56 protein-coding genes and 1 riboswitch (2 of these 57 only partly in view) are annotated in these 57,671 nt (G+C 46.3%); of the genes, 44 read left to right on the top strand and 12 right to left on the bottom strand.

What is annotated here, in order from left to right; all coding sequences use genetic code 11:
- The 9 genes from AC0YN3_RS12005 to AC0YN3_RS12045 all read left to right on the top strand — a co-directional run.
- Positions 1–429, top strand: the 3' end of a protein-coding gene (locus AC0YN3_RS12005; RefSeq protein ID WP_475775291.1) for an aminotransferase class I/II-fold pyridoxal phosphate-dependent enzyme. Its footprint begins 792 nt before the window's first position; the window shows 429 of its 1,221 coding nt (coding positions 793–1,221); its start codon lies off the left edge, out of view; the stop codon is at positions 427–429.
- A 102-nt stretch (positions 430–531) separates the two neighbouring features.
- Positions 532–1,104 (top strand): cob(I)yrinic acid a,c-diamide adenosyltransferase, encoded by a 573-nt coding sequence (locus AC0YN3_RS12010; protein ID WP_475775292.1) that lies wholly within the window; start codon positions 532–534, stop codon positions 1,102–1,104.
- The gene (locus AC0YN3_RS12015; protein ID WP_475775293.1) at positions 1,101–2,057 is read left to right on the top strand and encodes an RluA family pseudouridine synthase; all 957 of its coding nucleotides are present in this window, start codon (positions 1,101–1,103) and stop codon (positions 2,055–2,057) included. Before AC0YN3_RS12010 ends, AC0YN3_RS12015 begins: the two co-directional genes overlap by 4 nt.
- A gap of 43 nt (positions 2,058–2,100) precedes the next feature.
- On the top strand, positions 2,101–2,475 hold the full coding sequence (locus tag AC0YN3_RS12020) for an arsenate reductase family protein (RefSeq protein WP_475775294.1): 375 nt from the start codon (positions 2,101–2,103) through the stop codon (positions 2,473–2,475).
- On the top strand, positions 2,444–3,694 hold the full coding sequence (locus tag AC0YN3_RS12025) for an aminotransferase class I/II-fold pyridoxal phosphate-dependent enzyme (protein WP_475775295.1): 1,251 nt from the start codon (positions 2,444–2,446) through the stop codon (positions 3,692–3,694). The genes AC0YN3_RS12020 and AC0YN3_RS12025 overlap by 32 nt, the downstream gene beginning before the upstream one ends.
- Positions 3,695–3,728: 34 nt before the next feature.
- Complete coding sequence (locus AC0YN3_RS12030) at positions 3,729–4,613, top strand: 5'-3' exonuclease (RefSeq protein WP_475775296.1); 885 nt, start codon at positions 3,729–3,731, stop codon at positions 4,611–4,613.
- Positions 4,614–4,900: 287 nt separating this feature from the next.
- Entirely contained in the window at positions 4,901–5,482 is a 582-nt protein-coding gene (locus AC0YN3_RS12035) for an RNA 2'-phosphotransferase (RefSeq protein ID WP_475775625.1), read from the top strand.
- Positions 5,475–6,260, top strand: coding sequence for a TatD family hydrolase (locus AC0YN3_RS12040; RefSeq protein ID WP_475775297.1), 786 nt, complete (start codon positions 5,475–5,477; stop codon positions 6,258–6,260). Before AC0YN3_RS12035 ends, AC0YN3_RS12040 begins: the two co-directional genes overlap by 8 nt.
- A 185-nt stretch (positions 6,261–6,445) precedes the next feature.
- A complete protein-coding gene (locus AC0YN3_RS12045; RefSeq protein WP_475775298.1) occupies positions 6,446–7,030 on the top strand; it encodes a DinB family protein in 585 nt (194 codons plus the stop codon).
- A 142-nt stretch (positions 7,031–7,172) separates the two neighbouring features.
- Here the strand turns inward: AC0YN3_RS12045 and AC0YN3_RS12050 are convergent, their stop codons facing one another.
- Positions 7,173–8,162, bottom strand: a complete 990-nt coding sequence (locus tag AC0YN3_RS12050) for a GntR family transcriptional regulator (RefSeq protein ID WP_475775299.1) — start codon at positions 8,160–8,162, stop codon at positions 7,173–7,175.
- A 146-nt stretch (positions 8,163–8,308) separates the two neighbouring features.
- Here AC0YN3_RS12050 and AC0YN3_RS12055 point away from each other — a divergent pair, with 146 nt between their 5' ends.
- The 5 genes from AC0YN3_RS12055 to AC0YN3_RS12075 all read left to right on the top strand — a co-directional run bounded on the left by AC0YN3_RS12055 (position 8,309) and on the right by AC0YN3_RS12075 (position 11,472).
- Positions 8,309–8,848 (top strand): HPP family protein, encoded by a 540-nt coding sequence (locus AC0YN3_RS12055; RefSeq protein ID WP_475775626.1) that lies wholly within the window; start codon positions 8,309–8,311, stop codon positions 8,846–8,848.
- Positions 8,849–8,863: 15 nt separating this feature from the next.
- Positions 8,864–9,763, top strand: coding sequence for a pyridoxamine 5'-phosphate oxidase family protein (locus tag AC0YN3_RS12060; protein WP_475775300.1), 900 nt, complete (start codon positions 8,864–8,866; stop codon positions 9,761–9,763).
- Positions 9,764–9,868: 105 nt separating this feature from the next.
- Positions 9,869–10,234 carry a hypothetical protein gene (locus AC0YN3_RS12065; protein WP_475775301.1) on the top strand — a complete coding sequence of 122 codons (366 nt, stop codon included), beginning with the start codon at positions 9,869–9,871 and terminating at the stop codon, positions 10,232–10,234.
- Positions 10,235–10,304: 70 nt separating this feature from the next.
- Positions 10,305–11,045, top strand: coding sequence for an MBL fold metallo-hydrolase (locus AC0YN3_RS12070; protein WP_475775302.1), 741 nt, complete (start codon positions 10,305–10,307; stop codon positions 11,043–11,045).
- A 46-nt stretch (positions 11,046–11,091) separates the two neighbouring features.
- Positions 11,092–11,472, top strand: a complete 381-nt coding sequence (locus AC0YN3_RS12075) for a VOC family protein (protein WP_475775303.1) — start codon at positions 11,092–11,094, stop codon at positions 11,470–11,472.
- A gap of 143 nt (positions 11,473–11,615) precedes the next feature.
- On the opposite strand, the gene AC0YN3_RS12080 is transcribed toward AC0YN3_RS12075, so the two are convergent.
- From AC0YN3_RS12080 to AC0YN3_RS12090, 3 genes are all read right to left on the bottom strand, one after another.
- A complete protein-coding gene (locus AC0YN3_RS12080) occupies positions 11,616–12,215 on the bottom strand; it encodes a TetR/AcrR family transcriptional regulator (RefSeq protein ID WP_475775304.1) in 600 nt (199 codons plus the stop codon).
- A 56-nt stretch (positions 12,216–12,271) separates the two neighbouring features.
- Complete coding sequence (locus tag AC0YN3_RS12085; RefSeq protein ID WP_475775305.1) at positions 12,272–13,657, bottom strand: MFS transporter; 1,386 nt, start codon at positions 13,655–13,657, stop codon at positions 12,272–12,274.
- 118 nt (positions 13,658–13,775) lie between these two features.
- Complete coding sequence (locus AC0YN3_RS12090; RefSeq protein ID WP_475775306.1) at positions 13,776–14,597, bottom strand: oxidoreductase; 822 nt, start codon at positions 14,595–14,597, stop codon at positions 13,776–13,778.
- 583 nt (positions 14,598–15,180) lie between these two features.
- On the opposite strand from AC0YN3_RS12090, the gene AC0YN3_RS12095 reads away from it, so the two are divergent.
- From AC0YN3_RS12095 to AC0YN3_RS12180, 18 genes are all read left to right on the top strand, one after another.
- A complete protein-coding gene (locus AC0YN3_RS12095) occupies positions 15,181–16,302 on the top strand; it encodes a hypothetical protein (RefSeq protein WP_475775307.1) in 1,122 nt (373 codons plus the stop codon).
- A gap of 32 nt (positions 16,303–16,334) precedes the next feature.
- On the top strand, positions 16,335–17,846 hold the full coding sequence (gene wsfD, locus AC0YN3_RS12100) for a glycan biosynthesis hexose transferase WsfD (RefSeq protein ID WP_475775308.1): 1,512 nt from the start codon (positions 16,335–16,337) through the stop codon (positions 17,844–17,846).
- A gap of 25 nt (positions 17,847–17,871) precedes the next feature.
- A complete protein-coding gene (locus AC0YN3_RS12105) occupies positions 17,872–19,419 on the top strand; it encodes a hypothetical protein (protein WP_475775309.1) in 1,548 nt (515 codons plus the stop codon).
- Positions 19,420–19,429: 10 nt separating this feature from the next.
- A complete protein-coding gene (locus AC0YN3_RS12110; RefSeq protein ID WP_475775310.1) occupies positions 19,430–20,680 on the top strand; it encodes a glycosyltransferase family 2 protein in 1,251 nt (416 codons plus the stop codon).
- A 17-nt stretch (positions 20,681–20,697) separates the two neighbouring features.
- Positions 20,698–22,788 carry a cellulose biosynthesis cyclic di-GMP-binding regulatory protein BcsB gene (locus tag AC0YN3_RS12115; protein ID WP_475775311.1) on the top strand — a complete coding sequence of 697 codons (2,091 nt, stop codon included), beginning with the start codon at positions 20,698–20,700 and terminating at the stop codon, positions 22,786–22,788.
- Positions 22,778–23,632, top strand: a complete 855-nt coding sequence (locus AC0YN3_RS12120; RefSeq protein WP_475775312.1) for a diguanylate cyclase domain-containing protein — start codon at positions 22,778–22,780, stop codon at positions 23,630–23,632. Before AC0YN3_RS12115 ends, AC0YN3_RS12120 begins: the two co-directional genes overlap by 11 nt.
- 226 nt (positions 23,633–23,858) lie before the next feature.
- Positions 23,859–24,269, top strand: coding sequence for a helix-turn-helix domain-containing protein (locus AC0YN3_RS12125; RefSeq protein ID WP_475775313.1), 411 nt, complete (start codon positions 23,859–23,861; stop codon positions 24,267–24,269).
- A gap of 101 nt (positions 24,270–24,370) precedes the next feature.
- On the top strand, positions 24,371–25,114 hold the full coding sequence (locus AC0YN3_RS12130; RefSeq protein WP_475775314.1) for a YveK family protein: 744 nt from the start codon (positions 24,371–24,373) through the stop codon (positions 25,112–25,114).
- The gene (locus AC0YN3_RS12135; protein WP_475775315.1) at positions 25,104–25,769 is read left to right on the top strand and encodes a CpsD/CapB family tyrosine-protein kinase; all 666 of its coding nucleotides are present in this window, start codon (positions 25,104–25,106) and stop codon (positions 25,767–25,769) included. Before AC0YN3_RS12130 ends, AC0YN3_RS12135 begins: the two co-directional genes overlap by 11 nt.
- 452 nt (positions 25,770–26,221) lie before the next feature.
- Entirely contained in the window at positions 26,222–28,048 is a 1,827-nt protein-coding gene (locus AC0YN3_RS12140) for a polysaccharide biosynthesis protein (protein WP_475775316.1), read from the top strand.
- A 24-nt stretch (positions 28,049–28,072) separates the two neighbouring features.
- Complete coding sequence (gene galU / locus AC0YN3_RS12145; RefSeq protein WP_475775317.1) at positions 28,073–28,954, top strand: UTP--glucose-1-phosphate uridylyltransferase GalU; 882 nt, start codon at positions 28,073–28,075, stop codon at positions 28,952–28,954.
- Between the two features lie 23 nt (positions 28,955–28,977).
- Complete coding sequence (locus tag AC0YN3_RS12150) at positions 28,978–30,144, top strand: glycosyltransferase family 4 protein (protein WP_475775318.1); 1,167 nt, start codon at positions 28,978–28,980, stop codon at positions 30,142–30,144.
- On the top strand, positions 30,129–31,274 hold the full coding sequence (locus AC0YN3_RS12155; protein ID WP_475775319.1) for a glycosyltransferase family 1 protein: 1,146 nt from the start codon (positions 30,129–30,131) through the stop codon (positions 31,272–31,274). The genes AC0YN3_RS12150 and AC0YN3_RS12155 overlap by 16 nt, the downstream gene beginning before the upstream one ends.
- A complete protein-coding gene (locus AC0YN3_RS12160) occupies positions 31,240–32,163 on the top strand; it encodes a glycosyltransferase family 2 protein (RefSeq protein WP_475775320.1) in 924 nt (307 codons plus the stop codon). Before AC0YN3_RS12155 ends, AC0YN3_RS12160 begins: the two co-directional genes overlap by 35 nt.
- The gene (locus tag AC0YN3_RS12165; RefSeq protein ID WP_475775321.1) at positions 32,144–33,217 is read left to right on the top strand and encodes an EpsG family protein; all 1,074 of its coding nucleotides are present in this window, start codon (positions 32,144–32,146) and stop codon (positions 33,215–33,217) included. Before AC0YN3_RS12160 ends, AC0YN3_RS12165 begins: the two co-directional genes overlap by 20 nt.
- A 13-nt stretch (positions 33,218–33,230) precedes the next feature.
- Entirely contained in the window at positions 33,231–33,971 is a 741-nt protein-coding gene (locus AC0YN3_RS12170) for a glycosyltransferase (RefSeq protein ID WP_475775322.1), read from the top strand.
- A 36-nt stretch (positions 33,972–34,007) separates the two neighbouring features.
- A complete protein-coding gene (locus AC0YN3_RS12175; protein WP_475775627.1) occupies positions 34,008–34,613 on the top strand; it encodes a sugar transferase in 606 nt (201 codons plus the stop codon).
- 113 nt (positions 34,614–34,726) lie between these two features.
- Complete coding sequence (locus AC0YN3_RS12180; protein ID WP_475775628.1) at positions 34,727–35,863, top strand: aminotransferase class I/II-fold pyridoxal phosphate-dependent enzyme; 1,137 nt, start codon at positions 34,727–34,729, stop codon at positions 35,861–35,863.
- A 7-nt stretch (positions 35,864–35,870) separates the two neighbouring features.
- Here the strand turns inward: AC0YN3_RS12180 and AC0YN3_RS12185 are convergent, their stop codons facing one another.
- Entirely contained in the window at positions 35,871–36,527 is a 657-nt protein-coding gene (locus tag AC0YN3_RS12185; protein ID WP_475775323.1) for an acetyltransferase, read from the bottom strand.
- Positions 36,528–36,724: 197 nt separating this feature from the next.
- Between AC0YN3_RS12185 and AC0YN3_RS12190 the strand changes: the two genes are divergently transcribed.
- From AC0YN3_RS12190 to AC0YN3_RS12240, 11 genes are all read left to right on the top strand, one after another.
- A complete protein-coding gene (locus AC0YN3_RS12190) occupies positions 36,725–37,927 on the top strand; it encodes a nucleotidyltransferase domain-containing protein (RefSeq protein ID WP_475775324.1) in 1,203 nt (400 codons plus the stop codon).
- Positions 37,928–37,940: 13 nt separating this feature from the next.
- A complete protein-coding gene (locus AC0YN3_RS12195; RefSeq protein WP_475775629.1) occupies positions 37,941–39,152 on the top strand; it encodes a glycosyltransferase in 1,212 nt (403 codons plus the stop codon).
- 2 nt (positions 39,153–39,154) lie between these two features.
- Positions 39,155–40,183 carry a glycosyltransferase family 2 protein gene (locus AC0YN3_RS12200; protein WP_475775325.1) on the top strand — a complete coding sequence of 343 codons (1,029 nt, stop codon included), beginning with the start codon at positions 39,155–39,157 and terminating at the stop codon, positions 40,181–40,183.
- 17 nt (positions 40,184–40,200) lie between these two features.
- Positions 40,201–41,358, top strand: coding sequence for a polysaccharide pyruvyl transferase family protein (locus AC0YN3_RS12205; protein ID WP_475775326.1), 1,158 nt, complete (start codon positions 40,201–40,203; stop codon positions 41,356–41,358).
- Positions 41,359–41,365: 7 nt separating this feature from the next.
- Complete coding sequence (locus AC0YN3_RS12210; RefSeq protein ID WP_475775630.1) at positions 41,366–42,559, top strand: glycosyltransferase; 1,194 nt, start codon at positions 41,366–41,368, stop codon at positions 42,557–42,559.
- A 10-nt stretch (positions 42,560–42,569) separates the two neighbouring features.
- The gene (locus tag AC0YN3_RS12215; protein WP_475775327.1) at positions 42,570–43,751 is read left to right on the top strand and encodes a glycosyltransferase; all 1,182 of its coding nucleotides are present in this window, start codon (positions 42,570–42,572) and stop codon (positions 43,749–43,751) included.
- A gap of 22 nt (positions 43,752–43,773) precedes the next feature.
- A complete protein-coding gene (locus tag AC0YN3_RS12220; protein WP_475775328.1) occupies positions 43,774–44,985 on the top strand; it encodes a glycoside hydrolase family 88 protein in 1,212 nt (403 codons plus the stop codon).
- Between the two features lie 29 nt (positions 44,986–45,014).
- Positions 45,015–46,595 carry a lipopolysaccharide biosynthesis protein gene (locus AC0YN3_RS12225; protein WP_475775329.1) on the top strand — a complete coding sequence of 527 codons (1,581 nt, stop codon included), beginning with the start codon at positions 45,015–45,017 and terminating at the stop codon, positions 46,593–46,595.
- 50 nt (positions 46,596–46,645) lie between these two features.
- Positions 46,646–48,952, top strand: coding sequence for a right-handed parallel beta-helix repeat-containing protein (locus AC0YN3_RS12230; protein WP_475775330.1), 2,307 nt, complete (start codon positions 46,646–46,648; stop codon positions 48,950–48,952).
- Between the two features lie 118 nt (positions 48,953–49,070).
- Positions 49,071–50,138 carry a UDP-glucose 4-epimerase GalE gene (galE, locus tag AC0YN3_RS12235; RefSeq protein WP_475775331.1) on the top strand — a complete coding sequence of 356 codons (1,068 nt, stop codon included), beginning with the start codon at positions 49,071–49,073 and terminating at the stop codon, positions 50,136–50,138.
- Between the two features lie 176 nt (positions 50,139–50,314).
- A riboswitch (cyclic di-GMP riboswitch) is annotated at positions 50,315–50,398 on the top strand.
- Positions 50,399–50,414: 16 nt separating this feature from the next.
- Positions 50,415–50,576, top strand: coding sequence for a protein sinI (locus AC0YN3_RS12240; protein ID WP_183557334.1), 162 nt, complete (start codon positions 50,415–50,417; stop codon positions 50,574–50,576).
- 12 nt (positions 50,577–50,588) lie between these two features.
- On the opposite strand, the gene AC0YN3_RS12245 is transcribed toward AC0YN3_RS12240, so the two are convergent.
- The 7 genes from AC0YN3_RS12245 to AC0YN3_RS12275 all read right to left on the bottom strand — a co-directional run bounded on the left by AC0YN3_RS12245 (position 50,589) and on the right by AC0YN3_RS12275 (position 56,910).
- Positions 50,589–50,918 (bottom strand): helix-turn-helix domain-containing protein, encoded by a 330-nt coding sequence (locus AC0YN3_RS12245; protein ID WP_183557337.1) that lies wholly within the window; start codon positions 50,916–50,918, stop codon positions 50,589–50,591.
- A 273-nt stretch (positions 50,919–51,191) separates the two neighbouring features.
- Positions 51,192–52,988, bottom strand: coding sequence for an ABC transporter ATP-binding protein (locus tag AC0YN3_RS12250; RefSeq protein WP_475775332.1), 1,797 nt, complete (start codon positions 52,986–52,988; stop codon positions 51,192–51,194).
- A 68-nt stretch (positions 52,989–53,056) separates the two neighbouring features.
- The gene (locus AC0YN3_RS12255; protein WP_475775333.1) at positions 53,057–53,506 is read right to left on the bottom strand and encodes a lasso peptide biosynthesis B2 protein; all 450 of its coding nucleotides are present in this window, start codon (positions 53,504–53,506) and stop codon (positions 53,057–53,059) included.
- Entirely contained in the window at positions 53,469–53,786 is a 318-nt protein-coding gene (locus AC0YN3_RS12260) for a lasso peptide biosynthesis PqqD family chaperone (RefSeq protein ID WP_475775334.1), read from the bottom strand. The genes AC0YN3_RS12255 and AC0YN3_RS12260 overlap by 38 nt, the downstream gene beginning before the upstream one ends.
- A 4-nt stretch (positions 53,787–53,790) precedes the next feature.
- The gene (locus tag AC0YN3_RS12265; RefSeq protein WP_475775335.1) at positions 53,791–54,720 is read right to left on the bottom strand and encodes an aldolase; all 930 of its coding nucleotides are present in this window, start codon (positions 54,718–54,720) and stop codon (positions 53,791–53,793) included.
- A 99-nt stretch (positions 54,721–54,819) separates the two neighbouring features.
- The gene (locus tag AC0YN3_RS12270; protein WP_183558449.1) at positions 54,820–54,945 is read right to left on the bottom strand and encodes a paeninodin family lasso peptide; all 126 of its coding nucleotides are present in this window, start codon (positions 54,943–54,945) and stop codon (positions 54,820–54,822) included.
- A 27-nt stretch (positions 54,946–54,972) separates the two neighbouring features.
- Positions 54,973–56,910: an asparagine synthase-related protein gene (locus AC0YN3_RS12275; protein ID WP_475775336.1), complete on the bottom strand. Its 1,938-nt coding sequence runs from the start codon at positions 56,908–56,910 to the stop codon at positions 54,973–54,975.
- Between the two features lie 371 nt (positions 56,911–57,281).
- Here AC0YN3_RS12275 and AC0YN3_RS12280 point away from each other — a divergent pair, with 371 nt between their 5' ends.
- On the top strand, positions 57,282–57,671 hold the beginning of the coding sequence (locus AC0YN3_RS12280) for a metallophosphoesterase (protein WP_475775337.1). It continues 399 nt past the right edge of the window; 390 of the gene's 789 nt are visible here — the first part of the coding sequence; its start codon is at positions 57,282–57,284; the stop codon falls past the right edge of the window.

Here is a 57,671-nt window from a genome sequence, read left to right on the forward strand (position 1 = left end):
GGTCATCCCGATTTGATCGCGGCGATGCTGAAGATCCATCAATATACCGTGATGTGTGCTCCGATCATGGCACAATATGCGGCTCTTGAAGCGCTTCAGCACGGCTTGGAGGAGAAGGACCGAATGGTGGAAGCGTATAACCAGCGGCGCCGCTTAGTCGTGAAGGGCTTTCGGGATATTGGCCTCGACTGCCATGAGCCGCAGGGAGCCTTCTATGCGTTTCCGTCCATCGTTTCAACGGGCTTAACCAGTGAACAATTCGCGCAGCGATTGCTGGATGAAGCGGGGGTAGCCGCAGTACCCGGGGATGTATTCGGACTCGGAGGCGAAGGCCATCTTCGCTGCTCCTACGCAACATCCGTTACCAATCTAACCGAAGCGCTTGAGCGGATCGGCGGCTTTGTCCACCGTTTGAAGCAGCAGGGCTAATTCAAGCTTGAAACATGACTTAAATGAGCAGCAGGTCAGGAGATTATCCGGCCTGCTGTTTGCATGATTAACGATCCGGGAATGGATGAGGAGCTGAAGAGGTTGAAACTATATACGAAAACAGGAGATAGCGGCCAGACCTCCTTAATTGGCGGGCGAGTACGCAAGGATGACGCTCGCGTCGAGGCATACGGTACGATTGATGAGCTCAATTCCTTTGTCGGGCAAGCAGCGGCAGAGGCGAGCAAGCGTGATGAGCTTGCGGAGATGGCTGCTTTGCTTATCGATATTCAGCAGGAGCTGTTTGATTGCGGATCTGATCTTGCTTATGCGGCCCCAGGAGCTCCTTTGAAAATATCAGCTGAGCCGGCGGCTCGTCTAGAAGGCTGGATTGATCAATATAGCGGCGAAGCTCCGGAAATTACGAGATTCATACTGCCAGGGGGAAGCTCGGTGTCTGCCTTGCTGCATGTATGCAGGACGGTATGTCGCCGCGCAGAGCGCCGCGTCGTTACGCTTGCAGGCGAGCATGCCGTTAATCAAGAAGTACTCACCTATTTAAACCGCTTGTCCGACTTTTTCTTTGCGGCGGCAAGAGCCGCGAATGCCAAGCTTGGCGTGAATGACACCGAATATGTGCGAAGCGCACATGTGTTTGGGAAGCCGAAGAAATGAATGATTCCTTCGAAAAGCTTTATTATCGGCCATTAGTAGCGATTGTTCGGGAAGCGGAGCATGGCAAAGCGGTGCGTACCGTTCTTGAGCGGCAGCTTGGCGTTTCCCGAAAGCTGCTGTCGCAGGTGAAGCTGACGGAGCACGGACTGACGGTGAACGAGGTTCGTGCCTACACGACAGCCCCTGTTGCTGCCGGCGATATTATTCGCGTGAGGATGCTAAGGGAAGTTTCGGAGGATATATTACCGCAGCCGATTCCGATTCAAATCGTATTCGAGGATGAGGATCTCTTAATTGTGAATAAGCCGGCAGGCATGATCGTGCATCCAACGCATGGGCATTATACGGGAACGCTTGCTAATGGCGTTGTTTTCCATTGGCAGGAGCGAGGCGAGCAGGTACGATTTAGACCTGTGCATCGATTGGATGAAGAAACCTCCGGCCTTGTCGCAATCGCGAAAACATCATACGTCCATCAGCAGCTGTCCGAGCAAATGCAGGCAAATGGTTTCTTGAAGCTCTACCGCGCTTATGTGTATGGAAGCCCGACACCCGAGCAGGGCACGGTTGATGAACCGATTGACCGTGACCCTGAACGGCCTCATATTCGGATCGTCACGCCAACCGGCTATCCGTCGGTCACGCATTATGAGACATTGACGAGCTATCATGAAACGTCCAATAGACCGGCGTCAGCCGTCCGCCTGAAGCTGGAGACGGGAAGAACGCATCAGATTCGCGTCCATATGAAGCACATCGGCTGTCCATTGATTGGCGACAAAATGTATGGATCCGAGCAGGGCAGCGTTGAGGAGTGGGAGCTTGAAGCTGGCAGACAGGCATTGCATGCCGAAATTTTGGGCTTCACACACCCCATCACGAAGCAATGGATGGAGTGGCAGGCAGATCTGCCTCCTGAGCTTGAACGGTTAGTGCAGAAGCTTACCACATAACTAACAACGGAACGTTTATATCGATACTGGAGGATGCAGCAGAATGACAAAGCCATTAACCATTATTCAATATCCTAAATGCAGCACATGCAAAGCTGCATTGAAATCGCTTCAAAATAAAGGAAATGACGTTGCAACTCGCAATATAGTCGAGGATACGCCTTCGGCAGACGAGTTGAAAGTACTTGTAGCAAACAGCGGGCTGGAGCTCAAAAAGTTTTTTAACACCTCTGGCGATGTCTACCGGGAATTAGGACTGAAGGACAAGCTGGCGGCAATGTCGGTTGATGACCAATATGCGCTGCTCGCATCGAACGGCATGCTCATCAAGCGTCCAATCGTGACAGACGGGAAAAAGGTTACGGTTGGCTATAAGGAAGAGCAGTATGAACAAGCTTGGAATAAAGGAAAAGGGTGAATGGAGAATGTCGCAAACCAAATGGCGGTCAAACCGTCTGTCGCAGCTGGGATCGTCGATCTTTGCAGAGGTAGCGGCTTGGAAGCTTGCCGCTGCGGAGAGCGGGCTTGATATTATTGATCTTGGTATCGGCAGCCCGGATCAGCCTCCTTCGCCAGCCGTTAAGCAGGCACTAAGCGAAGCGGCTTTACGCTCGGATATGTATGCATATCCGGCAACGAGGAGCGGAATGCCCTTTCGCCAGCAAGCCGCGGCTTGGATGAAGCATCGATTCAACGTTGAGCTTGATGCGGCAAGCGAGATCGTTACCCTGCTTGGCTCACAGGATGGGCTGGCACATCTCGCCATGGCCCTTTGCGATCCAGGCGATATGGCGCTGCTGCCTGACCCGGGATATCCGATTTATGCAGCATCGCTTGCGCTAGCAGGGGTAGAGGCGAAGCTCATGCCATTAAGGGCAGAGAATGGCTTCATGCCTGACCTAACAGCGATCTCGGATGAGGAATGGGATAGAGCTTCTTTTATTTTGTTGAATTATCCGAACAATCCGATCTCCGCTGTCGCGGATCTTGCTTTTTTTGAGCAGCTGATTAACAAAGCCCGTCAGCATGGAGTATTGGTTGTGCATGATTTGGCCTATTCCGAAATGGGCTTTGACGGCTGCGAGCCGCCGAGCATATTCGAGGTTCCGGGGGCAATTGAGCAGGCTGTCGAGTTTCATTCCTTGTCCAAAAGCTTCAATATGGCCGGCTGCCGCATCGGCTTCTTGGCTGGCAATGCGGCAGCCGTAGGGGCGCTTCGCGAGCTGAAAGCAAACATCGATTACGGTGTATTTGATCCTATACAGGAAGCGGGTATCGTTGCATTGCGGGAAGCAATCGCGAATCCGGACCTGCCGAAGGCAGGCAAGCTATACGAGCATCGCCGTGACGTGTTTCTGGAAGCGCTGCGTGAAGAGGGCTGGGAGGTTGCCGCCCCGAAAGCTACGATGTTTATTTGGGCGCCGCTGCCTCCTATGCAGTGGGCTCAGGATGAGACTTGGAATTCACGCCGAATTTCCCAGGAAATGCTGAAGCAGACCGGAGTGGTTGTCGTTCCGGGTGAAGCATTCGGCACAGAGGGTGAAGGATACGTACGAATTGCGCTTGTGGAGAATGAGGCGCGTCTGAAAGAAGCGGCGAGAAGGATTGGAAACTTTATTCGTGGGCATAAAAGGTAGTAGCACGCAATTGTGAGAGAGAGGTTTTTAAATAATGAGTGAGCAACGGCTGCTGTTGGTTGACGGCATGGCAATATTATTTCGGGCATATTTCGCTACATCATTCGGAGGAAGCATTCGCAGGACGAGTACCGGCGTACCGGTGAATGCGGTGCACGGCTTTGTACGGTATTTCATGGATGCTATCCATACCTTTAATCCTACGCATGTCGTATGCTGCTGGGATATGGGAAGCACGACTTTCAGAACGGAGCAATACGACGGTTACAAATCGAACCGTCCTGCAGCCCCGGAAGACTTGATTCCGCAATTCGATCTCGTAAAGGATGTTGTGGCAAGCTTTAACGTGCCGAACATCGGCATTGCGGGTTATGAAGCGGACGATTGCATCGGCACGTTGGCGGCTGCGCTTAAAGACCAAGCTGATATCTTTGTCGTAACCGGCGATCATGACATGCTGCAGCTGGTTGATGATCGGGTTTCCGTTGCGATCATGAAAAAAGGAATCGGCAACTATATGGTATACACGCCAGTAAGTTTGATGGAAGAACGACAGCTGACGCCGATTCAAATCATTGACATTAAAGGCTTGATGGGCGATACGAGCGATAATTATCCCGGCGTCAAAGGGATTGGCGAGAAAACAGCGCATAAGCTCATTCAAGAGCATGGTTCCATTGAAGGCTTGCTTGCTAATTTGGAATCTGTATCCAAGACAATCCGTGCCAAAATTGAAGCGGATCTGGACATGCTTCATCTCTCGCGCGATTTGGCGACGATTCAACTCAATGCGCCTGTAGCATGCGAATTGCTCGATTGCTTGTGGAACATGGACACGGAAACAGTCGTCCGAAAGTTTGATGAGCTGGAATTCGGCAGCCTGATCAAATTGTTGGGACAACCTGTCATCGTAAAATAGCATTACAATACAGCATTGCAAACAGCATTACAATACAGCATTGCAAAAGCATTGTAAACAGTATTGCAAAACAGCTAATCCGCTTCGGCGTTGATTGAGCTGTTTTTTTATGAGCTCATTTGCTTATTTTAGCGGCGTTTGGGGGAGTGGTAACCAGTAGTGTTTGATTTTAATTGAAAATTCCCAGCCCGCAGCATTCAGATTGGTTATAATGCAGTCAAGGGAAAAGCAGGGGAAGCAGGAAAATAGAAAAAAGAAAAGAAGGATTAGGAAGCGATGTGAAAGTGATGTTAAATCAAACGATAGAAAAAAGGTTAAGCAAATGGATGACTAAACTGCTGCGGCATACGCCGGAGGAGTTCGGTCTTGTCTTGGATCCTAAGGACGGCTCATGTACGGTGAACGATCTACTGGAAATCATTCGCGCCGAGTCAGAGTGGTCATGGGTTAAGCCGGAAGATATAGAGCAGGTCGTACGGAACTCGGAGAAGCAGCGGTTTGAAATAAAGAACGGGCGCATAAGCGCGAGATACGGGCACAGCCATAATAAAATCAGCTATGCGCCTGGCGTTCAGCCAGCCGTTTTGTATCATGGAACGAATAAGAAGGCTCTGCCATCTATCCTGATAGAAGGATTAAGACCGATGGACAGACAGTATGTTCATTTGTCGGAAGGCACCGATTTTGCAACATTAGCCGGCAGCCGCAGAGGCGAGCTGGTTATTTTGAAGGTGGATACGTTAAGGGCCGCGCAGTTAGGCGTCACTTTCTATTACGCGGGTAATGAGGTATGGCTGGCAGATCGCGTTCCGCAGGAAAGCTGCTCTGTATGGCACCATCAGGAAAAGGAGAGAGAGAATCATGAGTAAACGTATTATGGATATTGGCATTAATTTGATGCATCGTTCATTTCAGCAGGATCGGGACCAGGTTGTTCAAAGGGCAGTCGCAAACAACATTACTCCGCTCGTCATTACGGGCACAAGCCTTAGAAACAGTATGGAAGCAGCACGCTTTACCGGACGTTATAAGGGGAATCTGTATAGTACGGCGGGTATTCACCCTCATGATGCAAAGAGCTGTAGCGAAGAAACGATGTCCAAATTAAAAGAATTGGCAGCCTTGCCTCAAGTAGTGGCGATCGGGGAATGCGGTCTGGACTATAACCGGGATTTCTCGCCCCGCGACGTGCAGCGCAGATGGTTCACCGAACAAATCCGGTTGGCGATTGAGCTGGATATGCCGCTTTTTCTGCATGAACGGGAGGCATTTTCGGATTTTTTGGCGATTCTTAAGGAGCATGCGGTAAAAAAAGCGGTTGTCCACTGTTTTACCGGGACGGAATCCGAGCTTAAGGCGTATCTTGAAATGGGCTTCCACATCGGTATCACCGGCTGGATTTGTGATGAGCGAAGAGGCAGGCATCTGCGTGACCTTGTCCGAATGATTCCGCTGGACCGACTCATGATCGAGACGGATGCGCCTTTTCTTACTCCGCGAGATATGAAGGAAAAACCGCAGGACGGTCGGAACGAACCTGCATTCTTGCCTCATATTCTTCAAGCAGTAGCGCGATGCATGGGGAAATCAGAGGAGGAGGTTGCTGAGGCAACGACAGTGACGGCTGAGGCGTTTTTCCGTATTTGATCGATTAAAGCATATTCGAATTCAAGAGCTGCGGATAAATTGCGCATGCTGATATAGTACGATAGGGAGAACAAGGCATTTCTTGATGATAAGGAATAAAAATAGCTGCTATACTCAAATTGTAAATGTGAGGATAAGGCAATTATTCGTAGACCAATCTGGACTTATCGGAAGGTGGGAGAACGATGACGGTATTGAAAGCTATTCGGTACATTGAAGAGGATCTTTCACGAACACGAGATGATTACTATCCATGGTTTGATCTGCAACCAGCGCTGCTTCATTTTAAACCAAAAACAGGTTGGAGCATTGAACAAGTATTAGAACATGTTACGCTGACCAACCATTTTTTATTGATTTTGATTCGTAAAGGCAAGAACAAGGCTAAGGATCTTGCAAGGAGGACAAACCTGGATCAAGCTATTTCGAATTATGAATATAACTTAGGTGAACTTGAGCAAATCGAAAAGCATAAATCATTTGTCTGGATACGGCCAGAACATATGGAGCCGGTAGGCGATAAGGGCATATCCGAAATAAAAAGAATATTGGATGAGCAGATAAATGAATGTAGCGAAATCCTTAAAGAGATACCAAACGGCGAAGGAATTTTATATAAAACGACAATGTCCGTTCATGATCTTGGAAAAATTGACGTTTATCAATATATATATTTCTTATGCCAGCATGCCAAACGCCATATCACTCAAATGCAAATCGTAAAAGATGAATTTGGCCAGTCCATGGATGATAGGCTCCCCTTGCGCTAAGAAGGTGAAATGATTAAACCTGCAAGGGTAAGAGGAGCATATCCGGCTTATAACCCCGTTCGCGGCTTCAGCTACATGCAATAACGTTGATCCCTCTCATACAAATGGGATAAGTATCGTTAATTCAGATAATAAAAGGAAGCTATGCTCGCACACCTTTGACAGCAGGATGCGTTACGAGCTCCTCTAATAAGTTTTTACTGCTTTCTTCTAATTTCATTGGGAATAGCTCCGTTTTATCGGGAAACATTTGCTGCAGTTCCGGAAATACGGCGGCAGAGGCATATATTTTGTCCAGACCCGAGACCGCCTCATTCAGACGTTCACGCTCATTCAACCCCATCGTTTCAAAGCGAAGCTGGTTAATACCGGCTTCTCGAACACGATTGGCCATCCATTCTCCTCCTATTTTCCCCAAACACACAAACGCGACATGCGTATCCTGCTTCAACTTGGCGATATCAAGCAGCAGAGAGGTTTCAATCGTTGCCCCAATTACAATAACCTTACTGTCAAAGCTGGCAAAAAGAGCTTTGGCTTCTTCGGCGTGGTTCATGGTTGTAACGATTACATCGGAACGAAGGGCTGCTTCTCTAACGCTTTCATTAGTCGTGGAAATATCATTCAGAAAAAAAATCTCGACTTCACCCTCGGTTGCCCGTTCAATATGCTGGCGATAAAAAGGGTGGTCATGTCCGCTGCATTCCACAAGTAAAATGCGAAGCTTGCCAACGGGGTTAGGAGGCTGCAGCAAAGAATAGGCAAGACCTGCCATAAAAAAAGCTTGCAAATCAAATCCTAAGGCGGAAGCCTCTTTCATGGTCGCATTCAAAAGCTGCTGCATCGGTTTACGTTGCTCCACAAGCTGCTTGGTTTCAACCCCGCCGGTGATCTGTGTCCCAAAGCCCTTTTGCATGGTAACAAGGCCTTCATTACGCAGCTGGGTATATACCCAGTTGACTGTATTCCGGTTTAACTCAAGCTCATCCGCTAATTGACTTGCTGAAGGAAGCAAATCGCCGGCTTCCATTTGTCCAATTCCGATTAGCCATTTGAGCTGCTCTTTGATTTGCGTATTTACATTAAAGGTTAAGTGGGGATTAACCTGAAGGATATATTGATTTTCTTCCACAATAGACACCTCATTTCATGGTTGACTAGTTATATTATAGCGTTGTTTTACACATATTCCAAATGGGATAAGAGAAAGAAAAACAAAAAGACGGTTGACATCGCGTTAAATAAATTATATAACTAGTTAACTAGTTAAATGTGTATATGGTGGTGGGCGCTTTGAGTAAGGTGGATGAATCTGGATTTTGGTTAAAGATGAAAGGCAAAGGCAGGAGTCCTTTAAAATTCGCTCCGAGAAATGCGCTGATTGGTGCTATTGGCGGCTTTACCGTAATCGCGATTTTAGCTTTATTGACCGAGCTGACAGCAAGTGCGTGGATGATGGCTCCTTTTGGCGCAACCTGTGTTCTAGCATTCGGTATCTGGGATTCACCTTTGTCACAGCCGCGCAACATTATCGGCGGGCATGTTATTTCAACGTTAGTTGGGCTGCTTTGCTTTCATCTCTTTGGACAAAGCATTTGGGTTATGGCTGCGGCTGTAGGTTTGTCGATTGGCTTGATGATGCTCAGTAAAACGACGCATCCGCCTGCAGGAGCAGACCCATTGGTTGTTATTCTTAGCGGCAGCGGCTGGACTTTTTTGCTTACGCCGGTATTCATCGGATCCGTGCTTATCGTAGTGTTGGCTTTACTCATTAACAATATGGATAAAAAACGCAAATATCCGACATTCTGGTTCTGATTGGAGGTAGACAGCATGATGGACGTGTACCATGAGGGCGAGCTGTTCGTACAAAAACGAACGGGAGAAGGGAAGATTGCTGACCAGAACGCAAAGATGATCAGCGCTCGATTTTCCAATGGAATCATCCAGTTTCTCAAATCGCAACAGTTCGCGGTTTTGTCATCCGCGGATCGCAAAGGAAACGTTTGGGTGACATTTTTGACTGGAGAAGCAGGCTTTGCCGAAGTGTTGGATGAGCATACGATGCTGATCCGTGATGAATTTATTGAGGACGATCCATTTGCTTCTATGTGGTTAAATCAGGAACAAATAGGTCTGCTTATTATCGATACGAAAAGAAGAATTAGGCTGCGAATCAACGGAACAGCCCATGTCGAGCAGGGGGAATTGATTGTGACTGCTCATCAGGTTTACGGGAATTGTCCTAAATATATTCAAAAAAGATCGCTTCGAGCGGAATCAGATGCCCATAGGCAGCTAAAGTCGATGCATCAAAGCAATGAATTGACTCAGCAGCAACGGGAGTGGATCGCGCTAACGGATACGTTCTACATTGGCAGTATGAGCGCAAGCGGAGAAATGGACGCCTCTCATCGCGGTGGGAATCCTGGATTTCTGCAAGTAATCGATGCGAAGACAATCAGGTTTCCTGACTATTACGGCAATTCGATGTTTAACACGCTGGGCAATATTTATTCGAACCCTGCTTCGGGCCTGCTGTTTATTGACTATGAACATGGTCATTCGCTTCATCTGACCGGCAAGGCCGAAATCGTTTGGGATGAAGAGGAATCAGCACAGTTCCCAGGTGCAGAACGAGTAGTTCAATTTGTCGTGGAGGAGGTTGTCCAATTAAATAACGCAGCTGAAATGCAGTGGGAAGAGACGGAGTTGTCTCCCTACAATCCGTGAGGCGAAGCGATACACGCATATGAAAGGAGGTGAGAGATTAACCGATAACGAGCGGAATGGATTTGTTACAGCTGCGGATTATAATCATTTTAGGGAGGCATTCAAATGAGCACTACTAAATATTTGATTATCATACAAGCCAATCAGCAAGATATGGGGAAAGCGATGCATGGACTATTGTACGGCCAAGAGCTGCATGAGGCCGGGATGGAAGTGGAAATTTATTTTGACGGAGCGGGAACGCAGTGGCCTAACGAATTCACGAAGCCGGATCACCTTCTCAATCCTTTATATAAGCAAGTGATGAAGACAGGCATCATCAAGGGAGGCTGCGGAGCCTGCGCGGGAGCCTTTGAAGTGGTGGAAGAGGTGCGTCAGGCAGGGGTTCAACTGGTCGGTAGCGAAGGGAACGGCGGCCATTTATCCTTTTCCCAATTTATGATGGATGGTTACGTACCTATTATTTTGTAAAAAATGAAAAAATACAGACCTGATGAGAGTAGCTTCATTAGGACTGAATAGAGGGAGATGGATTGCGATTATGAATATTCAGAAGCTTCCGTGGGCTGGCATACGGGTTGAATTAGAAAGTACGGCTATTGCGATCGATCCGCTTTACCATTTTCCTGAAAAGTTAGGCGAACCGCATGAGTCGTTTTTCCCTTTAGAAGCGTATGGGCCAGTTGCTGCCGTTCTGATCACCCATCAACATCCTGATCATTTTGATCCACGAGCGATTATTGCGGCTTATGGTCCAGATGTTCCGGTATTCGTTACCGAGGAAATCGTCGATCTAGCGGTTAGCAGCGGATTGACTCGCGTAACTGGCCTTGCAATCGGCGTACCCTATACGATTGGCCCAATTACATTCCTTGCCGCTCATGCGGTGGACGGCTCGGGTGATCCGCAGGTGTCTTGGATTATACGCGGTGGCGGCAAGCAAATGATTCATGCAGGCGACACATTATGGCATGGCTACTGGTGGACGTTTGTAAAAGCGTTCGGCAAGTTTGATGTCGCATGCCTTCCCGTTAACGGAGCCGTAACACAATTCCCGGGAGTCAGCCCAACCAGCGATCAGCCAATCTGTTTAACGCCTGAGCAAGCAGTTACGGCTGCGGAGATTCTAGGAGCTAAGACGCTCATTCCGATCCATTATAAGGCAGCGCATCATCCGCCTATCTATACGGAGACATCGGACATTCCGAATCGATTGACAAAGAGCGGACAAAATCGCATACAAGTACGCTTTTTACAAACAAAAGAAGTTTTCTCGGTATAGTGCCCTGCTCCGAAAACCACATTAACGATTCACAGGAGGAAATCATATGACTAGAAAAATCGATCATGTTGGGATTATGGTCAAGGATATAGATGCATCCATTCGGTTCTATACGGAAGTGGCTGGGCTCAAAGTGAAGGAGAGGGACGTACATGCGGGTGGGCTAGAGGTAGCTTTCCTAGGGTATGGATTGGAAGATGAGACTGTAATCGAAATGATTCAGGGCCTGAAGGATCAATTGCCGTCCGAAGGCAAAATCCATCATGTCGCATTCTCCGTTGACAATATCGACGACGAATGGAACCGGATCAAGCAGCTTGGCGCTGCGTTTATTAATGAAGCGATTGCATCGATGCCAAGCGGGATTCGTTATTTCTTCATATACGGACCCGAAGAGGAATGGATCGAGTTTTTCCAAAAAGCATGAATCAGCATTGATCTATCGCTTGTCGATGCCGTCTATCACAGCAGCCCTCATTAACGCAGATAAGGAGACGGTGCTGCAGCGGATGGAGCATGTGCGTGAGAACTATTGCGTACATGCTCCTTTTTGGTTTGGTTAAGCTTCAGCTATACTTGCTTTAAATCTTCATTTATATATCGGAAAAGCTGGTCTCTAATGACGGTTATGGACGAGCTTGCAGGAAAAAGCTTTCGCATGAGAAGTGCTCCTTCCACAGTGGAGAGGATATATAAAGCCGCTTCTTTAGAATCGTTAAGAGGCCGAATTTCGTTCATTAGGATGCCTTTTTTAACGATTCCTTCCAGTAAATCCAATAAGCGATTCATCGCTTCTTGCGCCTGCTGAAAGAGGGGAGCCGATGCCGAATCCGCTTCGACAGCGGCGTTCGCGATCGGACAGCCGCCAGGGAAATCCAATCCGAAATAAAATTCAACGAATGCGAGCAGCTGGTTAACGGGAGTCTGTTCCGCGTCGAGCGTTTCCTTAATGCGTTCATCCACAAGCGTGCAGCAATATTTGAATGATTCGATCATAAGCTCTTCTTTATCTTTGAAATGGTTATATAATCCCCCTTTTTGCAATCCCGTTACATCGGTAATTTCGGCTAAAGAGGTTGTTAAATAGCCTTGACGGTTCAGCAATAGAGCAGTCTTTTCGATGACAGACTGCTTTGTTTTTTCACCTTTCCGAATCTTCGTTCCCTCCATTCGAGACTAAACGTTCATTTTATTCTAACAATAAACGGTTGGTTCGTAAAAAACAATCATTGCGTATGCGCATGGGAGTCGGACATAGCGGTTTTTCCGAAAAGATAAGAGCATCCTATAGAAAGCAGAGCAAGTACGGAAAGCCCCCAATAAAGATTCGAATAGGCAGAATGGAGCTCGATATGCTGCTGCCAAGATAAAGCGCTTGCCGAGAGCGCGATGCCAAAAGCTCCACTGAAAAATTGGAGCAGCTGATATAAACCTAATCCAGACCCGATCTGCGATTGAGGCAATATTCGAGTTATTTCATTCGAAACGCTGCTCGTTAGGAAGGTGAAGCCTGCACTCAAGATCATATAGATCAACAGAATAGCAATAAAGGAAGTGCCTAAGAAAAGAGCGAACAAAAGCATTGGTATCAGAATTAAATAAGGAATAAATTGGATAATGCCGCGATTTCCTTTGGTATCGATAATTTTACCTACTTTGCGAGATACGATTATGGCAAGCAAAGAACCCGGGAAAATAATAAAACCGGAAGCAACGGCACTTAGGCCGAACAGGTTAATCAGCATTTGCGGCATGAGAAACAACGTTGCAAAGCTGCACATGTAAGCGCAGATGCCAATCGCGCTCAGGAGAAGATAGCTGCGATTACGAAATAGGGCTGGCTGGATGAAAGGCTCATTGGTTCTCCGAATGTGAACGGTGAATAGGACGAGCACGACTATCCCGCTTATGAGAGCTGCCCATGAATGATTGGTGATGGCAAGCAGCATCCCGGTCGAACCTACGCCAAGCAGCAATGCACCGATTACGTCGAAACTGCCCTTAACGGGACGGTCTTTGGGAATGATCGCAATAAATAAGGGAACGATGAGCAGCGAAACTGCTGTAATGACGAATAGGTATTGCCAGCCAAGGAACTCGACAATCGCACCGCCTGTCACAGGGCCTAGCCCTAGCGCAAGCGAAACAGCCGACATGACGATCGCTGTAGCTCGGCCGCGCCGTTCGACTGATACGTAGCGGTTAATGAGCACTAATGATAAAGACGGAATGGCGCCAGCTCCGGCTGCTTGCACTAGCCGCGCGATTAGCAGAACGGTAAAGCTTTCGCTGAAAAAGCCTACAATGGCTGCGAGGCTGAGCGACGATACCGCGATGATGATCAATCGACGAATAGGCACCAAATCAGATAGCCGGCTGTAAGTGATGGAGGCAAGCGCAAATACGATGGAATAGCCGGTAACGATCCACGATGCCAAACTAGATGACAGGCCGAACTGGCGGGATACTGAGGGTAAGGCCAAGTTAAACATGGTCGTATTCATGATAGCGAGTACCATCGTGATCCCAAGCAAGGTGACCATTAGTCCTTCACGCATAGGGTTTTGACGCGTATTGCCTAGCTCTTGTACGGTATTTATTTTTTCTTCCATAGCATGATCACTCATTTCATTGATATTTGCAAGCCAGACTGATTCACATAAAGGAAAGTAAAAACAACCGTTTCGGCTACAGCCGATGCGGTTGTTTTGCTTTCAGTCTTCCTTTTTCTTAATCTTGTTCATCAGCAGCCGTCGATAATGCTTCCCAAGCGGTAATTTCCTCAATTCTTTTGGTAAAAGCGTTCCGGATACTATGGGATGCGAAGGAACCGACAGGGAAATGGAGGGGGGGATTCTCGCTACTGACCATTTCGATAATCGTCTTCACCGCTTTGACCGGATCACCTATTTTCATTGAAGAGATACCGTTGTGATAGGCTTCATACACCGAATCATATTCGGGCTTTCGATCGGTGTGCTGCAGCGAATGTCCCAAGAAGTCGGTTGCGAATACGGCCGGTTCAACGATCGTAGTCTTTATGCCGAAGCCTGCAAGCTCTATGGACATTGCTTCCGAGAATCCTTCTACGGCAAATTTGGATGCCGCATAGATACTGAACGGCGGCATGGCCCATGTGCCAAAAAAGGATGAAATATTGATGTAATGACCTGAGCTTTGCTTCTTGAACGTAGGAAGGGTTGCACGGATAACATCTAGTGCGCCAAACACGTTTACATCAAATTGTTTTCTGATCTGCTCATCCGTGTATTCTTCCATCATCCCATAGAGCCCGTAACCGGCATTATTGACGACAATATCAATCGTTCCGAATCGGTCAACAGCCTCTTGAACGGCTGACTTGATTTGGTCTTTGTTCGTGACATCCAGTGCTGCGATGTGAACATGGTCAGGAGACAACGCTTTGAAATCGGCAATAGCTTCTATCGTACGAGCAGTAGCAACAACCTTATCGCCTGCTTGGAGCAGCTGCTCCACAAATTGTCGGCCGAATCCTGTTGATGTGCCTGTAATGAACCATACTTTACTCATTAATAATTCCTCCTTAGATGATGAAACGATGATTGTGTGCGGAATCCGAATAGCTATTACGGAAAGAAGGACACCTCATAAAAAAAGACAGACCGTTCATTTTTATTATATCGATCTATATCTAATAGTCAATTGAAAAATTTACCGCCACGCGCTGTTCCTTTTCCAAAAAGAACGATAATAGGCGAGTCGCGGAAGGCACCGAATCACCGGTAAATAAAAGCCATCCATAAATCCAGCGATATGCTGGCAACTATCGGGATACAGAGGATAGACGCGGCCACATGCTCTAACCGCTTAAAAAATTGCACAAGGAGAATCACATATACATATGAAGGTTTGGCCATACGAGCATTTTTAATTCGTTTTCACTTCGTTTTTTATGAGATTGAGCAATCCTCAAACCATAGTGAATCCGATATAAGTAATTGGTACGAATTACTTAATGGGATTAAAGATCTATATACTTATATTGGATTTAGTCTGTCTGGGGCATACATGCTACTATGGAATGAACTTGTTCAGAAAATGTTTCAAGGGTAATGGTACCGTGGTATATATGAGTTTGAAGGAGGCTTCGGAAATGGGCAAGCGTGCAATAGTTCTTGTTATCTTGTTGTCGTTGTGCGTTCTTGCAGCCTGCGGGAAATCGCAGACCGACTCTCACTCGAGCACTCCGATACTTAAAAAAAACAACTACGGAGACGAATTCAAGCAAGCTTTAAACAGAGAAGCTTTAGTAAGCTTTATTACCAATCATTTGTCTGGCAGCGAAGGGGTATATACCAATTATATAGAAACCGGTCAATCGGCCGAAGCGGCATCGGGGCATGAGGTGCTAAGCGAGTCGGCTGGTTTACTGATGAGATATTATGCACGGATGGGACAGCGGGATGCTTTCGACAGAGAGTGGGAGCGTGCCAAACGAAGCTTTGATCTGAACGACGGCTTTAGCTACCGGTACAGTCCCAAGCTCAATAAGAAATACCAGCTTAACGCGGCAGTCGATGATTTAAGGATTATTCGCGCACTGCATGAGGCGGAGGCTGCGTTCAACATACCGCTTTATGGGCAAGAAGCAAGCACATACGGAGGCAGGTTTTACGAACACAACGTAAAGGACGGCAATGCGTACGATTTCTATGATGAGAGCTATCAAATGACCAATTCGTTTGTCACCTTATGCTATATCGATTTAAAGTCGCTGCAGCTGCTCCCCCTCTCCTTGAAGGAAGGGAACAAGCTGATGGAAAACATGGCTGCTATTGCCCGAAACGGCTACCTCTCCGACCAGTTTCCTTTCTATGAGACTCGTTATTCGTATGAAAAAAACGATTATGTCTCCGAGAACATAAACACAGTAGAATCGCTTCTGACGATACTATCGCTGTCCGAGATGAACATGCACAATCCGGAAAGTATCCGTTTTTTGAAGGAGCAAGTGGAAGACGGAACGCTGTATGGTCAATATTCGAGGTCGGGCATCGCTCAGAACCAAATTCAATCGACGGCGATCTATGCGATTGCAGCCATGATCGGAGCTGAGATCGGGGATAAAACGCTCTATGCGGATAGCATTGAAAGGATGAATCAATTCCGAATCAACGCAGCGAATAGTCCGTTTCTAGGCGGCTTCGCCGATCTTGCTGCCGGACAGGCCTACTCGTTCGATAATCTGATGGCACTATTAGCGTACGCTTACTAATGCGGCTTGCAGAAAGGGGGCAGACATACCGTATGTCTGTCATTGACACCGAGATGGAACAAAAACATAAACGAATGGGCTTCTCGCGCATCGCAACACCGGCCGTGCTTGCTTCCGTTGGTGTGCTGGTCATCACCATATTGGCCCTGTTTGTCCCCCCGTACATCGGAATGGCGGATAACGGGGATTATTTCCGAATCTTATACAGCAATGGGCTTTATTTCAATGCGCCCGACTATGACAGCCAGTATTTGGGCCATTTTGTGAAAAATTATGGGATATTTCAATATTTCAACGAAAATGGGGCAACCTTATCATCATCACAATCCATGTTTATCAGGATTTCTATGTGGATCAACCAATTATTCAATCCGACTGTGTTTGATATCCGCATTCAAGCAGCGCTATTTACGCTTCTCTATACGGGGGCCGTTTACTTGCTGATTGAGAGCTTGACTTGGAAATTAAAAGCGAAGCAAGGCTATTTGATAGCCGTGATCGCTATTTTTATATTCGGAGATACGGCTTACACGGCCTTTTTCAATTCCTTTTTTAGTGAAAGCATCGTGCTGATTATGATGTTGTATTTATTTGCCGCAGTACTGCTGCTGTATCGCAACCGGTTCAATGATTATGTTTTGATTGGAATCTTTTTGATTAGCGGCTTAATGCTGACGACGAGCAAACAGCAAAATGCTCCGGTAGGCGTCATTATTGGCGTAATGGGCATTCTGTTGTTTTTTGTCCGCAGGCAGAAGCCGTTCCGGGTTCTCGTCGCTACGTCGCTCGTATGCGTGTTCGCAGCAGGCATTGCAACGTATGCCCTTATTCCCCAAGAGTTCGTTAACATTAACAAATACCATGCGATGACACGAGGCGTCATGCTCCAGTCGGACAATCCCGAAGCGGCTTTGGAGTCTTTTGGCATAGATAAGCAGTTCTCCGTATTGAACAAAAGCATCTATTACGAGCCGTTCACGACGATTGATGTCGACTCGGAAATTTTGCAGAATCATTTCTATAATCAATACGGTTTTGGGAAAATCGTTGCTTTTTATGCGACTCACCCGGAGCAGGCCGGGAAAATGCTGGATCTTGCCGCTAAAAATGCCTTTACGATCCGCCCGCCCGCTATGGGGAATTACGAGAAATCGGCTGGGAAAGCATTTGGGGCGCAGACCAACTTTTTCTCCGTTTATAGTGATATCAAACAAGCGATAGCTCCCAAAACCTTCGGGTTCATCGTGATATGGGTGATCGTTGTCATCGGTCTATATCTACCTTCCTTTATAAGTGCCTGGCGAAATAAAAACATACGCGGAATGCTGCGTCTGCCGCAGATGCTAGGCATGATCGCGATGGGCCTATCCGGCATTTTCGTATCCATTATTGGGGCTGGCGATGCCGATTTATCCAAGCATGAGTTTCTGTTTACGCTCGCTTTCGATATCGTGACGTTTACGGTAGTTGCCGACGCGATTCAAGGAAGCTTATGGAATAGCGCGAGCGTTCAGAAATCCCAAACCATTAGCCACTCAGCATGATTCGGTTTTTAAGGCGGCGATTCGAGTGTATAAACGTATATCTACATTAGTCATCCTAATCGTGATGGGCATCCTTCTTGTACTTCCCCATCCTCGTGCGTTGGCGCTTCAGGATGAGAATGCGGCTTCTGTCCTGCTCGTCTATGACAGCTTGGCAATCGGAACGGAAAACGAAGGGAATGTTGAAGCGCTCCAGCGTTTGCTTGCTTCTTTCGGTGTTAAGCTCACCGTGCAATCCCAGGGTGACTATCAATCCGAAACGATGTTCCGGTATGAGAAGGTCATTGGTCTCGTGAATGAACCGGAGCTGCCGGAGGCCAGTCGCGCATACGCTAATGATCTTGAGGTTTACCAAGGCAATTATCTTTATATCGGCGGCAATGCGCCTGCGAAGGTCAAGGACAAGCTAAGCCTGAAGCTGCAGATTAGCGGGCAAGAATCCGTTCGTTTGTCTATCGGACCGTTCATGGAGCAGGCTATTCAGGTAAAGCAGATAGCCTATATCGCAGAAGCGAAAGGAAAGCCATATGGCAGCGTGATTTCAGCCAGCAAGGAGGAGCCGTCGCCCTATGGCATTATCCGCGATGGAATAGCTTATATTCCGTTTTTCGAGAAGGGCAATCTCAGTGAAATCGCAATCTCCTATCTGTTAAAAGACTGGCTTGGAATAACGGAGCCAAGCGCCAATTATTTAGTATTTAAAGAAATATATCCTTTTTCTGATTTAGAGCTGCTCGTTAAGCTGGCCGATAAGCTTTACGATGCCGGTATTCCGTTTATGGCAAGCGTAAGGCCTGTGCTGGGCAATACGGATTATCCGGCGACGAAGCGTTACTTGGAGGCATTAAAATACGTGCAATCCAGAAATGGCACGGTACTCATAAACGCGCCTGCCGTTGCTTCCACAATTAGCGAGCTTGACCGTGATTTAAGAAGCCAAATGGAGAACTTTATCGACGTGTTGGCTGATTACGGCATTGCACCGCTTGGCATGGGAGCAGAGCTGTATTGGTCTTATGACAGCTATTATGTGGAGAAGGCAATGTCTCTATTTGATTCAGCGCTGTTATTCCCGAACGAGAAGCTTATGTACAAGTCACGAACGAATACGTCACAGCCATTCGGTTCTTCGGTTTACAGCTTGGGGCCAGACGATTTGGAGGCATATGAATACAAGGAGAAGCTGATAAAGCCTTTGCCGATGGATACAGCGGTAACCTTTCCTTTTTTTGATAACGAAGCGGAACTTAATGAAGAAGTACAGAAGCTTATTGACGGTTGGATTACGTTTGCGGATTTTAAAGCCGGCGAGCATACCGTGAAGACGACTAAGAATAGCATTGCTTCCCGTAACGGCATTCTGCAAATCAATGGTCAGAGCTTGTCAATCGTAAGCGAGAGAACGAGCATTGACTCTGATTACATATACGAACCGGAACAAGCAGTAAGCTTTGAGAAATGGTTTGCCGTACAAAACAAGCTCTTCATCGGCATCATTTTAATCGCCATCGCTGTTTTCGCGGTACTGTTTTTCTTAGGCTCCCGGATGTATAGACGCAAATACTACAAGTGAGGAGCAAGACATGACACTAGCCGATATTTTGATGTTGATTGCGGTAATTTGTATCTGGTCGCTGCTGCTAGTAAACGTAGTGCTTATTATCGCGGGGTATTTTTTTTATATGCAAAACGAGAGAAGACCTGTTCCGATCATAGAAGGGGAAGCGCCGTTCGTATCGATCATGGTGCCTGCGCATAATGAGGGAATCGTAATCGTACAGACGGTGACAGCGCTGCTCGCGCTGGATTATCCGCATGATCGATACGAGATCATCGTCATTAATGATAATTCTTCCGATAACAGCAGCGAGCTGCTTGGAAATTTGCAGAAGAAGCATGCTGGGAGGCAATTAATCGTGATTAACACGGATGCGGTTACCGGCGGGAAAGGAAAATCCAACGCGCTCAACATAGGCTTTGCACAAAGCAAAGGAGAGCTGATCGCCATTTACGATGCGGACAATACGCCGGAGAAAACAGCGCTTCGTTACCTTGTAGGCGAGATTCTGGATGATAGCAAGCTCGGGGCTGTCATCGGCAAATTCAGAACCCGTAACCGCAATGCGAGCCTATTAACCCGTTTCATTAATATCGAGACCTTGTCGTTTCAATGGATGGCACAGGCTGGCAGATGGAAGCTTTTTAAGCTCTGCACCATACCGGGAACGAACTTCATTATGAGACGCTCCATTGTTGAACAAATCGGAGGCTGGGATGTGAAGGCGATTGCGGAGGATACGGAGATTAGCTTCCGGATCTATATGATGGGATATCGAATCAAGTTTCAGCCGAAAGCCGTGACGTGGGAGCAGGAACCGCAGACCCTTAAAGTATGGTTTAAGCAGCGTACACGTTGGGCAAAGGGAAATATATATGTGATTGTAAAAAATACGCCCTTATTATTTAATCGCTCAGCGAAGAACATTCATTTCGACATTCTGTATTTCATATCGATTTATTTCCTGCTCTTAACCTCTTTGATCATGTCAGATATCTTGTTGATTTTGCATGCGCTTGGATACGTGCATACGACGATAGCGGGGTATAGCCTTTTCCTATGGGTTCTGGCCATTATTTTGTTTATTACGGGTACCTTTATTACCTTGATCACGGAAAAAGGAGAAATGCGCCTTTCCAATGTGTGGATCATCATGCTGATGTATATCACGTATTGCCAACTATGGATGGTCGTTGCAGCATATGGACTATACAACTATATGAAAGATCTCGTTTTCAAAAGAGAAATCAAGTGGTACAAAACGGAACGCTACTAAGTGAGGGGGAGAGGCAATTGCATCAAAGATGGTTTGTAGCTGGCTTGCTCTGCCTTGCTATATTGTTCACCCAGAATGGACATGCTGTCGCAGCCGTTGCGGAGTCTGGCAATATGCAGCATTATGAAATGTCTCTGGCGAGCACGGATTCATTGTTAACCGGAAATGTCGTTTCAAAGCCCTTTTATTTCGAGATCGAGGATTATTGGCGAGTAGAAAAAGTCGTGCTTAATCTGGACTACCAGGCTACTCCACTAGCCCAAGGCGAGCATTCCAGCATTACGCTTGCTGTGAATGGCAGTAACTTTCATTCCTTTCGTCCTACGGAAAGCGAGAAGCAGCAGAATCGTTTGAGCATAGCGGTGCCGAAGGAATTATTGCTTGCCGGCAGTAACACGCTGTCCGTTGAGGGGCTAATACAGACAGGGCAACCGGATAATGCATGCGTGTCGGTTGATAAGCGGGACAGCTGGCTTCAATTATATAAGACTTCTAACCTATCGATCGCTTATGCTAAAGCAGAAATTGCCGGCAGCATAAAGGGCTTCACCGAGCAGTTCGTTGGGCTGGATACGGTTAGTGCGGGAATGAATGCGATAGCCGTTCCGGAAAACAGCGATCCTGCCGAGCTGGAAACAGCGGTTCATGTGCTGTCAGGCTTTGCTAAGGGCAATCCGATTCAGGAAGAAAGCATACCTTTGCTGGAATGGAAATCGGATATGCTGCAGAAGAAATCGATGATTGCCATCGTCGCTTTATTGGACCGGTTGCCTATTGAAGTGAAAAACCAATTAGAGGGTCAGGATCTGAGCAATAAGGGATTGATCCAAGTCATGACCATAGGCAAGCAGCAGGCTCTAGTCGTAACCTCCGCGGATGAGGGAATGCTGGTGAAGGCTGGGCGCCTTTTGTCCAATCAAGGACTCGTACAGCAGCTAAGCGGCAACCTGAAGCTTGTTGATGAGCAAACAGAGGTGGACACGCCTGCGGTGAATGTGAACAAAAACGTAACGCTCACCGATACGGGCGATCGGCTTACGGGGCTTTCACATCAAGAGAAAACCTATTTTATTGCTTTGCCGGCAAACCGTTCCATAGCGGAGGCAAGTAAAATCAGCCTAGATATGCGATATGCGGGCAATCTTGATTTTGACCGCTCGATGGTAACTGTACTAGTCAATGATACGCCGATTGGCAGCAAGAAGCTGAGCGCCGAGCTTGCCAACGGAGATAAATTAACATTGCCTATTCCGAAAAACCAGGACATAACGGGCAATTTCTCAATCACCGTTGCTTTTGATCTTGAATTGAAAAATGCGGGCTGTATCGAGCTTGGAGATGAAATGCCGTGGGCCTTCATAGAAAATAGCTCGGTCATGCAGCTGAATACGATGGACAAAACGTCATTGCTATTCAACAACTACCCCAATCCCTTTTTGCGGGACGGTGCCTATAACCAAGTTGCGGTCGTACTCCCAGAGGAGCGTGACCGCTATACGTATCTAACCATTTCCAACCTTTTCAACATGCTTGGTCGCTTTGCCGAGAGCAATGCGGGAGACATACATTTCTATGAAGACGGCACGGATGCAGCGGAGCTGGAGAAACATAATATTATTGCAATCGGCACGTATCAGAACAACAAGGTCATTCGCGACCAGAACAGTAAGCTTTATTTTCAATACAACCAAGCCGGCGACTCCATCGTATCCAATGAGAAAATGAGCATTGACGCCGATTACGGAAAGCGTATTGGGATTTTGCAGCTGATCGATTCGCCCTATAAGTCTGGCCTTGGATTAATGGCTGTCACGGGTGCAGGCTCCGAGTATTATTTCATGGCATCCAAGCTGCTTACGAGTGAGAGCACGAAATGGAAGGTATTCGGGGATGGTGCAGTAACGGACAAGGACGGCAACATTCAAGCGTTCCGATTCAAGAAACAGGCTGGGCAAGAGCAAGCAACGGTATTGGAAGACGTTATGCAAAGGAGCGACGTGCTTGGGTTTATGATTGCTGTTGGCTTAATTCTCGTTGTCATCTTGCTCTCGCTTATCCTGCTCATACGCAAATATCGCATGAAGCGGAGGGAGAGCGATGAAACGTAATCAAAGCAGCTTAATGTCGGACATTGCATTTTTACTGTTGTTCTTGGTTTGTCTGATCTGCATGATGTTCACGGCAGGCAGCTCCGACCAATATATTCTAAACATTATTTTGTTGAATGTCGCTTTTCTAATCGCAATCGTCACTTATTTCACGACGGTTACCACAGGGCTGATTTTAAATATCGTATTTATTTTCGGCTACGGTACGTTTACGTTGTATCAGACCATCGCTGTAGGCGATGTCGTAAGCGTTCAGAATTATTTCTGGCTAATTATGACTCCGATCATTACAGCAGTTACTTGGATGTTGACCTCTGCGAACAAACAGCTTCAAGCAGAGAAGGATTTGCTAATTAAGCAGAATGCTTCTTTGGCTACGATGGATGAGCGCACGAACCTGAAAAACAGCCGTTCCTTTCAAAAGGACGCGACCGTGTTTATGGCGCTCTCTACGCGGTACCAAATTCCGCTTACTTTATTGGTAGTGACCGTGAAGTATTGGGATGAATTAAGCCGGATGATCAGCCAAGATCAGATGACGGAGATGATTTATGACGTTTCCAAGTTAAACGAGACCAGTATCCGATTAAATGATTCCCTCTACATGCTGAACACGGAAACGCCAACTTGGGGGATGCTCCTCTTTACCGATGATGACGGCGCCAATATCGTGATCAAGCGGTTAAGGGAAAAAACGGAATCATTTAATTCGGTTGAGTTCGCTGGAAAATACCGGGTCGAACTGAAACTTACGATGAGCGCCGTTCAATATCATCCGGAATCGATCGCAACGCCGCTTGATTTCATCGTTCAAGCACGGAAACGTTTAGAATACGATGTATAGTTTGTTCGCTGATAGGATGATATAAAGCGCCGAAATCTTTAGGATTCGGTGCTTTTTCTTATGCCGTAAAGGTGCCAATGCGACAAAATACGAAGGCAAAAAAAGGAATGCTATTGACTTTGTTCTCTTTAAAGAACTAAAATATACTTATTGTCTGTTATAAAGTTTTGTGTTTGGGAGACGCTTTGTTAATTGTTAGGATCTAAACTGGCCGAAGGAGAATAATATGATTGGGGAACGGATTAAGAGTCTACGGGAAAAAAAGGGCTATTCGATAACGAAGCTTGCCGACCTAGCAGGCGTATCCAAGTCCTATTTGAGCTACATTGAACGCAATATGCAGAACAACCCTTCACTACAGGTAATGGCAAAAATCGCTGCGCCTTTGGATTCTAATATTGAATATTTACTTGGAGAAGAACATTTACCGAAACTTAACCATGAAGAATTGCTTGACGAGGAATGGCGTTCGATTATTAAAGACGCGGTAGACGAAGGCATGAGCAAGGGAGATTTCCAAGCGTTGAAAGACCTAATCCGCTCGAATATGTGGAAGGAAAACAGGCTTGAAGTGAATCCTCAATCAGGCAACAAAAAGAAAACATCGAATATCATCATTCTTCATATCGATAATTAATGGAGAACAAAAAGGAAGCAAAATGGTATTGACATGTTCTATATAAAGAACTAATATTGTGTTATTGTTCTTTATAAAAAACAACGATAGCAGGTGTTTACATGTACGTTAGTCAATCAGATGACTCGCAATCCGTTCGCGCAGAAAAAGAAAAAACGAAAGAAATCAACATTAAGGCATTATACGCAGTCATTCGCAAACGAATATGGCTAATCGCGCTCATTACGATTGCAGCAACGTTTTTGGCGGGCCTCTATAACAGTAGGCCTGAAACGCCTATGTATGCCGCAACCTCCAGAATGATCGTTGCCGCAAGTCCAGATATGATTGGCACCGTTAGGGTTCTGTTCAGGGAACCCCTCGTTCTGAATCAAATTATAGAACAGCTTGGAATAAACCGTTCAGTTGCGCAGCTCAGAGGACAAATTCGAGTCGACAGCGTCGACGGCTCGCTGGTTACCGTTGTTTCGGTTGTCGATTCTGATCCTAAGTTGGCAGCTGAAATTGCAAATACGGGTGTTGAGATTTATAAGCGAGTGGCAAGCGATACATTAGGCGTTACAAGCATTCGGCTTCTAACGCAGGCCGAAGAGAACCCGTTTCCGATTAATGAGCAAAGCAATACAATCGTGCTTGTCGGTTTTATGTTTGGTTTAATTCTGAGCGTAGGCTTAGTATTTCTGCTAGATTCGCTTGATGATTCTATCAAATCGGAACGAGAGATTGAAGAACTGCTGGGCTTAACCATGCTTGGTCAAGTAGGCAAGGTGAAACGCAAGGATTACTCCAGATTTTTGAAGAAAAGAAAAACAATCGTTGTGAGAGGTGAAACCATTGGTTCGTGAACGTCAAAAAGCGTCAAAATCATACGTGAATAGAAGCTTGCTATCCTACATTAATCCCCACGGTTCGATATCCGAGCAATACCGTACCATTCGCAATAACATTCAATATGCGGCTAATGGCAAAAAAATTCGTTCCTTGCTAGTGACATCGCCTTCTGAAGGCGAGGGAAAATCAACGGCAGCTGTCAATCTAGCGGTGTGCATGGCTCAGCGCGGCGACCGTGTACTTATTATCGATGCCAATTTCAGAAACCCGATTATCAACAAAATTTTCAATGTGCAAACCTCGCCTGGCCTATCGAACGTGCTTGGCCAACAGCTCGAAATCCGCGAAGCCATCTATAATACCGAGGTTGAAGGGCTGGATATACTTCCAAGCGGCCAGCGCCTCTTCAACTCAACGGAGCTGCTAGATTCGCAAATGATGGCTGATGTCATGTCGTTTGCGTCCGAGCAATATGACATGGTGCTGCTCGATTGTCCGCCAGTTCTCGGCGTATCGGATACGAATGCGCTGGTAAGCAAATGCGATGGCGTCATCTTGCTGTTAAGAAGCGGGAAAACACAGCAAGAGCTTGCACTCGAAGCGAAGCGGGCGTTGTTGTTCGCGAAAGCCAATATTCTTGGCGTCATATTAAATAAGAAAAGCGTATGATGATCGCTACCGGATAGCGCTTTTTTAAAAATAGAGGAAAGGAAATGATTTCGCCAACCTTTCTCTATATTTCTCGGTATGAAACGCGCCGCGCCGTCAAAGGACGGCGACAGGAGTTTCACCTTACGGCATAACGTTCTTTATAAAGAACAAATTATTCTAAATAAGAATGTTTTAATGTACGGTGATGTCTCCTAACCGTTATCAACGGAGGCACTCGGCCATGCTGTGGGTTAGGTCAAACCTTAGACGCGAGTCGTCAGGAGTGTGGTGTGAGGAGGGGTTGAATGCCCTGGTATCTGCGTTAGGGTTTTTAACTAAACGGTTTTGCTAAAACCTTTTAGTTAAACACTCTAAAGTGTTGCGGTATTCAGCTTGCGATGAGCCAACAGGGCTTGCGTAGTTGTAGGCATTTGCTAGAAATGAAGGATGATAGGAAAGGGTGAAAGGGATTGACGTACAGGCAAAGACTGTCTTTTTTAATGTTTATTGACTCCTTTATCGTGTTAACGGCTATTTTTTTCAGCAGGTTTTTACTTAGTGCTTCGCTCGACGTGGTGACGGCGCCGATTGTAATCAGCTCGATTACACTACTATTGAGTCATCATTTCTTTTCTTTTTATTACAAGCTGTATAAGAAGGCATGGGAATATGCGAGTGTCGGGGAGCTGCTCATTATTACAAAGGCCGTTACCTTCTCGATCATAGCGGCAGCGCTCATCCAGCAGGTAGTGATGCAGGATGTTTTTTTTAGGCTGCTTGCTGTCACTTGGATGATCCATATGCTTTTAATTGGCGGCTCGAGACTGTGCTGGCGCATATTCCGAGGCGGCTATCATAAAAATGTTGGGATGCGGAAACGCACTTTAATTGTAGGCGCGGGATCTGCAGGCACGATGCTTGCCCGGCAGCTGTTAAGCAACAGCGATACAGAGCTGCTGCCTATCGCGTTCATCGATGACGATGTCAATAAACATAGTTTAGACATTATGGGCATTCCCGTTAGAGGGGGCGTATCAAGCATTGCTAAAGCGGCGCAAGAGCTGGATATCAACAATATCGTGATCGCAATTCCTTCGCTAAGCAAAAAACAGTTGAACACCATCTTCAGCGAATGCGCGAAAACGAGAGCGAAAACGCAAATTATACCGATGCTCGAAGATTTGGCTACCGGAAGAATTTCGGTTAGTCAATTTCGTGACGTTCAGGTCGAGGATCTGCTTGGACGGGAGCCTGTCGAGCTTGATATTGAAAGCATTTCAGGCTACGTAACCCAGAAGGTTGTTATGGTGACGGGTGCAGGGGGATCGATCGGGTCAGAGGTCTGCCGCCAAATTTCAAGGTTTTTGCCGGAGAAGCTTATTTTGCTTGGACATGGGGAGAACAGCATTTACTCCATTGAGATGGAGCTGAAAGAGCTGTACGGACATACGAATATTGAGTTCGTAACGGAGATAGCGGATTTGCAGGATGCGGCCAAAATGCTGTCGGTTATGCAGGCGCACCGTCCACAGGTTGTGTATCATGCGGCTGCGCATAAGCATGTGCCGCTCATGGAGAGAAATCCGGAGGAGGCATTCAAAAACAACGTGATGGGCACTCTGAATGCGGCTAGAGCCGCTAACCAGGCAAAGGTCGATACGTTTGTTATGATCTCCACGGATAAGGCGGTAAACCCGACCAGCGTGATGGGCGCGACCAAGCGCATTGCGGAGATGGTCATTCAGCATATGGACCGTATGAGCAATACCAAATTTGTAGCCGTACGCTTCGGCAACGTGCTGGGAAGCCGGGGCAGCGTTATTCCGCTGTTCAAGAAACAGATTGAAAAGGGCGGGCCGGTCACGGTGACCCACCCGGACATGGTTCGTTATTTCATGACCATTCCCGAGGCCTCGCGGCTCGTCATCCAAGCAGGCGCGCTCGCCAGAGGCGGAGAAATATTCGTACTGGACATGGGCGACCCGGTCAAAATTACCGATCTCGCGCAAAATGTCATTCGAATGTCGGGCTTTACGGTAGAGGAGATCGGCATTCACTATACGGGTATCCGGCCGGGCGAGAAGCTCTTTGAAGAAATGCTAAAGGATAACGAAATAAACGAGAAGCAAGTATATCCGAAAATATACATAGGCAAATCATCGGACATTTATTTTGAGCAGATCGAAGAGATTATTGCCCTTCATGGCGGGATGAACAAGGCAGAACTACGCATCCGGCTGCTTGATCTCGCAAACAACGTCGTTGAACTGCCGGAATTCGCCTCCGTAACGGGCTAATTTGAAAAAGGGGCTGTTGAAGCTATGAAAGTAAGAAAAGCGATTATACCGGCTGCGGGACTCGGCACTAGATTTCTGCCCGCAACCAAAGCGATGCCGAAGGAAATGCTGCCTATCGTAGATAAGCCGACCATTCAATATATCGTGGAAGAAGCGATTGAATCCGGCATTGAGGATATCATTATTGTAACGGGAAAAGGCAAACGGGCGATCGAGGACCATTTTGACAATTCGATCGAGCTGGAACAAATATTGACGGCCAAGCATAAGTTCGATCTGCTCAGCGAGGTTCGCAAATCGGCGGATATGGTGGATATTCATTATATTCGCCAAAAGGAGCCCAAGGGACTGGGCCATGCCATTTGGTGCGCCCGCAAATTTATTGGGAATGAACCATTCGCCGTGCTGCTTGGGGACGATATCATTTCCGCGGAGAAGCCTTGCATCAAACAAATGATCGAAAAGTATGAGGAGTATCATACCTCAATAATCGGCGTGCAGCGGGTAGCGGACGAAGCGGTGTCCAGATATGGCATCGTCGATGGATCGTTGATGGAGGATGGCTTCCACCGGGTTAGGCATTTGGTCGAAAAGCCTGCCAGAGAACTCGCGCCATCGAATATGGCGATCATGGGACGGTATATTTTGAATCCGTCCATCTTTGATATATTGGGTAACCAGACACCGGGTGCAGGCGGGGAAATCCAGCTTACGGACGCGATTGCGGCATTAAACCTGTCGGAGGCGGTATACGCCTATGAATTTGAAGGCAAGCGCTATGATGTGGGAGAGAAAATGGGCTTTATACAAACGACGATTGAGTTTGCTCTGCAGCGTGAGGATTTGCGTTATGACCTCTTAAACTACTTGTCCACCATGGTTGAACGAGAAGCAGCTAGAAAATAATTCTAGTATAGGATGGTATGAGCATGCCTAATAAAATATTATTTTGCGCAACGGTTGACTACCACTTCAAGGCATTTCATTTGCCTGTTATGGAATGGTTCAAGCAGCAGGGCTGGGAGGTTCATATCGCCGCTAAAGGCGAGATGGAGCTCCCTTTTGTTGACCGCAAGTTTAATTTGCCGATCGAGAGATCTCCTATCCACGCGAATAATGCGGCAGCGTACCGCGAGTTGAAAGCTGTCATTAACGAACAGCAATATAAAATCATTCATTGCCATACGCCGACGGGCGGCGTACTTGCCCGTTTGGCCGCACGGGAAGCTAGAAAAAAAGGCACGAAGGTAATTTATACGGCACATGGCTTTCATTTCTGTAAAGGCGGCTCTCTACTGAACTGGATTCTTTATTACCCAGTCGAGAAATATTTTGCGCGTCTGACAGATTGCCTGATCACGATTAACAACGAAGATCACCAGCTGGCCGTTTCGAAGCGCTTCAAAGCGAAGCAAATTGCCCATGTTCACGGCGTAGGCGTGAATACTTCAAACTATAAGCCCATGTCCAAAATCGACAAATGGCGGCTGCGTCAGGAGCTTGATTACCGAACGGACGATTTCTTGATGTTTTACGCCGCCGAGTTCAACAAGAATAAAAACCATCAGCTATTAATTCATGCAATGGCAGCTATCAAAGAAGAGGTGCCCCATGCAAGGCTGCTGCTTGCGGGAAAAGGCACTCTCCTGGAGGAGAGCAAGCAGCTTGCCGAGCAGCTCGGCGTAAGCGCTATGGTTCATTTCCTTGGCTACCGGACGGACATCGACAAGCTTCTGCCGATGTGCGACGTAGCTGTCGCATCCAGCCTGCGCGAGGGGCTTCCTGTCAACATTATGGAGGCTATGGCTTGCGGCCTGCCGATCGTCGCCACACGGAATAGGGGTCATTCAGAGCTGGTGATGGATGGGGAAAATGGGTATTTGGTGAAAGAAAATCAAATGAAGGTTTTTGCAACCAAGTTGGTTGAGCTTAGCAGATCCAAATCTTTACGAGAAGAGTTAGGGGAGAAAAGCAGCGCAATGGTTAAGAAATACTCTCTAGCGCAAGTAACGTTAGAGCTGAACGATATTTACAAATCTTTAATGGAACAGCCGCAGGCAGATAATAAGGAGAGGTTACAATGGGTGGTCCTTTAAGGGTATTGCACGTAGTAGTTAATATGAATCGCGGCGGAGCAGAGACCCTGCTGATGAATATGTACCGTCATATCGATAGATCTAAAATTCAGTTTGATTTTCTAACATGCAAAGAGGGTGTATTTGATGATGAGATTCGAAGCCTGGGCGGAATCATATATCGTACCCCTTATATTACGGAGGCTGGCCATCGAGGTTATTTGAGAGGCTTGGACCATTTTTTTCTTACCCATGCAGACTATAAGGTTGTTCACTCGCACATGGATAAAATGAGTGGATATGTACTGAGAGCAGCTCGCCGAGCAGCTATTCCGATGCGGATTGCACATAGCCACAACACAAGCAGCGAAGGCAGCGTCCCTTCACGCCTCTATAAGTGGTATGCAGGAACTTTTGTGGAGTCGGCAGCGACGCATTATGTTGCTTGCTCAAAAGCAGCTGCTCGTTGGATGTTTCCGCGAAAAGAGGAATCTGTCCTTATTTTACAAAACGGCATAGCATGTGAGAAATTCATTTATTCTGCAGAAACACGATTAAGGCTGCGCAAAGAGTTCAGCATTCCGGATGATTGTTTTGTAGTCGGCCATGTAGGAAGGTTCGCTCATCAAAAAAATCATGTTCAACTGATTGCTATGTTTCACAAACTTCTAGATAAAAAGCCGAATAGTATGCTGCTTTTAGTTGGTGACGGGCCTCTAAAGGCTGAAATAGAAAGAAAGGTAAGAGAGCTTCAAGTCGAGGATCATGTCATGTTTCTTGGCGTTAAAAGCAACATTAACGAGATGCTTCAGGCGTTTGATGTATTTGTATTCCCATCCTACCATGAAGGGCTTGGCATTGTCGTTATTGAGGCGCAAGGGGCAGGGCTGCCATGCATCATTTCGAACACAATCCCGGCGGAGGTAGATATGGGAATAGGCCTGGTGCAATTTTTCTCATTGAAAAATGCAAATAGCGGTATTAATCAAATCGTTGAAGCATCAAAATCGACGACGCGTGGAATTCCAGTTGGTGCGTTAGCACAAAAGGGTTATGATATCCGACAAACCGTACAGAAGGCGACATCACTATATTTATCACAATTCGAGGTGGAATATGAAGACGTTAACCGTGTTTACGCCCACGTATAATCGAGCTTACTGCTTGCATCAGGTATATGAGAGCTTGCAGCGTCAGACATGCAAGGATTTCGAGTGGCTGATTATTGATGACGGATCAAGCGACGATACCGAGAAGCTTGTTGCTAGTTGGGTAGCTAAACAGGATATGACCATCAATTACGTCTATCAGCAAAATCAAGGGATGCATGGCGCGCATAATACGGCATATGAGCGAATTAAAACTGAGCTTAATGTATGTATTGATTCCGATGATTATATGCCTGATGATGCGGTAGAACGAATCGTGAGTTTCTGGCAAAACAATAAAAGTGAGAAGGTTTGCGGATTTGTCGGATTAGATGCTTATACAAACGGAAATATCGTTGGTTCTGCATTTCCCGATGAACTGAAAAGTGCCACTCTTTTTGATTTATATCACAAGTATGGTGTAACTGGCGATAAAAAGTTAGTCTATCGTAGCTCCCTCACCAAACGATATCCTTACCCTCTATTTGAAGGCGAAAGGTACGTTGGATTAGATTATAAATATCATTTAATTAATCAACAGTATGAATTGCTGCTTATGAACGAGGTTTTATGTCATGTAGAATACTTAGCCGATGGGTCATCGCGAAACATGTTGATGCAGTATCGGAAAAATCCTAATGGATTTGTTTTCTATCGAAAGTCCTTAATGGAAATGCCGTATGGAAATTTTAAGTATAAATACAGGCAAGCCATTCATTACGTATCTAGCGGACTGATGTCAAAAAACGCGAGTTGGCTAAAAGATGCACCGTCCAAAGTTTTGACAATTGCTGCTTTATGCCCTGGCATTTTGTTATATGGTTACATCACATTAAAAACGAGCAAAGCATATAAAGCGAAAGGAACAGCCAATGACTATCCTGTGGCTTAATTTAGTTGTCGTGTTTATGTTGGCGACTTTCGCTCGATATTTTGCTGTACCGGCAAAAATAGGTTTTTTCAACATTCAGCCTAACAAAATATTAGCGGCGGCAGCCGCGGCTTCCCTTATTTTAGTTTCAGGCTTACGTAATAACATCGGCGATACATTCTTTTATGTTCATGCCTATACTGTGGATACATATGATTGGGCAACCATTGTCAGTAAGAAGGACATAGGTTTTGGTATCCTGCAATTATTGCTCAAGCAGATTACAGCCGATCCACAAATTTTATTAATCACTACAGCTTTAGTGACAAATATGATTATTGCAATTGTTATGTTCAAATATTCTCGTATGTATGAGTTAAGCCTATATGTGTACATAACGTCAGGTGCTTTTGTCGTTTCAATGAATGGGCTGAGACAGTTTCTAGCTGCGGCCATCGTATTTGCTGCGACCAAGGCACTTTTCGATGGCAAATGGAAAACGTACATGGCAGTCGTATTGTTTGCTGCAGTTTTTCATCAGAGTGCGCTTGTCATGCTGCCACTTTATTTTATTGTTAGAAGGAAAGCATGGACAGGGTCAACTTTTTTATTACTGTCGGTAGCCATTATGATTGTCGTCGGTTTTAACCAATTTTCTGATTTGTTATTTAAAGCGATCCAAGGAACACAATACGCGCATTATCAAAATTTCGAAGAGGGTGGAGCGAGCGTCATTCGCGTATTCGTATATGCGATCCCGTTAATAATATGCTTCTTGGGCAGGGGAAAAATGAGGACGTTATTTCCAAAAAGTGATATATTAGCGAATCTATCTATTATTGGAATTGTGCTCATGATTATCTCGACTCAAAACTGGATATTTGCAAGAATGACGATTTATTTTAATCTTTATCAATTAATTTTAATTGGTTGGATCGTTAAAGTATTTCGAGTGAAAGATCAGAAATTAATATACTTCGCCATTCTAATCTTTTATTTGCTATTTTTCTATTTTGAGAGTGTCATTACGCTGGATATCAGATATACAAGCGATTATTTAACATGGCAATCATAAAGGAGGCAGGACGGTGAACGAAGCGGAACAAATTCCCCGCATTTTGCATTACTGCTGGTTCGGCAGGGGGGAGAAACCTCGGAAAATCGTGAAGTGCATGAAAAGCTGGGAAAAACATCTAGGACATTTTCAAGTCATGGAGTGGAATGAAGATAACTTTGATATCTCTTCCATTCGATATGTGAAAGAAGCGTATGAAGCGCGCAAATTTGCTTTCGTAAGTGATTATGTTCGTTTATATGCGTTATATTTGCACGGCGGCATCTATTTGGACACCGATGTCGAAGTAATTAAGCCATTGGATAAATTTTTGGGTCATGAGGCTTTCTCAGGCTTCGAAGATCAACGCTTTTTACAATCAGGTACGATGGGAGCAGCGAAAAAGCATCCGTGGATAAAAGAATTACTTGAAAATTACGATAAGAGAAGCTTTTTACTTCCTGGGGGAAAGCTTGATACAACGACCAACACTGCCGTTATAACTGAAATATGCAGCCGGCATGACCTTCAATTAAACGGCGAGTTTCAAGTATTAGCTAATGGCGTGACCTTTTATCCCCGTACATATTTCAGCCCGTATGATTACATCGATGGCGGTAATTACATATCAAATGACAGCTACACCATTCATCATTTCGCTCAATCTTGGCTGCCAGCGCATGTTCGACTTAGAGGCGAGGTGAAGAAAGTCGTAAGCCGCGTCGTCGGCCCAACAGTCATCTCCAAAATGAGAAAGCTGCTATCTTCCAATTAAAAGCCATTATTTCAATATCAGGAGCTCATACCGATGATAAAAAGATTATTTGATTTCGTACTCTCAGCTGTTCTTTTGGTGCTGCTTTCCCCGATTATCGCGATAACCGCAATCCTTGTGCGCTTCAAGCTGGGAGCGCCGATCATGTTCAAGCAGCAGCGTCCCGGCTTGCATGGCGTTCCGTTCTACGTGTACAAACTTCGGACGATGACCTCCGAGAAGGACAGCATGGGCAAGCTGCTGCCGGATCATCTGAGGCTGACAGCTTTTGGCAGTCTTATGCGCAAATTCAGTCTGGATGAGCTGCTGCAGCTCGTGAATGTCCTGAAAGGCGAGCTTAGCCTCATTGGGCCGCGTCCGCTCCTAATGGAATATTTGCCGCTGTATAACACCGATCAGGCTAAACGCCATTTAGTACGCCCAGGCATTACAGGGTGGGCACAAGTACATGGCAGAAACGCGGTTTCGTGGGAGGAGAGATTCCAGCATGATGTCTGGTATGTAGAAAATCAAAGCTTTATGCTGGATCTCAAAATTTTGGCCATGACGGTAAAGAAGGTCATTAAGTCGGAAGGGGTCTCGAATGGCAATCATGTCACGATGCCCGTATTTCAAGGAACCACGACAAGCAGTGAAGGGTAAAGCCATTTCTCAAGCGGCAGCATAGCTTGGGGAATGGCTTATTTTATTGGAAAAGGAAGTGTGGCAGTGTGTCGACAAATGAAAGGAAACGAATCTACCTATCACCACCGCATATGAGCGGGAAAGAACAGCGCTATATTGACGAGGCTTTTGAAACCAATTGGATTGCACCGTTGGGGCCGCATATCGATGCCTTTGAGAAACAAATGGCGGCTTATGTGGGGACGGCGGACGCGGTAGCGGTAAGCTCGGGAACGGCTGCGATCCATCTAGCTTTGCAGCTGCTTGGCGTAGGTACGGGAGATAAGGTGTTTTGCTCCAGTTTTACTTTTGTAGCAAGCGCTAATCCGATTCGGTATTGCCATGCGGAGCCTGTCTTTATAGATTCGGAGCCAGAAACCTGGAATATGTCGCCTTCGGCATTAAAGCGGGCATTCGAAGATGCCGATCGCAGAGGAGAATTGCCGAAAGCCGTAATCGTCGTACATTTGTATGGTCAAGTATCCAAGATGGATGAGCTCATGGCATTGTGTGAGCAGTATGAAGTACCTTTAATCGAGGACGCTGCGGAATCGCTGGGGTCTACGTACAAAGGGAAACAGAGCGGTTCATTCGGGAAGCTTGGCATTTTTTCATTCAACGGGAACAAGATTATTACGACTTCAGGCGGAGGGATGCTCGTATCTGATGACGTGGAGCTCCTGAGAAAAGCACGCTTCCTAGCTACGCAGGCAAGAGATACGGCACCGCATTACCAGCATAGCAGCATGGGATTCAACTATCGGATGAGCAATATATTGGCAGGTGTAGGAAGGGCCCAGCTTGAGGTAATAGACGATCGGGTCGCGGCTAGAAGAGCGATATTCGATAATTATGTACGGGCATTCTCGGACAGGCAAGGCGTAAGTTTTATGCCCGAGCTGAACGGTACGCGCTCGAACCGCTGGCTGTCGACCCTCGTTCTCGACAAGGGAGAGACGAATGCAACCGTTACAGAGCTGCTCACCACGATGGAAGCCGCGAATATAGAAGCGCGTCCGCTGTGGAAGCCGCTGCACTTGCAGCCGCTGTTCGAAGGTATGCGCTTTTATGCCCATGCGGGCGAGGTAGCCGTCTGCGAAAGGCTGTTCGAGAGCGGGCTTTGTTTGCCGTCGGGCTCCAGCATGTCATTCGTTGATCAGGTGAGAGTGACGGACTGCATGAACGAGGTATTTGATAAGGCAGCCGAAAAAAGCGCGCAGTCTGCATAGGAGGAGCCTAGAGATATCGTTCGCCTGGTACTCTTGCACGAACAGCCTTAGCAGGCGTTCCGTAAGCAACCATATATGCTGCAATGTCGGTTAAGACGGTAGAGCCAGCGCCAATTACGGTGTGCTCGCCGATTGTTTTGCCATGAATGATGGCTGCTCCCAGCGATACGACTGAGTAGTCGCCGATCCGTACGTTTCCGCCTGTACACGCACCCGGCGCCAACGTTACATAGTTTCCGATCGTCGTATCATGCTCGGCAATGGTATTTGCGTACAAAACGCAATGTTCGTTGATTCGTGCATCGCTGCCAACGACGCTGCCAGCCATAATGATTGTACCGCTTCCGATTTGTGCACCCCTGGCTACTGAAGCGCTAGGATGGATTGCCGTGATGAAGGTAAAGTGAGGTAGAATGCTCTTGATTTTCTCGACGACGGCTGCGCGTGTCCAGTTATCGCCAATAGCGACAATCCCGCTGTTCGCAAGCGCTTCATGCTGTACCAGCCATTGTTCATTGCCCAGAACCTCATAGCCATAAAACGTTGTGCCAGCGGGCTTCAAGCCGTCAATGATGCCAACGATGTGGTATATGCCGGTTTTTTCTATGGTATCTATTACGGCTTTGGCATGACCGCCAGCACCAAATACGATAATATGTATCATATCTCTAACACCTCCTTAAAAATAACCGTTTCAACCGCTCTTTCATTCTAGCAGATATAAGGTTATTTTTGTAAGCGTAAAGAGAGAATGACGATTGACAGATATTAGGGAAGGTGTTAATCTGTACTTGTGTTCGTTTTATAGAACAAAATTATATTTTTGTTCGTTATTGGCTAATTAGTATGAAGGAGAAATTCATGAATAACGATGTCACTCTCCATAAAGAAGACTTGTCTGATGAATTGAGACTCATGCTCTCGATTCTTTCCATGGACAATAAAGCCGAGATCACATTCGATCTGCAGGAACTGCTCCGTCATGCGGATTGGGACCGGTTTATTGAGCTGGCTAGGCATCATAGGGTGTTTCCTTCACTTAACCATAAGCTGCAGAAGCTGAAAGCGAATGGCATCCCTGTGTTCGTGTCGCAGTTGTTTCAACGTGATTATTATCGGAATACGCTGCAAATGCTCACATTAAGCGGAGAAATGGAGCAGCTTGCCAAATTGTTCTCTGACAATGGCATTCGTTCATTATTTCTGAAGGGGCCCGTCATTGCCGCCGACTTGTACGGAGATGTATCGCTGCGAACTTCATGTGATCTTGATTTGCTCGTACCCATTGATGATCTAGAGAGAACGGAAAACCTGCTCCTCTCTTGCGGATACGTGAAAGATGATTATATTTTGACGGTATTGAATGATTGGAAATGGCGTCATCATCATACTTCCTTTATGCATCCAGATAAAAAGATTAAGGTAGAGGTCCATTGGAGACTCAATCCAGCTCCCGCCAAGGAACCGAAATTCGAGGACCTTTGGGAAAGGAGAAGGCAAAGCTCATTAATCTCGCGCCCTATCTATTATTTGGGCAGGGAGGACCTATTCATGTTTTTAGTCTCACACGGTGCGCGTCACGGCTGGTCAAGGCTCCGGTGGCTGCTGGATATTAAACAGCTGCTTGAGCAGAAAGTAGATTGGCCTACGCTAATTCACCTTCTTCGCAAGCATCAGTTCTCGCATATCGGGGGGCAGGCCTTGCTGTTATTAGCCAGATTGTTCGCGGTGCCGCTGCGTGAGGAAATGAAGCCCTTGTTAAGTGATCGAAGAGCAGAATGGTCGGCTGAGGATGCCATGTTCTATGTGCATCGAATGATTAATTTGCATAGTCCTCCCTTGCCGGAGGAAGTAGACCGCTACCATAGGAAGTATCTTTTCGGATTGCTTACGATTAGGCAGAAGATCATGTTTCTCGCCAGCTTTCTCTACCCTTATCCGGAAGACGCCAAAACGCTGCCGCTCCCCAAAGCGCTCCATTTTCTCTATTTTCCGCTTCGTCCTTTCATTTGGGGGTGGAGGAAAATCCGTCCAACCGATAAAGACAAAGAAACCTATATGTGACTAGGAGCAGATGATGAAAAACGTACTTATAGCGTCCTATGACATGGAAGTCGGCGGCGTTGAGAGAAGCTTAGCAGGCATGCTCGATCAGTTTAACTATGCGGCGTACAACATTGACCTCATGTTGTACCGGCATAAGGGAGATTTCATGGGCCTATTGACTGATCGAGCAAATTTGTTAGGTGAAATCCCGCAATACGCATCATTTCGGAAGTCAGTAGCGGAGACCTTCAAGGATAAGCAGGTTTCGATTGGAGCCTCGCGCGTACTCGCCAAAGCTCACGCTAAGCTTTTTCAAAAAGCTCACGGAATCAATGATATCGGCTATGTGCAGATGCAGATGGTTTGGCGCTATGCACGCCCCTTCCTACCTTCGCTCAAGAGAGAATATGATGTTGCAATCAGCTATTTATGGCCGCATGACTTTGTCGCCGACAAAGTGGCTGCACGCAAGAAAATCGCTTGGATTCATACGGATTATTCAACCATCGCAGCTGATCATAAGTCGGATTACAAAATATGGAATAAATTTGATTATATCGTGGCGGTTTCGGAAGCCTGCAAAGCTTCATTTCTTGAACGGTATGAGCGGCTTCGGGAAAAGGTTGTCGTGATGGAAAATATTGTAGCGCCTCTGCCGATAAGAGGCCTGTCAGCCCAGCGAATAGAGAACAATCCATTGGATGATGACTCACGTTTCAAGCTCCTTTCAGTAGGCAGACTATGCCATGCAAAAGGCTTTGATGATGCCATACAGGCATTCAAGCTTCTCATCGATAAAGGCTATCATAATCTGGTTTGGTACATTGTCGGATATGGCGGTGACGAAGCGATGCTGAAGGCTCTGATCCAGGAGCATCAGCTCGAAGAGCGGTTTATCCTGCTGGGGAAGCAGATAAACCCTTATCCGTTTATGAGCAAATGCGACTTATACGTACAGCCTTCTAGATACGAAGGCAAAGCAGTTACCGTAACTGAAGCCAAAATATTAGGGAAGCCGATCGTTATCACGAATTATTCGACGGCTGCAAGCCAAGTGGAGCATATGACAGACGGTTATATTACGGAATTATCTGTCGCAGGCATTGCGGATGGGATCGAGAGGCTTTATAACGATCATGAGCTGAGAGCGCGGCTTGCCAGTCATTGCAGCAGCTCGGATTATAGCAATAATGACGAGCTGGAGAAGCTGTACGAATTAATGACGGCAGAAGGGAGCCATTGAAATTGCGTATAAAAATAAGCGTGATTATACCGGTATTCAATGCAGAACCTTATCTAGCGAAGTGTATCGAATCTCTGCTTAACCAGACTGCGCGAGAATGTGAATTTATATTTATCAATGACGGTTCAGTGGATAATAGCGTCTCAGTCATTGAGCGCTACAAACAGAAAGACGCTAGAGTGGTATTGCTGGAGCAGCAGAACCAAGGTGTCAGCGCAGCGCGTAATAAAGGCTTGCAAGCGGCAAAGGGAGATTATATCGGATTTGTAGATGCGGATGATTACATTGAAGCGGATATGTACGAGACGCTCTATCATACCGCAGTCGAAGAGGATTGTGATATCGTGCTTTCCAACTTTGAGAGCGAGATCGACGGCCATGCCGTCCTGACAGCCTACCCGTTCCCTAAAAATCAAGTATTGAATAAGGCTTACCTATCACAAGAGGTATTGCCCTTCTTCATTAAGTCAGACGAGCTCAATACGGCTTGCAATAAGCTGTACCGTAAATCCCTTCTTCAAGAGCATGGCGTTCAGTTCCCGCTGCAAGTTGCCTTGGGGGAGGATGGCATGTTCAATATGGCAGCTTTCAGCCATGCGGTTAGATTTGTGTATATGGACTACACAGGCTATCACTACCGCGAAATTATAGGCAGCGCGACGAGGAATATCATCCAAAAGGACTATTTCCAAAGGGCGCTGGACGTCTACCACATCGAGCTTCCTAGCCACTTTAAAGCCATATTGGAAGAGGAATCCGTAAGCAGGCTGAAAGCCATTAAATTAATACATAGCGTAATGGCTTACGTGCATATGTACTTCAAGCCGACAGCAAGCCTCAGCGTCAGCAAGCAAATCAAATACATACAGAAGATGATCAATGCACGAGAAGTCAGAAAAGCATTGCCGATTTACCAAAAAGAAATGACGCTTACGCTGAACCGCTACCAGAGAGTTTTGCTTTATTTTATAAGCAATAGATCATGGATCGGGTTATATTTCATAACGGCGTACAGCCGATTTAGAAATTGAAGTTGGGGGCTATTCCTATGAAAATAATGATGTTTGCACATGATGGCAGTTTGAACAGAGGCTGCGAGGCGATTGTCCGCTCCTCGACGGCAATCATTAAAGAAAGATTTGCAGGCGCCAAGATATATTTGGCTTCGGCGCAGCCTGAAACAGATACGGTGATCACGAAGCTGGACGGGGTATATGACGGGTCTGCACGCGCAATCAAGAAATATTCCTACGATTGGTTCTTGTCCTCCATGAAGGTTAAGCTATTTCAGGACGAATCCTACGCGCTTGGAAAAATCCATCATAACATTATTAAAAACATTAAGGATATGGACGTGTGTTTATCGATCGGGGGGGACAATTATTGCTACGGCGAACAGCCTGGCTGGTATGAGATCGACAGACGGGTGAAAGCACAAGGAAAGAAGCTTGTATTGTGGGGCTGTTCGATTGGCGAAGAGGACATGACGGACAGAAAGCTGGAGGACCTTCGGACCTTTGACCTTATTCTATCCCGCGAATCCTTAACCTACGAAATGCTGCAGCGAAAGGGACTCCGGAACGTTAAGTTATGTGCAGACCCTGCCTTTACGATGGAGAAGGAGGAACTGGATTTGCCCGAAGGCTGGCAGAAGGGAAATACGATTGGGCTTAATTTCAGTCCGCTCGTGTGGAAACGAAACAAGCAATCACAGGCTGCGGTAGATGAACTGATTCAGCATATCTTGGACACGACGGATATGACCATCGCTTTAACGCCTCACGTCATCATCAATAACAACAATGATTACGAGGTTCTAAGCACGTATTACGAGAGGTATAAGCATACGGGCCGCGTCCTGCTGCTGCCCGATCATCTTACGGCGATCCAATATAAAGGCTACATCGCAAGAATGCGGTTTTTTATCGGTGCTCGAACGCATGCGACCATCGCGGCTTATTCCAATTATGTTCCGACTATGGTGCTTGGCTATAGCGTCAAATCAAAGGGCATCGCAAAGGATATCTTTGGCGAAGAGAAGCTGGTTCTGGGCATTGATGAAATATCGGACAGCAAACGGTTAATTGAAAAGTTTATTGAAATGAAGAATGAAGAGGATGCAATAATCAATCGGCTTAAGCAATCCATCCCTGGCATCAAGAAGATGTCATACAAAGCGGCGGACTACTTAAGCAGTCTAGCCTGAGGTGAATATGAAAAAAAATGTGCTGTTTATCATTCCCAGCCTCACGGCAGGGGGAGCGGAGCGGAGCTTAATCAACCTGCTTACGCAAATGGATTTCGATCAATTCAACGTCGATTTGTTTATGTTCAGCCCGCAGGGGATTTTTTTGGAGCTGCTCCCTGAGCAAGTAAGGATTCTGCCGCTGCCAGAGAGCTATAACGAATTCGTGAAACCGATGCTTCCATCCGTATCGCGGTTATTATGGCGAAAAAATTCCAAGCTAGCTTTTAGCCGGATCATGTTTAGCGTCAAGAATCGGATGTCCGGAAACGTCAGCGTGAAGGAACAGGAAAGCTGGAAATACATGGCCCGTTCGTTTGCCGTGTTGGACAAAAAATACGACATCGCGATAGCTTTTCTAGAGAAATCGTCGATCTACTTCTGCGCGGAGAAAGTAAAAGCGGATAAGAAGATCGGCTGGGTCCATAATGACTACGACATGCTCGGCATGAACCCGTATTTCGACCAGAATTACTTCAGCAAGCTGGACTATATCGTGACTGTATCCGAGGAATGCCGCCATATTCTAAAGCAGCGGTTTCCTAATCAGAACGAGAAGCTTAAGGTGATCTACAACATTGTATCTCCGACGATTATTAGAGAGCTGTCCTACATGGAGCCGGCAGAAGCTTTCAACCGGAAAAGCGATGAATTTGTTATATTGTCGATCGGGCGCCTGCATCCGCAGAAAGGCTTCGAGTATGCGATACGGGCGGCAAAGCGGCTGCTTGACGAGGGCTACCGCTTTCAGTGGAACATTATTGGCGAAGGCGAGGAAAGGGAGGCCTTAACCGAGCTTATAGAGGCTCTGAAGCTGGAGAGTCATGTTAAGCTGCTAGGGCTTAAGTCCAATCCTTATCCTTATCTCAGACAGGCTGACATTTATGCACAAACCTCGGTATTCGAAGGAAAGGCAATTGCGATTGACGAAGCGAAAATACTGCATAAGCCCATTATTATTACGAATTTCAGCACAGCCAAGGATCAATTAAAGGATGGCGTCGAAGGTCTCATCGTCGATCTGAGCGACGAAGCCATCGCAAAGGGCATTGCGAGGCTTATGCAGGATTCAGCGGCACGTACGCGGATGGAGCAGCATTTGGCAACTTTGGAGCTTGGAACGGAAGATGAGATTAATAAGCTGTATCACATTATGGGATAGGGGAAGCGACTTGAAAAAAAAGCTGCTGTTCGTCATGAACAATCTAACCTGCGGAGGGGCAGAGAAATCGCTGATATCCTTGCTTCAAACGATCGACTTCTCCCGATATGAAGTGGATCTTTACCTCTTCAAGCACGAAGGGCTGTTTATGGATAAGCTGCCCAAAGAAATAAATCTGCTTGAGCAGCCTGATGATTACCAATACTTCGATATGTCGATGAAAGCAGCCGTGCTGAATTGCCTGAAGAAAGGCAATGTAAGCTTGGCTGTGTCGAGAGTGCTTGCTGGCTACGTTTTTTTCACGGAACGAAATCCGGCCAGGCGCGAGCAGCGAGTCTGGAAATACTTATCAAAGGCGTTGCCGGTGCTTCCGCAAAAATATGATGCGGCAATTGGCTTTTTGGAGAAAAATCCCGTTTATTTCAGCATTGAGAAGGTGCAAGCTAATCAAAAAATAGGCTTTATCCACAATGACTATGACAAGCTCGGCATGGACCCTAAGTTGGATATCCCGTATTTTAAAAAAATTGACCATCTCGTGACGGTATCCGATGGCTGCGGAGATGTGCTGCTGCAGCGGTTCCCGCAATTCAAGGAAAAGATAAAGGTCATCCATAATATTGTATCTCCTGCAATCATAAACAGAATGTCGTCGGAACGAACGGATATGCGGATGGACGAAAGCATATCGATCGTATCTATCGGACGTTTGAATTATCAGAAGGGCTTTGAGCTCGCAATCGATGCATGTGCGGTATTAATTGAGCAGGGCTACAATCTCAATTGGTACGTCATCGGAGAAGGCGAGGATCGGGATAAATTAGAACGGTTAATCGAGTCAAAGGGATTAAATCACCATTTTCATCTTATTGGCTTAAAGGAAAATCCGTATCCCTATATTCAAAAAGCGGATATATACGTCCAGCCTTCACGTTTCGAGGGGAAATCCATAGCCATTGACGAGGCAAAGATTTTGCATAAACCGATTGTCGTCACGAATTTCAGCACGGCAAAGGATCAAATTACGCATAACCAAAACGGTTTAATCGTTGATATGGATAAGGAAGCATTGAGTGACGGCATCAAGCTGTTAATCGAGGAAAAGGGCCTACGTCTCTTCTTTGAAGAGCAATTGGCAAAGGAGCAGCTGGGCAGCGAGTCGGAAATCGAGAAGTTATATGCGTTGATATAATGGTTGTGAGGGAGCGGGAAAAATGCTAGAAATTCTAGCTTTTATATTTATAGGCTTAATCATCGTAATTGCTTTGATCGATCTATGGCCGATGAGCTGGGATTGGTTAAGCAGAATCCATATCGGCAGATACCGTAACAAACAAGAATGGAATCAATCCATAACGCAAATTGGCGTGAATTGGCTTAATCATACACCGAAAATCAAAGTAACGGATAATGTCAGGCTCGTAGCGATTGATATGCTGAAAGGCAATTATTCAAAAAGCGTTATTCAGCATTGGCAGGAGGCTTCCCTATTGCTAGGCTTGTCTGAATGCTTGAAAAATGGCGAGAATCCTGCGCTTAGATCGGGCATCGAGCAATTTCTGAAATCCAAGTTCGATGCAAGCGGACATTGGAAAGTGAAGCCGTCATATATTGATTCGGCGATATTGGCATATGGCGTAATGAAGCTTGAGCAAGTGGGAATCGATAAGTACAAGCCTGCGTTTGACAGTACATGGGCGCTCATTCAAGCGCATATTGGTGAAGATGGTACCGTGCAGTATCGCAAATTCATGAACAAATACCGCTACGTAGACACGATCGGATTTATTTGTCCTTTTCTGGTAGCGTATGGTATCAAATATAATAAGCCGGAGTGCGTTCAGCTGGCCGTTAAACAGCTGGAGATGTACGAACGGCATGGCATGCTTGAGGATCATTTCATCCCGAGTCATGCGTACCATACGGATAATGCTCTTCCATTAGGACTGTATGGCTGGGGAAGAGGCCTAGGCTGGCTTGCCATCGGACTTAGCGATGCTTGGCGTGAATTGCCTGAAGGACATGAAAGCAAACCGATACTGGAGCAGTTCGTATCCAAATTCGCCTATGCGATTCTGGCTTTCCAAGGGAAAGAAGGAAATTGGAACTGGACGGTTACACGGCAAGAGACCAGGGCGGATTCTTCGACAACAGCAACCTTGGCGTGGTTCCTGCTGCAGGCTTCACAGATAGCGGAGCTCTCCGAAGCATGCTCCCAAGGGGCGGAGCGGGCCGTCCAGTATCTAATGCGAGTAACCAGAAGAAGCGGGGCGGTCGATTTCTCGCAGGGAGATACGAAGGATATCGGCGTATATTCCATGCTGTTTAATATATTGCCGTTCACCCAAGGCTTCTGTATCCGAATTGCTAATTTCAATAAACATGCAAGGACGGATGACCGGACTGCTAGAACGGTAGAGCTATAATAGAGAAACGAATGGGATAGGAGATTCACATGAGGGTAAAAAGCTCATTACTGAACATTTCTGCCGGACTTGGCAGCCAGCTTGTCATAACCATATTGAGCTTCGTGTCTAGAACGGTCTTTATTAATAGTCTGGGGATCGAATATTTAGGCGTCAATGGCTTATTTACGAGCATTCTAGCCATGCTGTCGCTGGCGGAGGCCGGAATCGGCTCCAGCATTATTTATAATTTGTATAAGCCCGTCGCTGAAAACAATAGACCTAAAATATTGGCGCTCATGGATTTATACAAGAAAGCCTATCTGGTTATAGCGGGGCTTGTGCTGCTGCTGGGCCTAGGCGTCATGCCGTTTCTAGATCTCATCATTAAAGAAACGAGTATTCCAAACTTATCGATCATTTACCTGCTGTTTCTTGTAAATACCGCAGCCCCCTATTTGTTTGTCTATAAACATTCCTTCCTGAACGTCAATCAGAAAAATTATATCGTCACCTCAATCTTCTCGGTTTCGTCTATCGTATCCACCGGGTTGAAGATCGCAATCTTGTTGTATACCGAGAATTACATTTTGTATTTGGTTGTTGAGAGCTTCTTCTCGATCATCACGTCGGCATTTGTCGTTTTTCTAGTAAACAAAATGTACCCTTTCCTTAAGGAAAAAGTACGAGCAAAGCTGGATCCCGAGACCAAAGCGAATTTCATCAAAAATATGAAAGCCATCATTTTGCAAAACGTAGGCAATTATTTTATTTTCGGAGTAGACAGCATACTGATCTCCACGTTTGTGAGCATTACGGCCGTCGGGCTTTATTCGAACTATAAAATGCTTATCGATATTTGCCGGACACTGCTTAATCAGGTGTTTTCCAATATGTACCATAGTCTAGGCAATTTGATCGCGAAGGAAAGCTCGGATGCTGTATATCGCATATTCAAGATTACGTATCTGCTTAATTTCTGGCTGTATTCGCTACTATCCATCGGTCTTTATTTGCTGGTTGAGCCGCTTATCACCTTATGGCTAGGGCAGGAATTTGCGATGACAAATGCCATTTTGCTTGTGCTCGTCGTGATGTTCTATGAGAGGGGAATGAGGAATTCGCTGAGCGCGGTGAAATCGACTGCAGGTATTTTTCATGAGGACCGCTTCGCGCCGATTATACAAGCCGTCATTAATTTAGCCGTATCATTAATTCTAGTTCATTATTTGGGAATATTAGGCGTGTTTATCGGCAGCATTGCGAGTGCGGTAGCCGTACCGTTCTGGTATACGCCTTTGCTTGTTTACCGCAATGTGTTCCGGCAGCCCATTTGGCATTACTACAAGAGCTATCTGCTCTACACATTATTGGGCATAACCGTGTGCATATTCGTTGGTTTTATCAATAGCTTCCTTCCATCCTCGACCTTTCTATGGCTCGCGATGAAGGGGCTTGCATGCGTGGTTATGGTCAATTTGATCTATGTCATCGTGTTCTACCAGACTGAGCAATTTTACTATTTAAAAACGATATTTATAGGGCTTTTGAACATAATTCCAAAGCTTCGCACACGTTTAAGTAAGCCGGAACAAAGCCATCAAAGCCTGGAGGTTGGCGGAAATAAGTAACCTTTTGCTGACAAGCTACATACGATAGCGGTAAAAGGAAGGTGAAGGCTATGACTCAGCATACGTCTTACCGCTTAGAACTTGACCGGTTTAAAGTTAGCAACACGGGACGGAATCCAGCAGAAACGACTAAGGGAATTAATGATGCGCTCGTTTGGGCCAAGCAGGAGGGCTATTCTCATGTCGTGCTTCCGAGCGGGACCTTTAGTGTCAGGTTGGATCCGGGAACGCTTATCGCCATTAAGATGCAAAGCGGCATGCATTTAGAATTAGAGAATGGCTGTGAGGTTGTTCTAGAGGCCAATTCTTCGCCCAATTATTCCATTATCGATATGACTGCGATCAAGAATGCGAAAGTATCCGGTGGGAAGCTCGTTGGCGATAAGAAGAATCATGTTTACGAGATTTTCGTTAAGTTTACTAGAGGCGGAGTGAATGCAGACGGGACCTTGAATAATGATCCGAACTGGATACGCAGCGAAGTGATCGACCGTTATGCCAATCCGGGACTGCTGACAAATTTCAGGCTCTGGACCATTCCAGGCGTTAATGCTTCTGCCTACTCCTTCTATCAATACAAGGATACGGTTTCCAAAGCAACCTTGACGGGCTTTCGTACGAATGGCGTATTTGCACCCGCAGGCAGCACGGGAAGAGGCTGGTTTCTTAACGAAGATAACGACGTAAGCCGCAATAATAAAATGATATTTGCGATACCTTTAAGCGCTCCCCTTACGGATGCTGCGATATCGCAGATTCAAGCGAAGGTAGATAACGCCTACTTTACGCATGAAAGCGGCCATGGCATTGGCGTGTTCGGATCCAACTTTATCGAAATAGGACACATCGAAATTTCAAATTGCGTCGGCGATGGTATCATAACCGGCTGGGAGAAGTATCAGCTCGAGCCAGCGGCTTATTCGCAGGAGCAGATGGGGCAGCATATCCTTATTCATGATTGCCATATCCATCACTGCAGAAGGCAGGGCATATCGCTTTGTGCTTCTAACGATACGCATGTATTCCGAAACAGAATCCATCATATCGGGTTTGATGATGACGGAGTAACAACAAACTTTAGAAACGGCACGCCGCCGATGTTCGGCATTGATATCGAATCGATGTACTCGGAGACTAATATTCCAATCAAATCGGCTGACCGTCCGAATGGATTGGAGCTGAATTACCGAATTCGGATATGGGATAATTATGTTTACAGCAATGCACGTGGGCATTTCGTTAATTCCGATGGAACGGATATAACCTTGGAGAACAATACCTTTGAAGGCGCGAACGTAGGCGGTATAAGCTCTAACCCGTTATTTCCTCACGTTAAGTATTTGAATAATACGTTTATCGGATGCGAGCTATGGGTGCAGGGCGATAATTTCATAAACGGTGCAGTCATTCAGAATGGAAATTTAAGAATGGTTGATGTGAGAGGCGCAGTCGTGCAAAACTGTAAAATCACGAATGGTTCCGTCCATGGCTCAAGCTTATACGGTTATTTCGGATCACCGGCCGTGAACGCGGCAATGGGTACATTTACCTTTAAAACAGCTCATGGCATGGGCAATGGCGCACAGGTATCCTTTGAGCAGTGGATCGGAAAAGTGCCTACCGGCATTAGCGTGGATAAGTTATATTATACCGTCAACGTATCGGCGTTAGGTTTCCAGGTTTCCGAGTCGCTGGGAGGCTCACCGGTTGCTGTGAAAGACGCCGGAGAAGCAGGTTTTCACGTGGCTAGATTTAATTACGGCAGATGTTATTTATCGAATATTACGGTTGAACGGGAATGGCGCAAGGACAATGCGCTAACGCCGAACTTTAATCTGCTTGCTGCAGGAGCGGTTATCAAAAACATCACGATTAAAAACTATGATATGGCGGTATTGGTTCCAGCCGATTATGCAGGGCGGCCGAATATTATCGATGGACTTACTATGATTGAAGGTTCTGCTAGATTCGAAGGCTGCCATATCAGCGATAGTGAGTTTATGAGAGCAAAGACCCCTGCAATGGGGAACACAGACATCCAGTTAGGCTCCAATGATACGAAATATAAGAGACAAATAACGCTGCGCAACGGATTGTTACACAGCTTAGGTCTTGTACTCGATGGAAATGCGACCGTGACGGGCACAACCTTCGTGAATGCAGGAATTGGAAAAACAGACAATGGAAACAAGGCCGTAATCGCACAATCGTATCTAGAGAATAGCAAATTGAATTTCAACTGGCTGCGGCAGAACCAATCGGTAACGATTGCAAAGTCCGTATTCAAGGGAGTAACGGTAACAGGCACTGCACCTTATATAAGGCTGGTGGATAATACCGATTTAGGAACGGCCTAAAAGGCGGATAAAATATCCCTGGAGAGGATCTACGCTGCAGGGTATATTTTTGATATAATGTTCTTAATAAAGAATATTTAAGTATTTTATAATGAATAACCGGAGAGGGGTTAATGAAATGGCCATTTTAGTAACTGGCGGGGCTGGTTATATTGGAAGCCATACCTGCGTGGAGCTTTTGGAAGCGGGATATGAGGTTGTCATTGTCGATAATTTGTGTAACAGCAGCCGAACCTCATTGGACCGAGTTGCTGAAATTACGAACAAGGCATTTACATTTTATGAACTGGATTTGCTTGACCGGAATGGGCTGGATACGGTATTCGCTAAACATGAGATAGAAGCTGTCATTCATTTCGCTGGCCTGAAAGCGGTGGGTGAATCGGTTCGCTTGCCGCTCTCCTATTACCATACTAATCTTACAAGCACGATCGTATTATGCGAAGTAATGAAAAAACATGCAGTCCACAAGCTCGTATTCAGCTCATCGGCTACCGTTTATGGGCTTCCGGAACAGGTACCTATCTCGGAGAGCTTCCCGCTTGGCGCAACTAATCCATATGGATGGACGAAGCTGATGCTTGAGCAAATTCTTCAAGACCTGGCTGAATCGAATGAGCAATGGGGAATATCGATACTAAGGTACTTCAATCCGATTGGCGCGCATAAAAGCGGTAGAATCGGTGAGAATCCAAATGGCGTGCCGAACAACTTATTGCCATATATCGCTCAGGTTGCGGTAGGTAAACGGAAGCAGGTTAGCGTATTCGGCAGTGACTATCCGACGCTTGATGGAACAGGAATTAGAGACTATATCCATGTCGTGGATCTTGCTAAAGGGCATTTGAAGGCCGTGGAGAAGATTATGCGGAAATCGGGGGTGGATATTTTCAACCTCGGAACGGGACGCGGCTATAGCGTGCTTGAGATGATCGCCGCATTCGAGAAGGTATCTGGTCGAGATATTCCGTATACGTTTATTGCACGAAGAGCTGGAGATATTGCTATCTGCTATGCGGATACATGGAAAGCAAATAAGGAGCTGGAATGGGAAGCAACCATGGGAATTGACGAGATGTGCGCAGACTCTTGGCGGTGGCAGTATATGAATCCGAACGGTTACGACGAGAACGAGCAGGATGGATCAATGGGGAAATCGCTAGATTACATAAGCGCAGCGCAATAATAAGCAGCGTACAAAAACAATCCGATTAAGCTGATTTTTGAATCTAACAGATGCCATTTCATTTAACAAACCTTAATAACTTTCGACAAAAGTTGTAAATATCTATCAATTTTGTCGGACATGAAGCGACAGCATACGCGAATATGATGATCTATAATACATCTATAAGTGAATGACAAGCATAGGGAGACGTTGAAATGCGTTTAGTATCTGGGCACCTTAAACGCATGGAGTCAGTGGTGCAACCGCCCCAATTCGAATGGGGGATATGTGATAATGGCACTAGTTAAATCAGATCATAATCATGACTTAGATACGGAATGGGTAGCTTTAATTATGAAGGCACGTGCTTTAGGGTACAGCCGGGAAGATGTTCAGAAAGCGATCCTCGTTCTGAAGGAAAGCAGCAAGGACGACATTCAAGATACGGCAGTGTAAAGAAGAAATGGCTTACTCGCGTTTGATCTTCCATTTATTGAATTCAAGAAATTCTTTGAATTGATCCTTGCTTACGCCGGATGCCATCGCTTCTCTTACGAGATCGGCCCATTCGAGATCAAGGTTCTCTGACTTTTGCTCAGACTGGTCACTGTTGAGAAATTCTTCTACGGGAACCTTAAGTACCGCTCCTACTTTTTCGAGAAATTGAATGGAAGGGTTTTGTTGAAGGCCGCGTTCAATGGAGCTTAGGTAAGATTTCGCAACACCGGCTCTTTGTGAAAGCTCAGTCAATGACAAGCCATTTCTTTTGCGCAGCGCTTTTATGCGTTCTCCGATCATAACTAACTCCTCCGTCATTACATCGTTGTAGACTAGACCTTATTATAACGAATTATTAAGGATAGCGAAAGCTTTTTAGCCGCCACTTATGTATGATATTGGATATTAACATAGGAATATTATGAAATAATTTTTTGGACGTTCATCAAGCATAGCAAAGGGCTTACCGACGGGTAAGCCCTTTTGCTATGCTTGAAATATAGGAGAGTATATTTAGGCGCCTATTGAAAGGACGCCATCAGGCGTTTCTTCTTCGTTGCATCGGATAAATAGCTAGGCGCTGGCCACCGATTGATTGTGCAGCAGGCTGCCGAATAAACTGCTTGAATCGGCGGCTAGCTGGTGGTATTCGCCCTGCTCCACTACCGCTCCTTGATCAATGACGATCACTTGATCCGCTTGTCTAATCGTCGATAACCGATGGGCAACCACGATGATCGTCATCTTGCCTTTTAAGCGCTCGATAGCTTCTTGAATTTTTTTCTCGTTTTCCGTATCAAGCGCACTGGTGGCCTCATCCAATATAAGAATAGACGGCTTGCGTATAATGGCTCGCGCAATAACGATGCGCTGGCGCTCTCCGCCTGAGAGCCGGATGCCTCGATCTCCAATAACCGTATCAAGCCCTTCGGGAAGCTTGAGAACAAATTCGGAAGAGGATGCGAATTGCAGCGCCTCCCACATCTCATCGTCCGTTGCGTCAGGCTTCACCATATAAAAGTTTTCCCGAATGCTCGCGTTAAATAAGAAGGGGTCTTGCGCTACGTAGCTTATGGACTGGCGGAATGCAGCTAATTGCTTGCTGTCGATCGGAATGCCGTCTACTAATATTTGGCCGGCCTCAGGCTGCATTAATCCCATAATGAGATCAATGAGCGTGCTCTTGCCAGCTCCTGATGGGCCTGCAATGGCCGTCATCTGGTTGGAGGGTACGAACAGGTTGATGTTATGCAGCGTACAGGCGTACTCGTCTTGGTTGTATCGGAAGCTGACATTACGGCATTCAATTCCATGCGCAATCCGTAATGCTGCATGTTTATCCTGGTTTAAATCGAACTGTTCCGCTGAATGACTGCATTCTTGCTGAAGCAGTATCAGCGCCTTGCAAGCAGGGATCATGGAAGAAAGCTGCTCCAGGGTAGATTGAATACTGGTGAAACGCGGCCATAAGCGTGCGAAAATGACGGTAATGGTCAAGAGCTCCATGCTTTGCGTTTGGAATAGCTTGAACGATACCAATATAAAACAAGAAATGAGCAGCGCAGAGGTTAATTTATAAACGAGCTGGGAGTTCATTCTAAGCCGTACATAAGATATTTGTTCCTGCATCATGCCTTTTGTCAGAGCGGATAGCCAGTTTAGGCGCGAAGCTTCAAGCGTGTTGCTTTTAATATCCTTCATTCCGTTTAATTGATCGGTTATTCCTGCAAGATAGCTTTGGGACAGCTGCGAGGTTTGGTTGCCAAGCTGCTTCGCTTCTTTGATGAATTTTCTAGAGAAGACGCCAAGAACAATGCCGCAGCCTAAGACGAATAAGGTGAGCGTCGGGGAAAGCCAAAATGCGATCCCGATTTGAATCACTGTGAAAATAAGAGAAGTAATGAGCTGCAGGGACAGGTTGATCGCACCCAGCACGCGGGCAAGCTCGATGGTCAATAAATTAATGAGGTCGGAAGATCTTTTTTTCAAGAAAAAAGACCAGTTTGATTGCAATAAGGAATGATAGGTTTCATAGCGCAATTGCCTGCTGTAAAGCTGTTGGATCTCGACGTTGCGAATAGATACTTTTCTCTGGATTAGGTTTTGGATGAATACGATCATGACGTAGATTCCCAGAATGATCGTAAGAGACAGAGTAGGCGAGAGATCCTGCAAATAAGCAGAAAGATTTGAAAAGTAGCTATTATCAATTTCGAGGCTTACGATTCCGATTAGTCCAAGCATAGGAATCAATAATAGAATGCTGACGCTCTCCAAAAAGCCGGAGATCGTCATTCCGAATAGATTAACATAAAGGGCGGTTCCAGAGAAACGGTTCAAGCGCTTCATAAAATGCAATATATAATTCATTTCCTTCTCCTTTCGGGAACTGCCGATAACAAACATAGCTTTCTCCCTGTTGAATCCAAGGAGAAAGCTCAGCTTGCTTTCTTTGCGAATTTCTGCACGACAATGAATTTCTCCATGACATCTGCCCCTGTCACATACAAGGGACCGCTCCGCAGCCAGGCATGAGCGATCAGCTTGCCCTCTTCATCCTTAGCGGTACCGAGATAGAGGGTGCTGTCAAGCTTCCTTCGCTCAAGCATTTTCGAGCCGGCAATGGCCTTTACCAGGCACTTGCTTTCCCAGAACGTGTAACGGCTAACGACCGTCAGCGCTTGCGATATACGCTGCAGCTTTCGCAAATCCGCAATCCCGGCGTGATGTGCTGTTTCTCCGGTTTTGTCGCCGAGCTTTGGCGCAATGGCGGCAAAGGGTCTGAACATGAGCACGCGTGCCCAAGCCAAGAATAGATAAGACTCGCAAAACAAGAGAAAAGTATGGCGATCAAGTGCCGCTATTAACTTTAGTTTCTTGAGTAACAAGAACGAGACCTTCTTTCCTCATATGATCCAAAAAAGAAATAACCTGCCGTTCACATTCCGTTTGATCCACGTCATATTCGGACAATAACCGGTTTACGATTTCTTGGACAGAAATATTCTCGCCAAGAAAGTCCCAGATACGTCCGCCAGTCGTTCCCAGATTGTAATAGTTTCCGTTTCGAATGCTGAGCATCACTTTCTCGCCGCCCATGTCGCTTACGATATTTTGCTCGCAGCTTACGATCATGTCGCTAAGCGTGATGGATTCTGTATGTATCATTTCATCATTCCTCCTTGGGGATGGTATTCAATAATAAGGCAGCAAGCTCATGCGCGCTGAAATAAGAAGCCGATCTTTGCAATTGGTTCATGTCGATTTGATTGATAAAGCGTGCAAGCGTCTTGAAATGCCAGCCTTGCAGATTCATATGCTCGAGTAGAAAATTGCGAAAGGTATGCCTAAGCAGCGTTTGGAAACGAACAAGCCCTTGCAGGGGGATGATCGTGGTATGGGATTCCGTTTTTACGAGTTCAAAGATACCGGCAAGAGGCAGCGCTTGGCTGCAGAAATGGGAAGCTACCGGAACTGCGAATTTGGTTTCCCTATCAAAAAGCGGCTGAAAGCGGTCAGAGCGCATGCCAAGGCGGTCGATCGTCTCCTGCCACATTTTCTGCTGCGGATAGGACGGTGATACGACGGGTACGTTATTATGGCTCAGTGACAGCGGAATCAGATCATCGCTTAATAATTGAAAGCCCTTTTCGAGAAGGATGGATGCAAGGGTGGATTTGCCGGCACCTGATTCACCCAGGATGGCGTAGGCTTTCCCGTTAATGGCGATTGCACTGCCGTGCAGCGGGAGGATTCCTCTTTGCAGTAGAATGACACCCATGCATGTACCAAGGATATACAAACGTATTTTATCTTCATTGAACCCCTCGAACGGCGAAACGATGATGGAATTTCCGTTGCTCATACAGAATATGCCGGTATCGGGAACGCGAATGAACACCTCATGTTCTGTCACTGCAAAATATTCGTTAGAAGAGGAAGCGGAGCTCCAGCGAGCCGTAAGATCCATGCTGGTGACTTGGACCGCATGGCCATCATCCGTGAAAGACTCGATTAAAGGGGGCAGTTCGGGTAGTGGAATATAGCTGTCGATACGGAAACCAAAGGAAAAATAACTGTTCTTGTTTATGGTCTTTACCATGGGTATCACTCCGGATCGTGATGCGAAATTTGGGGTAAGGTGCCTACTTGTGAAGCTAGGCACCTGTATTCTAAGTATGGTAAGCGGTTGGATATGAAACTAGCTGAAGTTGATAATTTCAGTTGGATCGGGTTGAACCGCATCTGGTGTCGCGAGCCCTGGTCCAGCCATCGTCATATTGACATTTAGCACTTCCAAAGCAGGTTGTTGCCACGCTTTTTTCACTTGGTTTTGCATAGAAATCACCTCCCTTCAAGCTTGTTTTTTAATAAATCGGCGAAAAATGAGACTGCGCATCAATATTCGGAAATTAGTCTCAAAGACGTTTTCCGGCCGCGGGTTTTTTTCGATGGCGGCTAAAGCACGTTTAAGCTCTTTAATATTGAGGTACTCCGAAACGATAGGATCGCTTACGACATGCTTTAGCTCATCGATTAAAATATCCCATGAGGGGAGCATTCGGTGTAGACCGTCCGCACCTTGTATGCCGCGTACTTTTTGGTTTAATCTAATGTCTTCCGGCAAATAGTTTATGGTAGAGCGCCGCACGAGTGAACGATCAAAGCCGTTTTGCACGAATTGCTCCTCGGGTACGGATAAACAGAATCGTATGACGCGCAAGTCATTCGTTGCATCGCGTTCCCACACCGAATAGCGAAGCGATTGCTTGCAGCCAACGGTACCTGTAATATTCCAGTAGTAGAGCATTTCGAACTGTTTTCTGCGTACCTCGTATACATCCTGGTAGGGATTTCCCCAGAAATCATAGCCATGCTGCTGAAGTCGTTCGTAAACATTCGTTTTTCGCGCAAATTCCGGATTAATCAGGTCTGGGAGCTCGGGCTCGTTGTTGGCGGCCATGAGCTTTGCCATCTTCGGGAAAGCTTTTTTTCCGACGATCGGCAGGATGCGCGATTGCTTGACGCCTAGCTCTTTGCTGTAAAGGCGGGACTCCTTGGCGAACCGGATCCATTTCAGCTTTCGCAGCAGGCTTGCTTGATAATCGAGGGCTGGCCCCCAGGAGATCGTCCAGTTGCCGCGGCTGCCCGTAAGAAGAACTCCGAGGTTCTGGGCATGCGCTTGCTGGTAGATCCCTTTGACCCAATAGGAATTTTCGTAAAACTTATAGGGCGTTTCCATGATTTCAAGCCATTCATCAATTTCAGTAAACGGGTTTTTACCTGGGAAGTTCAAATATTGCTCCTCGATGTTGCCCACATGATTGACAGTGGATTGAATATTGAAGCGTTCATTCGCGATCCGGCTCTTAGGCGTCCAATCATGGAAGTCCTCAAGGGGAACGTAGCTGAACGTATGCAATTTTTTGTTCTGCTCGCGCAGCGCTTTGGCGGCGAAGCTTACGACAGAGCCGGAATCGAGTCCGCCGCTTAAGTTAGCCCCCACTTGGCGATGCGTACGCAGCCGGGATGAGACGGCAGTTTGAAATACATCCCGGAAAGCTTCTTCATATTCTTCGTTCGATTTGAGCTTGATCTTGCTTTCGTTGACCAAGGTGGAATATCTCGAAAACTTTAGCTCCCCATTGCATACCGTGAAGGAATGCGAAGGCGGAACCTGGCCAATGTTTTTGTACACGGTAGTAAATAGATCGACGGCTTCTGTCGTAATCGGAATCGCAAGAAATTCGGACATCCATTGCTCGTTAAGCTGCTTGTCTATCCCAGGGATGGACAATAACGGCTGAATAACGGTCGAGAAAGCGAATAGCTCCTTCGTCTTTGCGTAATACAAGGTGCGGCTGCCGGAGAAGTCTCTCGCTCCGAACCAAGTGCGGTTATGCTCATCCCAGATGACGAAAGCGAAATCTCCTATCAAATGTTTAGGAGCCTCTCTGCCCCACTTCTGGTAGGAAAGGAGAATTAAAGCGCTATCTGTCATATCCTTGCGGTCAAAAGGATTTACTTGAAGCTTCTCGAACAGCTCAGGGCGGTTGTCGATGATCGCGTCGGCAGTAATGGCAAGGCCGCTTGAAGATTCATAGTAAGGCATTGTTTCGCCTACGGATTCAGGAGTAATCCATTGCGCATGGCAACCGAGAAATACGCTCTTTGCATGCCAAGCGTCGATATGATCGGCAGGATAATGCTGCAGATGCTCCAGCATGTGCACCCCCAGCTGTGGAGGGATAGGTTCATGATTGAGTTGGCTGATACCGACGATTGCGCTCATTGTTTCCTCCTGTCACTTGTCAAGCAAAAACGGATAATTCCTTATTCCACTTCATGAAACGTTCTTATTTGAGAACGAAGCCGACTGGCTCAAATAAAGCATATTTACAAAGAGAATATCATCTAACTTGCATTCTCTAATGGTTTAAAATTAGTTCGTTTTCTTTTTGTTTTTGTTCTTTATAAAGAACTTGTGATTAGGTTACCATCTCTGCTGATTCATTGTCAACAAGTTAATTTATAAAGTGTATTTTTTTGTAGAATGGGAGGGGATTTAGCTTATAGGAAGCGGTGCTGTTTGTTGGAACGTGCTGCCGCCTTGAAGTTGAGATTGGTTCATGAGTTGCATATACTAGAGCATAAGGTTATGTCATGTTCGGTGAAAAAGGGGGGATCGTTCTGATTTATTTCGCACTGCTAGCAGCTGTCGTTATCCTATACTTATTTTTTATATTTCCAACGCAATGGCTAAAGCTTGAGACGGTCAAACAGCCTATCGGCATAAACAAAACGATCTTGCAAATCAGTGATCTTCACTTTGATAGATTGCGTGTACCGGCAAGCCGGATTAAGAAGGTCATTAAGGAGAGCGATCCTGATTATATATTTTTAACGGGGGATTTCACCTACAAGGAGCGATACTTATCTCGCGCAGGCCGCTACTTCAAAGCGTTTGCGGAATGCGGCGTACCTATATATGCCGTATTAGGAAACCATGATTATGAGCTTCCCCAATTGCGCAAGCTGCTGCGGTTGTTTGAA

This window comes from Paenibacillus sp. J22R232, from assembly GCF_056269165.1.

Bases quoted from the DNA above. Each gene is read 5' to 3' on its own strand.
- AC0YN3_RS12205 (WP_475775326.1), top strand. From the start codon at position 40,201: ATGAAAATAATGATGTTTGCACATGATGGCAGTTTGAACAGAGGCTGC.
- AC0YN3_RS12240 (WP_183557334.1), top strand. From the start codon at position 50,415: ATGGCACTAGTTAAATCAGATCATAATCATGACTTAGATACGGAATGG.
- AC0YN3_RS12275 (WP_475775336.1), bottom strand. From the start codon at position 56,910: ATGAGCGCAATCGTCGGTATCAGCCAACTCAATCATGAACCTATCCCT.
- AC0YN3_RS12070 (WP_475775302.1), top strand. From the start codon at position 10,305: ATGAATATTCAGAAGCTTCCGTGGGCTGGCATACGGGTTGAATTAGAA.
- galE (WP_475775331.1), top strand. From the start codon at position 49,071: ATGGCCATTTTAGTAACTGGCGGGGCTGGTTATATTGGAAGCCATACC.
- AC0YN3_RS12220 (WP_475775328.1), top strand. From the start codon at position 43,774: ATGCTAGAAATTCTAGCTTTTATATTTATAGGCTTAATCATCGTAATT.
- AC0YN3_RS12015 (WP_475775293.1), top strand. From the start codon at position 1,101: ATGAATGATTCCTTCGAAAAGCTTTATTATCGGCCATTAGTAGCGATT.
- AC0YN3_RS12165 (WP_475775321.1), top strand. From the start codon at position 32,144: ATGACTATCCTGTGGCTTAATTTAGTTGTCGTGTTTATGTTGGCGACT.
- AC0YN3_RS12075 (WP_475775303.1), top strand. From the start codon at position 11,092: ATGACTAGAAAAATCGATCATGTTGGGATTATGGTCAAGGATATAGAT.
- AC0YN3_RS12230 (WP_475775330.1), top strand. From the start codon at position 46,646: ATGACTCAGCATACGTCTTACCGCTTAGAACTTGACCGGTTTAAAGTT.
- AC0YN3_RS12040 (WP_475775297.1), top strand. From the start codon at position 5,475: ATGAGTAAACGTATTATGGATATTGGCATTAATTTGATGCATCGTTCA.
- AC0YN3_RS12125 (WP_475775313.1), top strand. From the start codon at position 23,859: ATGATTGGGGAACGGATTAAGAGTCTACGGGAAAAAAAGGGCTATTCG.
- AC0YN3_RS12260 (WP_475775334.1), bottom strand. From the start codon at position 53,786: ATGATACATACAGAATCCATCACGCTTAGCGACATGATCGTAAGCTGC.
- AC0YN3_RS12155 (WP_475775319.1), top strand. From the start codon at position 30,129: ATGGGTGGTCCTTTAAGGGTATTGCACGTAGTAGTTAATATGAATCGC.
- AC0YN3_RS12120 (WP_475775312.1), top strand. From the start codon at position 22,778: ATGAAACGTAATCAAAGCAGCTTAATGTCGGACATTGCATTTTTACTG.
- AC0YN3_RS12150 (WP_475775318.1), top strand. From the start codon at position 28,978: ATGCCTAATAAAATATTATTTTGCGCAACGGTTGACTACCACTTCAAG.
- AC0YN3_RS12060 (WP_475775300.1), top strand. From the start codon at position 8,864: ATGATGGACGTGTACCATGAGGGCGAGCTGTTCGTACAAAAACGAACG.
- AC0YN3_RS12245 (WP_183557337.1), bottom strand. From the start codon at position 50,918: ATGATCGGAGAACGCATAAAAGCGCTGCGCAAAAGAAATGGCTTGTCA.
- AC0YN3_RS12185 (WP_475775323.1), bottom strand. From the start codon at position 36,527: ATGATACATATTATCGTATTTGGTGCTGGCGGTCATGCCAAAGCCGTA.
- AC0YN3_RS12030 (WP_475775296.1), top strand. From the start codon at position 3,729: ATGAGTGAGCAACGGCTGCTGTTGGTTGACGGCATGGCAATATTATTT.
- AC0YN3_RS12250 (WP_475775332.1), bottom strand. From the start codon at position 52,988: ATGAATTATATATTGCATTTTATGAAGCGCTTGAACCGTTTCTCTGGA.
- AC0YN3_RS12085 (WP_475775305.1), bottom strand. From the start codon at position 13,657: ATGGAAGAAAAAATAAATACCGTACAAGAGCTAGGCAATACGCGTCAA.
- AC0YN3_RS12195 (WP_475775629.1), top strand. From the start codon at position 37,941: ATGAAAAACGTACTTATAGCGTCCTATGACATGGAAGTCGGCGGCGTT.
- AC0YN3_RS12045 (WP_475775298.1), top strand. From the start codon at position 6,446: ATGACGGTATTGAAAGCTATTCGGTACATTGAAGAGGATCTTTCACGA.
- AC0YN3_RS12095 (WP_475775307.1), top strand. From the start codon at position 15,181: ATGGGCAAGCGTGCAATAGTTCTTGTTATCTTGTTGTCGTTGTGCGTT.
- AC0YN3_RS12265 (WP_475775335.1), bottom strand. From the start codon at position 54,720: ATGGTAAAGACCATAAACAAGAACAGTTATTTTTCCTTTGGTTTCCGT.
- AC0YN3_RS12020 (WP_475775294.1), top strand. From the start codon at position 2,101: ATGACAAAGCCATTAACCATTATTCAATATCCTAAATGCAGCACATGC.
- AC0YN3_RS12110 (WP_475775310.1), top strand. From the start codon at position 19,430: ATGACACTAGCCGATATTTTGATGTTGATTGCGGTAATTTGTATCTGG.
- AC0YN3_RS12065 (WP_475775301.1), top strand. From the start codon at position 9,869: ATGAGCACTACTAAATATTTGATTATCATACAAGCCAATCAGCAAGAT.
- AC0YN3_RS12225 (WP_475775329.1), top strand. From the start codon at position 45,015: ATGAGGGTAAAAAGCTCATTACTGAACATTTCTGCCGGACTTGGCAGC.
- AC0YN3_RS12035 (WP_475775625.1), top strand. From the start codon at position 4,901: ATGTTAAATCAAACGATAGAAAAAAGGTTAAGCAAATGGATGACTAAA.
- galU (WP_475775317.1), top strand. From the start codon at position 28,073: ATGAAAGTAAGAAAAGCGATTATACCGGCTGCGGGACTCGGCACTAGA.
- AC0YN3_RS12210 (WP_475775630.1), top strand. From the start codon at position 41,366: ATGAAAAAAAATGTGCTGTTTATCATTCCCAGCCTCACGGCAGGGGGA.
- AC0YN3_RS12180 (WP_475775628.1), top strand. From the start codon at position 34,727: ATGAGCGGGAAAGAACAGCGCTATATTGACGAGGCTTTTGAAACCAAT.
- AC0YN3_RS12025 (WP_475775295.1), top strand. From the start codon at position 2,444: ATGAACAAGCTTGGAATAAAGGAAAAGGGTGAATGGAGAATGTCGCAA.
- AC0YN3_RS12090 (WP_475775306.1), bottom strand. From the start codon at position 14,597: ATGAGTAAAGTATGGTTCATTACAGGCACATCAACAGGATTCGGCCGA.
- AC0YN3_RS12055 (WP_475775626.1), top strand. From the start codon at position 8,309: ATGGTGGTGGGCGCTTTGAGTAAGGTGGATGAATCTGGATTTTGGTTA.
- AC0YN3_RS12130 (WP_475775314.1), top strand. From the start codon at position 24,371: ATGTACGTTAGTCAATCAGATGACTCGCAATCCGTTCGCGCAGAAAAA.
- AC0YN3_RS12190 (WP_475775324.1), top strand. From the start codon at position 36,725: ATGAATAACGATGTCACTCTCCATAAAGAAGACTTGTCTGATGAATTG.
- AC0YN3_RS12080 (WP_475775304.1), bottom strand. From the start codon at position 12,215: ATGGAGGGAACGAAGATTCGGAAAGGTGAAAAAACAAAGCAGTCTGTC.
- wsfD (WP_475775308.1), top strand. From the start codon at position 16,335: ATGTCTGTCATTGACACCGAGATGGAACAAAAACATAAACGAATGGGC.
- AC0YN3_RS12160 (WP_475775320.1), top strand. From the start codon at position 31,240: ATGAAGACGTTAACCGTGTTTACGCCCACGTATAATCGAGCTTACTGC.